General features: G+C 62.1%; 50 protein-coding genes and 1 pseudogene (2 of these 51 running past the window's edge). 14 read left to right on the top strand and 37 right to left on the bottom strand.

Going from position 1 to position 56,807, the window contains the following annotated elements:
- Positions 1-460, top strand: partial view of a MarC family protein gene (locus tag ATY77_RS25870; protein ID WP_088674026.1) — the 3' portion only. 188 nt of this gene lie to the left of the window's left edge; only the last 460 of its 648 coding nucleotides appear in the window; its start codon lies beyond the left edge, outside the window; the stop codon is at positions 458-460.
- A 119-nt stretch (positions 461-579) separates the two neighbouring features.
- On the opposite strand, the gene ATY77_RS25865 is transcribed toward ATY77_RS25870, so the two are convergent.
- Positions 580-1,098, bottom strand: a complete 519-nt coding sequence (locus ATY77_RS25865) for a single-stranded DNA-binding protein (protein WP_088674027.1) — start codon at positions 1,096-1,098, stop codon at positions 580-582.
- Positions 1,099-1,381: 283 nt separating this feature from the next.
- On the opposite strand from ATY77_RS25865, the gene uvrA reads away from it, so the two are divergent.
- The 3 genes and pseudogenes from uvrA to ATY77_RS25850 all read left to right on the top strand — a co-directional run bounded on the left by uvrA (position 1,382) and on the right by ATY77_RS25850 (position 5,592).
- Positions 1,382-4,303, top strand: coding sequence for an excinuclease ABC subunit UvrA (uvrA, locus tag ATY77_RS25860; RefSeq protein WP_088689417.1), 2,922 nt, complete (start codon positions 1,382-1,384; stop codon positions 4,301-4,303).
- Positions 4,300-4,761, top strand: a pseudogene (locus ATY77_RS25855) (GNAT family N-acetyltransferase). Before uvrA ends, ATY77_RS25855 begins: the two are co-directional and overlap by 4 nt.
- A gap of 24 nt (positions 4,762-4,785) precedes the next feature.
- On the top strand, positions 4,786-5,592 hold the full coding sequence (locus ATY77_RS25850) for a DUF72 domain-containing protein (protein WP_088689416.1): 807 nt from the start codon (positions 4,786-4,788) through the stop codon (positions 5,590-5,592).
- Between the two features lie 146 nt (positions 5,593-5,738).
- Here ATY77_RS25850 and ATY77_RS25845 read toward each other — a convergent pair whose 3' ends face one another.
- Together ATY77_RS25845 and ATY77_RS25840 are read right to left on the bottom strand one after the other, a co-directional pair.
- Positions 5,739-6,761, bottom strand: coding sequence for a DUF808 domain-containing protein (locus ATY77_RS25845; protein ID WP_088689415.1), 1,023 nt, complete (start codon positions 6,759-6,761; stop codon positions 5,739-5,741).
- A 156-nt stretch (positions 6,762-6,917) separates the two neighbouring features.
- Positions 6,918-8,387 carry an NAD(P)H-hydrate dehydratase gene (locus tag ATY77_RS25840; RefSeq protein WP_088689414.1) on the bottom strand — a complete coding sequence of 490 codons (1,470 nt, stop codon included), beginning with the start codon at positions 8,385-8,387 and terminating at the stop codon, positions 6,918-6,920.
- Between the two features lie 344 nt (positions 8,388-8,731).
- On the opposite strand from ATY77_RS25840, the gene ATY77_RS25835 reads away from it, so the two are divergent.
- The 3 genes from ATY77_RS25835 to hspQ all read left to right on the top strand — a co-directional run bounded on the left by ATY77_RS25835 (position 8,732) and on the right by hspQ (position 11,051).
- Entirely contained in the window at positions 8,732-9,070 is a 339-nt protein-coding gene (locus ATY77_RS25835) for a P-II family nitrogen regulator (RefSeq protein WP_003539626.1), read from the top strand.
- 81 nt (positions 9,071-9,151) lie between these two features.
- Positions 9,152-10,561: a type I glutamate--ammonia ligase gene (gene glnA / locus ATY77_RS25830; protein ID WP_088689413.1), complete on the top strand. Its 1,410-nt coding sequence runs from the start codon at positions 9,152-9,154 to the stop codon at positions 10,559-10,561.
- A gap of 160 nt (positions 10,562-10,721) precedes the next feature.
- Positions 10,722-11,051 carry a heat shock protein HspQ gene (gene hspQ / locus ATY77_RS25825; protein WP_008526562.1) on the top strand — a complete coding sequence of 110 codons (330 nt, stop codon included), beginning with the start codon at positions 10,722-10,724 and terminating at the stop codon, positions 11,049-11,051.
- A gap of 334 nt (positions 11,052-11,385) precedes the next feature.
- Here the strand turns inward: hspQ and ATY77_RS25820 are convergent, their stop codons facing one another.
- Complete coding sequence (locus ATY77_RS25820; RefSeq protein WP_088689660.1) at positions 11,386-12,051, bottom strand: invasion associated locus B family protein; 666 nt, start codon at positions 12,049-12,051, stop codon at positions 11,386-11,388.
- 283 nt (positions 12,052-12,334) lie between these two features.
- Here ATY77_RS25820 and ATY77_RS25815 point away from each other — a divergent pair, with 283 nt between their 5' ends.
- Entirely contained in the window at positions 12,335-14,137 is a 1,803-nt protein-coding gene (locus ATY77_RS25815; RefSeq protein ID WP_088689412.1) for an extracellular solute-binding protein, read from the top strand.
- Positions 14,138-14,200: 63 nt separating this feature from the next.
- Positions 14,201-14,872, top strand: coding sequence for a DsbA family oxidoreductase (locus ATY77_RS25810; protein WP_088689411.1), 672 nt, complete (start codon positions 14,201-14,203; stop codon positions 14,870-14,872).
- 42 nt (positions 14,873-14,914) lie between these two features.
- Here ATY77_RS25810 and ATY77_RS25805 read toward each other — a convergent pair whose 3' ends face one another.
- The 3 genes from ATY77_RS25805 to ATY77_RS25795 form a co-directional block, all read right to left on the bottom strand.
- On the bottom strand, positions 14,915-15,382 hold the full coding sequence (locus ATY77_RS25805; RefSeq protein ID WP_088689410.1) for an OsmC family protein: 468 nt from the start codon (positions 15,380-15,382) through the stop codon (positions 14,915-14,917).
- 99 nt (positions 15,383-15,481) lie between these two features.
- Positions 15,482-18,988: a transcription-repair coupling factor gene (gene mfd / locus ATY77_RS25800; protein WP_088689409.1), complete on the bottom strand. Its 3,507-nt coding sequence runs from the start codon at positions 18,986-18,988 to the stop codon at positions 15,482-15,484.
- Positions 18,985-19,290, bottom strand: a complete 306-nt coding sequence (locus ATY77_RS25795; RefSeq protein WP_088689408.1) for a succinate dehydrogenase assembly factor 2 — start codon at positions 19,288-19,290, stop codon at positions 18,985-18,987. Before ATY77_RS25795 ends, mfd begins: the two co-directional genes overlap by 4 nt.
- A gap of 92 nt (positions 19,291-19,382) precedes the next feature.
- Between ATY77_RS25795 and recG the strand changes: the two genes are divergently transcribed.
- On the top strand, positions 19,383-21,488 hold the full coding sequence (gene recG, locus ATY77_RS25790) for an ATP-dependent DNA helicase RecG (RefSeq protein WP_088689407.1): 2,106 nt from the start codon (positions 19,383-19,385) through the stop codon (positions 21,486-21,488).
- Positions 21,489-21,527: 39 nt separating this feature from the next.
- Here the strand turns inward: recG and ATY77_RS25785 are convergent, their stop codons facing one another.
- From ATY77_RS25785 to pcsA, 14 genes are all read right to left on the bottom strand, one after another.
- Entirely contained in the window at positions 21,528-22,235 is a 708-nt protein-coding gene (locus ATY77_RS25785; protein WP_088689406.1) for a DUF502 domain-containing protein, read from the bottom strand.
- Between the two features lie 134 nt (positions 22,236-22,369).
- The gene (gene glmS, locus ATY77_RS25780) at positions 22,370-24,196 is read right to left on the bottom strand and encodes a glutamine--fructose-6-phosphate transaminase (isomerizing) (protein ID WP_088689405.1); all 1,827 of its coding nucleotides are present in this window, start codon (positions 24,194-24,196) and stop codon (positions 22,370-22,372) included.
- Positions 24,197-24,306: 110 nt separating this feature from the next.
- Positions 24,307-25,668 (bottom strand): bifunctional UDP-N-acetylglucosamine diphosphorylase/glucosamine-1-phosphate N-acetyltransferase GlmU, encoded by a 1,362-nt coding sequence (glmU, locus tag ATY77_RS25775; RefSeq protein WP_088689404.1) that lies wholly within the window; start codon positions 25,666-25,668, stop codon positions 24,307-24,309.
- 153 nt (positions 25,669-25,821) lie between these two features.
- A complete protein-coding gene (locus ATY77_RS25770; RefSeq protein WP_088689403.1) occupies positions 25,822-26,607 on the bottom strand; it encodes a FadR/GntR family transcriptional regulator in 786 nt (261 codons plus the stop codon).
- Positions 26,608-26,621: 14 nt separating this feature from the next.
- Positions 26,622-27,590, bottom strand: coding sequence for a galactofuranose ABC transporter, permease protein YjfF (yjfF, locus tag ATY77_RS25765; RefSeq protein ID WP_088689402.1), 969 nt, complete (start codon positions 27,588-27,590; stop codon positions 26,622-26,624).
- Positions 27,587-28,600: an ABC transporter permease gene (locus ATY77_RS25760; RefSeq protein ID WP_088689401.1), complete on the bottom strand. Its 1,014-nt coding sequence runs from the start codon at positions 28,598-28,600 to the stop codon at positions 27,587-27,589. The genes yjfF and ATY77_RS25760 overlap by 4 nt, the downstream gene beginning before the upstream one ends.
- Positions 28,597-30,120, bottom strand: a complete 1,524-nt coding sequence (gene ytfR / locus ATY77_RS25755) for a galactofuranose ABC transporter, ATP-binding protein YtfR (protein ID WP_088689400.1) — start codon at positions 30,118-30,120, stop codon at positions 28,597-28,599. Before ytfR ends, ATY77_RS25760 begins: the two co-directional genes overlap by 4 nt.
- 120 nt (positions 30,121-30,240) lie before the next feature.
- The gene (gene ytfQ / locus ATY77_RS25750; RefSeq protein ID WP_088674048.1) at positions 30,241-31,203 is read right to left on the bottom strand and encodes a galactofuranose ABC transporter, galactofuranose-binding protein YtfQ; all 963 of its coding nucleotides are present in this window, start codon (positions 31,201-31,203) and stop codon (positions 30,241-30,243) included.
- 141 nt (positions 31,204-31,344) lie between these two features.
- Positions 31,345-32,421 carry a BMP family ABC transporter substrate-binding protein gene (locus ATY77_RS25745; protein ID WP_088689399.1) on the bottom strand — a complete coding sequence of 359 codons (1,077 nt, stop codon included), beginning with the start codon at positions 32,419-32,421 and terminating at the stop codon, positions 31,345-31,347.
- 53 nt (positions 32,422-32,474) lie between these two features.
- Positions 32,475-33,395 (bottom strand): ABC transporter permease, encoded by a 921-nt coding sequence (locus ATY77_RS25740; RefSeq protein ID WP_088689398.1) that lies wholly within the window; start codon positions 33,393-33,395, stop codon positions 32,475-32,477.
- Positions 33,392-34,477: an ABC transporter permease gene (locus tag ATY77_RS25735; protein ID WP_088689397.1), complete on the bottom strand. Its 1,086-nt coding sequence runs from the start codon at positions 34,475-34,477 to the stop codon at positions 33,392-33,394. Before ATY77_RS25735 ends, ATY77_RS25740 begins: the two co-directional genes overlap by 4 nt.
- Complete coding sequence (locus ATY77_RS25730; protein ID WP_088689396.1) at positions 34,467-36,035, bottom strand: ABC transporter ATP-binding protein; 1,569 nt, start codon at positions 36,033-36,035, stop codon at positions 34,467-34,469. Before ATY77_RS25730 ends, ATY77_RS25735 begins: the two co-directional genes overlap by 11 nt.
- 39 nt (positions 36,036-36,074) lie before the next feature.
- Positions 36,075-37,055, bottom strand: a complete 981-nt coding sequence (locus ATY77_RS25725; RefSeq protein ID WP_088689395.1) for a quinone oxidoreductase — start codon at positions 37,053-37,055, stop codon at positions 36,075-36,077.
- A 9-nt stretch (positions 37,056-37,064) separates the two neighbouring features.
- Positions 37,065-37,793, bottom strand: a complete 729-nt coding sequence (gene pcsA / locus ATY77_RS25720) for a phosphatidylcholine synthase (RefSeq protein WP_088689394.1) — start codon at positions 37,791-37,793, stop codon at positions 37,065-37,067.
- Positions 37,794-38,135: 342 nt separating this feature from the next.
- Here pcsA and ATY77_RS25715 point away from each other — a divergent pair, with 342 nt between their 5' ends.
- Positions 38,136-38,948 carry a ferredoxin--NADP reductase gene (locus tag ATY77_RS25715; RefSeq protein ID WP_004673785.1) on the top strand — a complete coding sequence of 271 codons (813 nt, stop codon included), beginning with the start codon at positions 38,136-38,138 and terminating at the stop codon, positions 38,946-38,948.
- Between the two features lie 50 nt (positions 38,949-38,998).
- On the opposite strand, the gene ATY77_RS25710 is transcribed toward ATY77_RS25715, so the two are convergent.
- From ATY77_RS25710 to ATY77_RS25685, 6 genes are all read right to left on the bottom strand, one after another.
- Positions 38,999-39,613 carry a GntR family transcriptional regulator gene (locus ATY77_RS25710; protein WP_088689659.1) on the bottom strand — a complete coding sequence of 205 codons (615 nt, stop codon included), beginning with the start codon at positions 39,611-39,613 and terminating at the stop codon, positions 38,999-39,001.
- A 106-nt stretch (positions 39,614-39,719) separates the two neighbouring features.
- The gene (locus tag ATY77_RS25705; RefSeq protein ID WP_088689393.1) at positions 39,720-40,922 is read right to left on the bottom strand and encodes an ABC transporter permease; all 1,203 of its coding nucleotides are present in this window, start codon (positions 40,920-40,922) and stop codon (positions 39,720-39,722) included.
- Positions 40,912-41,628, bottom strand: a complete 717-nt coding sequence (locus ATY77_RS25700) for an ABC transporter ATP-binding protein (RefSeq protein WP_088689392.1) — start codon at positions 41,626-41,628, stop codon at positions 40,912-40,914. Before ATY77_RS25700 ends, ATY77_RS25705 begins: the two co-directional genes overlap by 11 nt.
- Before the next feature lie 12 nt (positions 41,629-41,640).
- Entirely contained in the window at positions 41,641-42,930 is a 1,290-nt protein-coding gene (locus ATY77_RS25695; RefSeq protein WP_088689391.1) for an efflux RND transporter periplasmic adaptor subunit, read from the bottom strand.
- 159 nt (positions 42,931-43,089) lie between these two features.
- Complete coding sequence (locus ATY77_RS25690; protein ID WP_088689390.1) at positions 43,090-43,464, bottom strand: GFA family protein; 375 nt, start codon at positions 43,462-43,464, stop codon at positions 43,090-43,092.
- An 8-nt stretch (positions 43,465-43,472) separates the two neighbouring features.
- Positions 43,473-43,682, bottom strand: coding sequence for a hypothetical protein (locus ATY77_RS25685; RefSeq protein WP_088689389.1), 210 nt, complete (start codon positions 43,680-43,682; stop codon positions 43,473-43,475).
- Between the two features lie 381 nt (positions 43,683-44,063).
- On the opposite strand from ATY77_RS25685, the gene ATY77_RS25680 reads away from it, so the two are divergent.
- Positions 44,064-44,246: a hypothetical protein gene (locus ATY77_RS25680; protein ID WP_004673791.1), complete on the top strand. Its 183-nt coding sequence runs from the start codon at positions 44,064-44,066 to the stop codon at positions 44,244-44,246.
- A 53-nt stretch (positions 44,247-44,299) separates the two neighbouring features.
- Here the strand turns inward: ATY77_RS25680 and ugpC are convergent, their stop codons facing one another.
- The 5 genes from ugpC to ATY77_RS25655 form a co-directional block, all read right to left on the bottom strand.
- Complete coding sequence (gene ugpC, locus ATY77_RS25675) at positions 44,300-45,379, bottom strand: sn-glycerol-3-phosphate ABC transporter ATP-binding protein UgpC (protein WP_088689388.1); 1,080 nt, start codon at positions 45,377-45,379, stop codon at positions 44,300-44,302.
- Positions 45,380-45,397: 18 nt separating this feature from the next.
- Positions 45,398-46,447: a carbohydrate ABC transporter permease gene (locus tag ATY77_RS25670; protein WP_088689387.1), complete on the bottom strand. Its 1,050-nt coding sequence runs from the start codon at positions 46,445-46,447 to the stop codon at positions 45,398-45,400.
- Positions 46,444-47,481 (bottom strand): sugar ABC transporter permease, encoded by a 1,038-nt coding sequence (locus tag ATY77_RS25665; RefSeq protein ID WP_088689386.1) that lies wholly within the window; start codon positions 47,479-47,481, stop codon positions 46,444-46,446. Before ATY77_RS25665 ends, ATY77_RS25670 begins: the two co-directional genes overlap by 4 nt.
- Positions 47,482-47,492: 11 nt before the next feature.
- Positions 47,493-48,752 (bottom strand): ABC transporter substrate-binding protein, encoded by a 1,260-nt coding sequence (locus ATY77_RS25660; RefSeq protein ID WP_088689385.1) that lies wholly within the window; start codon positions 48,750-48,752, stop codon positions 47,493-47,495.
- 65 nt (positions 48,753-48,817) lie between these two features.
- The gene (locus ATY77_RS25655) at positions 48,818-51,340 is read right to left on the bottom strand and encodes a hypothetical protein (RefSeq protein WP_088689384.1); all 2,523 of its coding nucleotides are present in this window, start codon (positions 51,338-51,340) and stop codon (positions 48,818-48,820) included.
- Between the two features lie 180 nt (positions 51,341-51,520).
- Between ATY77_RS25655 and ATY77_RS25650 the strand changes: the two genes are divergently transcribed.
- Entirely contained in the window at positions 51,521-52,576 is a 1,056-nt protein-coding gene (locus ATY77_RS25650) for a LacI family DNA-binding transcriptional regulator (protein WP_088689383.1), read from the top strand.
- Positions 52,573-53,100, top strand: coding sequence for an NADPH-dependent FMN reductase (locus ATY77_RS25645; RefSeq protein WP_088689382.1), 528 nt, complete (start codon positions 52,573-52,575; stop codon positions 53,098-53,100). Before ATY77_RS25650 ends, ATY77_RS25645 begins: the two co-directional genes overlap by 4 nt.
- Positions 53,101-53,127: 27 nt before the next feature.
- Here the strand turns inward: ATY77_RS25645 and ATY77_RS25640 are convergent, their stop codons facing one another.
- The 5 genes in view from ATY77_RS25640 to ATY77_RS25620 are tightly spaced (at most 20 nt apart) and all read right to left on the bottom strand, a layout consistent with a single transcriptional unit that may run on beyond the window.
- Entirely contained in the window at positions 53,128-53,871 is a 744-nt protein-coding gene (locus tag ATY77_RS25640) for an ABC transporter ATP-binding protein (protein WP_088689381.1), read from the bottom strand.
- Positions 53,868-54,713: an ABC transporter ATP-binding protein gene (locus ATY77_RS25635; protein ID WP_088689380.1), complete on the bottom strand. Its 846-nt coding sequence runs from the start codon at positions 54,711-54,713 to the stop codon at positions 53,868-53,870. The genes ATY77_RS25640 and ATY77_RS25635 overlap by 4 nt, the downstream gene beginning before the upstream one ends.
- 1 nt (position 54,714) lies before the next feature.
- On the bottom strand, positions 54,715-55,617 hold the full coding sequence (locus ATY77_RS25630) for an ABC transporter permease (RefSeq protein WP_088689379.1): 903 nt from the start codon (positions 55,615-55,617) through the stop codon (positions 54,715-54,717).
- A complete protein-coding gene (locus ATY77_RS25625) occupies positions 55,614-56,642 on the bottom strand; it encodes an ABC transporter permease (protein ID WP_064825239.1) in 1,029 nt (342 codons plus the stop codon). Before ATY77_RS25625 ends, ATY77_RS25630 begins: the two co-directional genes overlap by 4 nt.
- A 20-nt stretch (positions 56,643-56,662) precedes the next feature.
- A protein-coding gene (locus ATY77_RS25620) for an ABC transporter substrate-binding protein (protein WP_088674072.1) crosses the window boundary here: on the bottom strand, positions 56,663-56,807 show its end. The gene runs 1,451 nt beyond the window's last position; the window shows 145 of its 1,596 coding nt (coding positions 1,452-1,596); its start codon lies beyond the right edge, outside the window — the gene reads right to left on this strand; the stop codon is at positions 56,663-56,665.

Below are 56,807 nucleotides of genomic sequence, written 5' to 3'. Positions count from 1 at the left end.
CGTGCTCGGCGTGCTCGGCATTTCGATCGGTGCCTTCCGCATCGCGGGCGGGCTGCTGCTCTTCTGGATCGCCTTCGAGATGGTCTTCGAGAGGCGCCAGGAGCGCAAGGAGAAGGCCTCCGAGGCGGCTGTGACCAAGGATCATATCGAGAATGTCGCCGTCTTCCCGCTTGCCCTGCCGTTGATCGCAGGCCCGGGCGCGATCTCGGCGACGATCCTGCTTGCGGGCACGCTGCCGACAACCGTCGAAAAAGCCCAGCTCATCGCGGTCATCGCCGCCAATCTGCTGCTGACTTTCCTCATGCTGCTCATCGCCGAAAGGCTCGACCGTTTCCTCGGCGTCACCGGTCGAGCAATCCTGACGCGGCTTCTCGGTGTCATCCTGGCCGCGCTGGCGGTGCAATTCGTCGTCGACGGTGCGAAATCGGCCTTCAATCTCATCAGCGCGACGCCGCGCTGAACGGCGGCAGATGCTTCAGCTTTCAAAGAGTGAAACCTACTGATCGAAATCAACAAAAAGAGCATGACGCCGTTCAAGGCATCATGCTCTCAAGTCTCTCACTCGGGAAAGGCCGCCGATCAGAACGGGATGTCGTCGTCGAGATCGCGCGAGAAATTGCCGCCGCCACCGCCGCGGCTGGACGACGGGGACGAGGACGGCGCGCCGTAATCATCGCCGTAATCATTGTTGCTGCTGCCGCCGCCACGCCCGCCGCCGAAGCCGGAGCTCGCGCCGCCGCCATCGCCACGGCCGTCGAGCATAGTCAGCGTCGAGCTGAAGCCCTGCAGCACCACTTCCGTCGAGTAACGATCCTGGCCCTGCTGGTCCTGCCACTTACGGGTCTGCAGCTGGCCTTCGATATAAAGCTTTGCGCCCTTCTTCACATATTGCTCGACGACCTTGCAGAGGCCCTCGTTGAAGACGACGACAGTATGCCATTCGGTCTTTTCGCGGCGTTCGCCGGAATTGCGGTCGCGCCAGGTCTCCGAGGTTGCGATACGAAGATTGGCGATCGGCCGGCCGTCCTGCGTGCGGCGGATTTCGGGGTCTGCACCCACGTTTCCAACCAGAATTACCTTGTTTACGCTACCAGCCATTTCTCACCCTGCCTGCCGCCCTGCCCGGCGGCGTTTCAATCGATCGGCGCACCTTAAACCATCACGGACCGCCGGTGCGCATCAGCGGTATTTAATCCACATATTTTATCCATCAGAAAACCGCATGCATTCATCAGGAATTTTGTTCTTTATTTGTTCTAGTTTATCCGTATGATCCTGTCAACAGAATCGAAAACCTTGAGCCTTCCAGGATATTCAGCCTCGACTCGCCGGTCGTCATCACTAAATAAGGGCTGTTATCCAGAAAACCAAAGCAGAGACGATGAGCGAACTGAAGACGATCTCCATCCGCGGCGCGCGCGAGCACAATTTGAAGAGCATCGATCTCGATCTGCCGCGCAACAAGCTGATCGTCATGACCGGGCTTTCGGGCTCGGGCAAATCCTCGCTGGCCTTCGATACGATCTACGCCGAGGGACAGCGGCGCTACGTCGAGAGCCTGTCGGCCTATGCCCGGCAGTTCCTCGAAATGATGCAGAAGCCCGATGTCGACCAGATCGACGGGCTGTCGCCTGCCATCTCGATCGAGCAGAAGACCACCTCGCGCAACCCGCGCTCGACGGTCGGCACCGTCACCGAGATCTACGACTATATGCGCCTGCTCTTTGCCCGCGTCGGCGTTCCCTATTCGCCGGCGACCGGCCTGCCGATCGAGAGCCAGACCGTCAGCCAGATGGTCGACCGGATCCTCGATTTCGGCGAAGGCACCCGTCTTTATATCCTCGCCCCGCTCGTGCGCGGGCGCAAGGGCGAATACAAGAAGGAACTGGCGGAGCTGATGAAGAAGGGCTTCCAGCGCGTCAAGGTGGACGGCCAGTTCTACGAGATCGCCGAGGCGCCTGCTCTCGACAAAAAATACAAGCATGACATCGACGTGGTGGTCGACCGCATCGTCGTGCGCTCCGATGTCTCGGCGCGCCTGGCGGATAGCCTTGAAACCTCGCTGAAGCTCGCCGACGGACTTGCCATCGCCGAATTCGCCGACAAGCCGCTGCCGCCGGAAGAAACTTCGGCCGGCGGTTCGGCCAACAAGTCGCTGAACGAAACGCATGAGCGCGTGCTGTTTTCGGAAAAATTCGCCTGCCCGGTCTCGGGTTTCACCATCCCGGAGATCGAACCCCGGCTGTTCTCCTTCAACAATCCTTTCGGCGCCTGCCCAACCTGCGACGGCCTCGGCGCCCAGCAGAAGATCGACCCTGACCTGATCGTGCCCGAACCCGAGCGGACGCTGCGCGACGGCGCGATCGCCCCCTGGGCAAAGTCGACGTCGCCCTATTACAACCAGACGCTGGAAGCGCTCGGCAAACATTACGGCTTTAAACTCGGCACCCGCTGGAACGATCTTTCCGCCGAGGCCAAGGACGTCATTCTCAACGGCACCGACGACAAGATCGAGTTCCACTACGCCGATGGCGCCCGCTCCTATACGACCCACAAGAATTTCGAAGGCATCATCACCAATCTTGAGCGCCGCTGGAAGGAGACGGATTCCGCCTGGGCGCGCGAGGATATTGAGCGTTTCATGTCGGCCGCCCCCTGCCCCGCCTGCAACGGCTTCCGCCTGAAGCCGGAGGCCTTGGCCGTGAAGATCAACACGCTGCATATCGGCGAAGTGACCGCCATGTCGATCCGCATTGCGCGCGACTGGTTCGAGGCGCTGCCGGCAAGCTTCAATGCCAAGCAGAACGAAATCGCCGCCCGCATCCTCAAGGAAATTCGTGACCGGCTGCGCTTCCTCAATGATGTCGGCCTGGAATATCTCAGCCTGTCGCGCAACTCCGGCACGCTGTCGGGTGGCGAGAGCCAGCGCATCCGGCTCGCCTCGCAAATCGGCTCGGGGCTGACCGGCGTTCTTTATGTGCTCGACGAGCCGTCGATCGGCCTGCATCAGCGCGACAACGCCCGGCTGCTCGACACGCTGAAGCACCTGCGCGATATCGGCAATACGGTCATCGTCGTCGAACATGACGAGGATGCGATCCTGACGGCCGACGACGTGGTCGATATCGGCCCGGCCGCCGGCATTCATGGCGGCCAGGTCATCGCCCATGGCACGCCGCAGGATATCATGGCCAATCCGAAGTCGCTGACTGGCAAATATCTGTCGGGCGAACTCGGCGTTCCCGTTCCCGACGAGCGCCGCAAGCCGAAGAAGGGCCGTGAGATTAAGGTGGTCGGTGCGCGCGGCAACAATCTGAAGAATGTCACGGCATCGATCCCGCTCGGCGTCTTTACGGCCGTGACCGGCGTCTCGGGCGGCGGCAAGTCCACCTTCCTGATCGAGACGCTCTATAAGTCAGCGGCACGCCGCGTCATGGGCGCGCGCGAAATTCCGGCCGACCACGACCGGATCGATGGTTTCGAGCATATCGACAAGGTGATCGATATCGACCAGTCGCCGATCGGCCGCACGCCCCGTTCGAACCCGGCGACCTATACCGGCGCCTTCACGCCGATCCGCGATTGGTTTGCCGGGTTGCCGGAAGCCAAGGCGCGCGGCTATCAGCCGGGCCGCTTCTCCTTCAACGTTAAGGGTGGACGCTGCGAAGCCTGCCAGGGCGACGGCGTCATCAAGATCGAGATGCACTTCCTGCCCGATGTCTACGTCACCTGCGACGTCTGCCACGGCAAGCGCTACAACAGAGAGACGCTGGACGTCACCTTCAAGCAGAAATCGATCGCCGATGTGCTCGACATGACGGTCGAAGAAGGCGTCGATTTCTTCGCGGCGGTGCCTGCCGTGCGCGACAAGCTGCAATCGCTGAAGGATGTCGGCCTCGGTTACATCAAGGTCGGCCAGCAGGCCAATACGCTCTCGGGCGGCGAAGCGCAGCGCGTCAAGCTCGCCAAGGAACTGTCGAAGCGCTCGACGGGGCGCACGCTCTATATTCTCGACGAACCGACCACTGGCCTGCATTTCCACGACGTCGCCAAGCTGCTCGAAATGCTGCACGAGCTGGTCAATCAGGGCAATTCGGTGGTGGTAATCGAGCACAATCTCGAAGTCATCAAGACCGCCGACTGGGTGCTCGATTTCGGCCCCGAAGGCGGCGATGGCGGGGGCGAGATCGTCGCCACAGGCACGCCGGAGGCGATCGTCAAGGAGAAGCGCTCCTATACCGGACAGTTCCTGAAGGAATTGCTGGAACGGCGGCCGGCGAAAAGGGCGGCTGCGGCGGAATGACGATGAGGCTGGCGTCGCGCGACGATCTTCAAACGATCACGACGCTGACGGCAGTCGCCTATCTGCCCTATACCGAACTTTTCGGCGTTCCCCCTGTGCCGGTGACAGAGGATTACGCGCCGCGCATCGAACGCGGCGAGGTATGGCTGCGCGAGACCGGCGATGAAACGGGCCGGCCTCGTGGTCGTCGAGCAGCATCCCGACCACCTCATGCTGTTCAGCATCGCGGTCTCGCCCGCCTTTCAGGGCGCCGGGCACGGCCTGCGATGCTGCGATGGCTGGAAGACAAGGCGCGGAAATGGGCCGTGCCGGAAATCCGGCTCTATGCGAATGCGCGGATGGAGCGGAACATCGCGCTCTATCTCGCCTTCGGATTTCAGGAAACGGGTCGCCGGCCAAATCCTTATCGGCCAGGATGGACGCTCGTCGACATGACGAAAGAGATTGTTGCGGCCTGAGCGGCTGCCAAAAGGGAGGACGACATGACGAAATCCGGCACTATCCGCACCGGCATCGGCGGCTGGACCTTCGAGCCCTGGCGCGGGCATTTCTTTCCCGATGACCTCAAACAGAAGGACGAACTGCATTATGCCAGCCGCCAGCTGAAGGTCATCGAGGTCAACGGCACCTATTACAGCACGCAGAAACCTGCAGTCTTCGCCAAATGGGCAGCCGATGTTCCCGACGGCTTCATCTTTTCGCTGAAGGCGACGCGGTTCGTCACCAATCGGCGGGTGCTCGCCGAAGCCGATGAATCAATGGAGCGCTTCCTGTCGTCCGGGATCAGCGAACTCGGCGACCATCTCGGCCCGCTGCTCTGGCAGTTCGCACCGACCAAGAAGTTCGATGCGGAGGATTTCGAGGCCTTCCTGAAGCTGCTGCCGGAAAAGCAGGACGGGCTGAAGCTGCAGCACGTGGTCGAGGTACGCCACGATTCCTTCAAGGTGCCGGAGTTCGTCGCGTTGCTGGCGAAATACGGCGTGGCGCCGGTTTGCGCCGAACATTTCGAGTATCCGATGATCGCCGATGTGACGGCCGATTTCGTCTATGCGAGGCTGCAGAAAGGATCGGACGACATTCCAACCTGCTACCCCGACAAGGACCTGAAGGCCTGGGCAAAGCGGCTCGAGACCTGGGCCGAAGGCAAGGTCCCGGATGATCTGTCGCTGATCGATAAGGATCGCAAGGTGAAGGCCGAACCGCGTGACGTCTTCGCCTTCATGATCCATGAGGGCAAGGTCAATGCGCCGCATGGAGCCATCGCCCTGCAGCAGGCATTGGCGAAATAGGCCGGGTTCATCGGTGGGCAATGACCGCATGGGCAATCATCGCCGCATGCGGATCACTATTCGTCCGTTTCAAGCGCAGGCTGGGTATGACGTCTGGAAAGCCGCGACTTTTGAGATGCGCGAACGCGGAAGCATTTTGAGTTGATTCACTTCTTCTCGTCCGCCAGCGCTTCTTTTTGCCGGCGGCGAGGCAGAAGCGATTTGAGATATCGCCACGCCGGCGAGACGACGTAGCCTGCGAGCGGGATTGCGACCAGACCGACAACGATGCCGATAATGCCCGCTCCGGCGGCCTCGACGATCCAGCGCAGCACGGATGGCAGAACGGGAACGGCATGGGCAATCGCCTCTCCGGCATCATGGATCAGATGCGCAAGGCCGCCGAACCCATAAGCTTCGAGGCCGTGAACGATGATGCCGCCGCCGACCCAGATCATGGCGGCGGTTCCGACGATGCCGAGGAGTTTCAGGAAATAGGGCATGCCGGTGACAAGGCCTTTTCCGATCGAACGCAGGAGCGCGCCCATCGCAGATACGGTGCGCACCCGCGCCAGCATCAAGCCGAGATCGTCAGCCTTGACGATCAGCGCCACGCCGCCATAGACCGCGGCGGTTATGCCCAATCCGACGACGGCAAGGATAACGGCCTGCGTGACCATGCTGCCTGACGGCACCGCACTGAGCGTAATCGCCATGATTTCGGCCGACAGGATGAAATCCGTCTTGATCGCACCGGCGACCTTCTCGTCTTCTATCGATTTGGCATCGAGGCTTGTCGCCTCCAGTGCCGACTCGTGGGCGTGAGCCGCATGCGGCATGACCAGCGCGTAGACCTTTTCCACGCCCTCGTAGCAGAGATAAAGCCCGCCGATCATGAGCAGCGGCGTGATCGCCTGCGGCGCGACAAGGCTGAGGACGAGGGCTGCCGGGAGCAGGAGCAGAAGCTTGTTCTTCAACGAACCGATGGCGATCTTGCCGATGATCGGCAATTCGCGCGCTGCCGAAAAGCCGGTGACGTAGCGGGGTGTGACCGCCGCATCATCGATGACGACGCCCGCCGCTTTCGCGCCTGCCTTGGCGGCCTGGCCGGCAATATCGTCGAGGGACGCCGCAGCCACCTTGGCCAATGCCGCGATATCGTCAAGAAGGGCGATCAGGCCAACACTCATTCGAGCCTCCGTCGGAAAGACAGATTTACACAGAAAACCGAAAATCCATTACCCGAGACCTACTGCATAATTCCTTAAATCGAAATCGATCTAAGGAATTATGCAGGAATTTAAACTGTTGCGGCGTCGTTTGTGTCTCTGGAAAGAAGCGAGGCGCTAAAGCGGCAACACCTCGGCTGCGAGCTCCTCGGCCGTCAGCCCCTTGCCGGCGCGACGGCCGGCCTCTCCATGCAGCCAGACGCCGGCGGCGGCGGCCTCGAAAGCCGGCAGGCCCTGGGCGAGCAATCCGCCGATGATCCCGGCAAGCACGTCGCCGGAACCGGCAGTCGCAAGCCAGACCGGGGCATTGGTATTGATGAGCGCACGCCCGTCCGGCGAGGCGATGACGGTGTCCGCCCCCTTATAAACGATGGCGGCATTAGCGCGCCGCGCGGCGGCCACGGCCTTGTCCACCTTGCCGAGCGTCTCGTCGGCGCCGATATCGGGAAAGAGCCGCGAGAACTCCCCTTCATGCGGCGTCAGCACGAGACGCGGCTCACCGCGGAAAAGCTCATAAAGCTGCTCCGGATCGTCCTTAAAGGAAGAGATGCCGTCGGCATCGAGCACGAGACGGCGCTCGGCAAGGACCTTGACGAAACCGCGCGCCCTGGCGCTGACGCCGAAACCGGGGCCGAGAATGAAGGTCTGCATCCGCCGGTCGGAGAGCCAGTCCTCGAGTTCGGCTTCGTCATCCACCGCATGCAGCATGACGGCGGTCAGATGCGCCGCATTTGCAGCCATCGCCGCCCGGGGGGCGGCAATCGTCACCAGACCGGCGCCGGCCTTCAGGCCCGAGATGGCCGACATGCGCGCAGCCCCCGTCTTATCGGCCTCGCCGGAAAAGACAACCAGATGGCCGCGCTTGTATTTATGGGTTTCCAATTGCTCCGCCGGCAGCACGCCCTTCCAGGGATCGGGCGTGTTCTCAGCGATCAGACCGCTCGCCTCGGCCCTGATGATGCGGGCGGGAATGCCGATGTCGAAGACCTGCAGGTCACCGCAAAGCTCCCTGCCCGGCATCAGCAGATGGCCTGGTTTGCGGGTCATGAAGGTCACCGTGTTGTGCGCCCGGAAGGCGGCGCCCAGCACCTTGCCGGTGCGGCCATCGAGGCCGGAGGGCAGATCAATGGCAAGTACGGGAATACCGGCTTCGGTGACGCGGCGGATCAAGGCGCGCGCATCCTCCGGCACCTCGCGGCCAAGGCCCGCACCAAACAGGCCGTCGATGACGACATCGCCTGTTGAGGGCTGGTAGAGGCGGAGTTCCCGTCCCTCCAATGCGCAGCCGGAGCGCGCCCGGGCGGCATCGCCCTTCAGCCTGGAGGGATCGCCGAGATGGAAAAGCGCCACCGCCGCTCCGCTCTCCTGCAGATGCCTTGCCGCGACATAGGCATCGCCGCCATTGTTGCCGGGGCCGCAGAGCACGACGAAACGCAGAGAGCCGGGATGAAGCCGCAACGCGGCTGCGGCGACGGCAGCACCCGCCCTCTCCATCAGGCCGAACGAATCAATGCCCGATGCGGCGGCAGCCGCGTCGACGGCCGCCATTTCAGCGGGGGTGAGAAGAAGTTCTGGCAGATCGCTCATTGGCCCATTCAATTCAAAAAACGCCTAAAAAACAACCGACTGAAGCGAAAAACAACAGCACTTATTTTATGCATTTGCCTATATTTTAATCTAGCCGCTCGGTATTTTCGCGATTGCGAATGCATGGGATTTTTGTGGTTTTCGATAGGATTTTGATGAAGTGATGCGGTTTTTCCCATATGTCCGCCACCAAAACGCCTTAGAATTCCCCGCAAACGCGCCGGTTTCGTCAAAAACGGCGTCTTTTTTCGAAAAGATGGATTTCAAACTGGCATGATATCTGCATCATATCGGCGAGCGGGAAAGATCCTGCCATAACGGGAGAAGCGGAGAGACATTTTCTCATGAAAAAGATCGAAGCGATCATAAAGCCCTTCAAGCTGGACGAAGTGAAGGAAGCCCTTCAGGAAGTCGGCTTGCAGGGTATCACAGTCACGGAAGCCAAGGGCTTCGGTCGTCAGAAGGGCCACACGGAACTCTACCGCGGAGCCGAATACGTCGTCGACTTCCTGCCGAAGGTCAAAGTCGAGGTCGTGCTGGCCGACGAAAACGCGGAAGCCGTCATCGACGCGATCCGCAAGGCGGCGCAGACCGGCCGCATCGGCGACGGAAAGATCTTCGTCTCCAACGTCGAAGAGGTTATCCGCATCCGCACCGGCGAGACCGGCATCGATGCCATCTGAGCCACTTTGCCAATCGCGCAAAGTCCGATACCGTCAACGAGCACCCACCTATTTTTATTGTAAATCGGAGGAACGTATTTAATGGCGACCGCAAGCGAAATTCTGAAGCAGATCAAGGAGAACGACGTAAAGTTCGTCGATCTGCGTTTCACCGACCCGAAGGGTAAGCTGCAGCATGTGACGATGGACGTTGCCTGCGTCGATGAAGACATGTTCGCTGACGGCGTCATGTTCGACGGCTCTTCGATCGGCGGCTGGAAGGCCATCAACGAGTCCGACATGGTGCTGATGCCCGACACCGAAACGGTGCATATGGACCCGTTCTTCGCTCAGTCGACCATGGTTATCGTCTGCGACATCCTCGATCCGGTCTCCGGCGAGGCCTATAACCGCGATCCGCGCGGCACCGCCAAGAAGGCCGAAGCCTATCTGAAGGCATCCGGCATCGGCGACACCATTTTCGTCGGCCCGGAAGCCGAGTTCTTCGTTTTCGACGACGTCAAGTACAAGGCCGACCCCTACAATACCGGCTTCAGGCTCGATTCGACCGAACTGCCGTCGAACGACGACACCGACTATGAGACCGGCAACCTCGGCCATCGCCCGCGCGTCAAGGGCGGCTATTTCCCGGTTCCGCCTGTCGACAGCGCCCAGGACATGCGCTCGGAAATGCTGACGGTGCTCGCCGAAATGGGCGTCGTCGTCGAAAAGCATCACCACGAAGTCGCCGCCGCCCAGCACGAACTCGGCATCAAATTCGACACGCTGGTGCGCAACGCCGACAAGATGCAGATCTACAAATATGTCGTGCATCAGGTGGCGAACGCCTACGGCAAGACGGCAACCTTCATGCCGAAGCCGATCTTCGGCGACAACGGCTCGGGCATGCATGTGCACCAGTCGATCTGGAAGGGCGGCAAGCCGACCTTCGCCGGCGACGAATATGCAGGTCTTTCCGAAAGCTGCCTCTACTATATCGGCGGCATCATCAAGCATGCCAAGGCGATCAATGCCTTCACCAACCCGTCGACGAACTCCTACAAGCGTCTCGTGCCGGGTTACGAAGCGCCGGTCCTGCTGGCCTACTCGGCCCGCAACCGCTCTGCCTCCTGCCGCATTCCGTTCGGCTCCAACCCGAAGGCCAAGCGCGTCGAAGTCCGCTTCCCGGATCCGACCGCCAATCCCTATCTCGCCTTTGCCGCGATGCTGATGGCCGGCCTCGACGGCATCAAGAACAAGATCCATCCCGGCAAGGCCATGGACAAGGACCTCTACGATCTGCCGCCGAAGGAGCTGAAGAAGATCCCGACCGTCTGCGGCTCGTTGCGTGAAGCGCTCGAAAGCCTCGACAAGGACCGCAAGTTCCTGACAGCAGGCGGCGTTTTCGACGACGACCAGATCGATGCCTTCATCGAGCTGAAGATGGCCGAAGTGATGCGTTTCGAAATGACGCCGCACCCGGTCGAATACGACATGTACTATTCGGCCTGATCGGCCCGAATACGGAAAGCCCCGGTTCGCCGGGGCTTTCACCTCTCAGGACACGGACGGCAGATGGCGAGGAGATGACGTTCATGTGACGAACGGTGCTCAAAAATCTTGATTTATGGAGCGCCAATCACCAACTTGGGTGATGAAAGGAAGTCGTACCATGAAAGAAAGAATAGCAAAGTTCAGTATTGGCGAAGTGGTCCGGCATAAGGTTTTTCCGTTTCGCGGCGTCATCTTCGACGTTGATCCGGAGTTCGCGAACACGGAAGAATGGTGGAACTCTATCCCCGCCGAGGTGCGTCCGAGCAAGGACCAGCCCTTCTATCACCTGCTCGCCGAAAACGACGAGAGCGAATATGTCGCTTATGTCTCCGAGCAGAACCTGGTGAATGACGAAAGCGGCACGCCGCTGCGCAACCCGCAGATCTACCAGATTTTCGATCAGGCCCCGTCAGGGCAGTTCAAACCCAAGATGAGCTTCGCCCATTAAGTCAGGCGTTTTGATCAATGAAACACGGCCTCGCCTCTCCCAGCGAGGCCTTTTTCTTTTGGCAGCTATCCGGCTTCTGCTTTTCGCTGGGAAGCCCCTCATCCGGCTGCCGCCACCTTCTCCCCGTTCTCACAGGACGAAGGAAGCAAGCCGCGACCTCTCGGTTCCCATATCTCGCGCAGGGCACGTCCCCTCTCCCCGTCAGGACGGGGAGAGGGTTGAGGGGCAAACCGCGGCGCGAATCGTACAACCGGCGCACGGCGGAGGACGGGCGGCGGTCTAGCAACAAAAAACCCGGCCTAAAGCCGGGTTTCTATTCAATATGAAAGCAGGATTACTGCGCCTTGGCGGCCTTCTGGGCTTCTTCCAGCTTCTTGCGGGCTTCGTCGGCCTTCTTCTGCATGCCTTCCTGGAGGCTGCGCTGGCTTGCGGCGAGCTTGGATTCGGAAACTGGCTCGCCGTCATAAGCGCCGGTGAAGCCTTCGAGCGAGATCTTGATCGGGTTCGGGGCGCGGCGGAAGTTGATCGAGGTGAAGATCACGTCGCTGCCCTTCTTGAGGCTGGCGATCATCGCGTCGGTCAGCGGAATTTCGGCGGTGCACTTGTCCGGCAGGCAGACGGCGTAGTCGAGCTTCTGGCCCTTGCCGCCATCGATCTGCATGATGATGCCGGGGGGAATCAGACGTGCTGTGGGAACCGATACCTGCAAGAGCTTGCGGTTGATCTTGCCTGAGACCGAGATCAGGCCAACGGCCGTCACGAGCTGGCCGCCATTGGCGAGGATCAGGTTCTGGACGACACAGATGTCGTTGTCTTCCTGCTTGCTGCATGTCTTGTACCAGCCGAGTTTCGGCGCTCCAGCGGCCTGCGCTGGGGCATCGGCGGGAGCCTGTGCCGCCGCATCCTGTGCGAAGGAGGAGACCGGTGCCGAAGCGACGCCGAACATCACTGCCAGAACGGACAGTGCTGCCCGCATTTTCTTTTCAGACTTGAACATCATAACGAATTCCGTCTCCTGATATCCGTTCGAGGCAGCGACCTGCCGCCCCAACCATCGGGTCGTTCGGCACTCCACCTCATGGAAAAATGAGGCAAATGCATGACCCCGAAACTTCGGGTTCACCTGTTACATCGCAGCGTTCAAGATATCCAGCATTTCTTTGGCAATTTCGGGAGCAATTTCGTCGCCGTGCCAAAGAAATGGTGCCGAAGTGTTGGAATCGCTCGACCAGATGATAGTCTCGCGGTGAATCATGCCCGTTTCACGGATCAAGGATTGCCGAATGCTCCGGATCGTTGTCCCTCTCGTCTTTTCGCTGCTGTGCGGCACTGTCGCCGCCGAGCCGCTGCACGGTATCGCGATGCATGGCGAGCCGGCCCTGCCGGCTGATTACAAGCACTTCCCTTACGTCAATCCGGACGTGAAGAAGGGCGGCAAGATTACCTACGGCGTCGTCGGCACCTTCGACAGCCTCAACCCGTTCATTCTGAAGAGCATGCGCACGACGGCGCGCGGCATGTGGGACCCGGAATACGGCAATCTCGTCTACGAATCGCTGATGCAGCGGTCGCGCGACGAGCCCTTCACGCTTTATGGCCTGCTGGCCGAGACGGTCGAGTGGGACGACAACAGGAGCTTCATCCAGTTCAACCTCAATCCGAAGGCGAAATGGTCCGATGGCCAGCCGGTGACGCCTGAGGACGTGATGTTCACCTTCGAGCTGATGCGCGACAAGGGCCGTGTGCCCTTCTCCAACCGCCTCAAGGTGGTCGACAAGATGGAGAAGGTCGGCGAGCACAGCGTGCGCTTCACCTTCAACGACAAGGCCGATCGCGAGACGCCGTTGATTTTCGGCCTTTTCCCGGTGCTGCCGAAACATGCGATCGATCCCGAAACCTTCGACCGCACCTCGCTGACGCCGCCGGTCGGTTCCGGCCCGTATAAGGTCAAGACGGTCAAGCCGGGCGAGAGCATCACCTATGAACGCGACCCCAATTACTGGGGCAAGGACATTCCCGCCAAGGTCGGCACCGACAATTACGACCAGATCACCGTCCAGTATTTCCTGCAGGACACGACGCTGTTCGAGGCCTTCAAGAAGGGCGATGTCGATATCTATCCCGACGGCAATCCCGGCCATTGGGCCAATGCCTATAATTTCCCGGCGGTGACCTCGGGCGCTGCGATCAAGGACGTGTTCACGCCGAAACTGCCGAGCGGCATGCTCGGCTTCGTGTTCAACACGCGCCGGCCGATCTTTGCCGATGCGAAGGTGCGTGAGGGCTTGTCGCTGGTGTTCGATTTCGAATGGGCGAACAAGAATCTCTATTCCGGGGCCTACAAGCGCACGCAGAGCTTCTGGCAGAATTCGGAGCTTTCGAGCTTCGGCGTTCCGGCCAATGCCGCGGAGATTGCCCTACTCGGGCCGATCAAGGACAAGATCGCGCCCGATATTCTCGACGGCACCTATAAGCTGCCGGTCACCGATGGTTCCGGCCGCGACCGCAATGTGCTGAAGCAGGCCGTTGCACTGCTGAAGCAGGGCGGTTATGCGATCCAGGGCGGCAAGATGCTCGACGCCTCCGGCCGTCAGCTCGCCTTTGAAATCATGACGCAGAATGCCGACCAGGAGAAGCTCGCCGTCGCCTACCAGCGTTCGCTGCAGGCGATCGGCATTGCGGCCTCGATCCGCACTGTTGATGATTCGCAGTATCAGAGCCGGACAAACAGCTTCGACTACGACATGATCATGAAGTCCTACACATCCTCGCTCTCCCCTGGAAATGAGCAGCTCGGCCGCTGGTCTTCGGCTGCGCGGACGCGCGAGGGCACGGACAGCTTTGCCGGCGCCAACGATCCCGACCTCGACACATTGATCGATCGCGTCTTGCGGGCACGCTCGGCAGAAGATTTCACCGCAGCGGTACGCTCCTACGACAGGCTGCTGCTTTCCAGCCATTACGTGCTGCCGCTCTATCATATGGACCAGCAATGGGTGGCCCGCAGCAAGCGCATCGGCCATCCCGACACGGTGCCGCTTTATGGCTACCAGCTGCCGGTATGGTGGGATACAAGCGCCCAATAGAAGCGCCGAACGCCTCGGCCCGATGTCTCCTCCGGGAGACGCACAGAAATAAGGAATATCATGATGGAGCGCATCACCATCGACGTCGTCTCGGATGTCGTTTGCCCCTGGTGCTATCTCGGCAAGGCACGGCTTGAGCTCGCCATCGCCGAGGTTCAGGACGAGGTCGGCGTCGATATCAACTGGCGGCCCTACCGGCTCAATCCCGACTATCCCAAGGAAGGCGTCGATCAGAAGAAGGCGCTGGCACAGAAGCTCGGCGGCGAGGAACGCGTGGCGCAGGCCCACAAGATGCTGACCGATCTCGGCCGCGAGGTCGGCATCGCTTTCGATTTCGAGGCGATCAAGATCGGCCCGAACACGCTCGATGCCCATCGGCTCATCCACTGGGCGATGATTGAAGGCCGCGAAAAGCAGGACCGGGTCGTCGCCGCGCTGTTCAAGGCGAATTTCGAGGAAGGCCGCAATGTCGGCGACCATGCGGTGCTGCTCGATATTGCCGAAAAAACCGGCCTCGACCGCTCGGTCATCGCCTCGCTGCTCGCCTCCGATGCCGATCGCGATCTGATCGTGGCCGAGATTCAAGCGGCCCAGGAAATGGGCGTCAACGGCGTGCCCTTCTTTATCTTCGACCAGCAGTATGCGGTCAGCGGCGCACAGACGCCCGACGTGCTGGCGGGCGCACTGCGCGATATCGCCAAGGCGAAGGCCGAGGCGCGATCGGGGCTTAACTGAGGTTAGACCTCTTGGCGATTAGCCGCGTCCCTCCGACGTGGCTCACCCCAGAACCGGAACGCAGCGCACCTCGGTTTTCACCGAATTGGCGATGAAGCACTCATCGTGCGCGCGATGATGCAGGGCTTCGAGCTCGCTCAGCGAGGGCCGCTTGTCGCGGGAGAAGACGACCTGCGGATGGAGCGTTACGACAGTCATCGCAAGGCGGCCTTCGGCATTCTTCTCCATGATGCCTTCGGCGGCATCGGTGTAGCTGTCGACGCAAAAGCCCTGTTTGGCGGCGATCGACAGGAACCAGAGCATGTGGCAGCTGGAGAGCGAGGCGACGAAGGCCTCCTCCGGATCGATGGCGTCTTCGGCGGAATAGGGCAGCGGAACGACATGCGAGGACGAGGATGCCCTCACCTCGATGCCGCCGTCGAAGGTCCAGCGATGGACGCGGTTGTAGCGATTGTCGGTGAAGGTCTCGCCGTTTCGCTGCCAGGCGATCGTTGCGCCGTATGTCGCCATCCCGCTTTTCCTCCGATCTCTTTGTCCTTACGCATTCCTGGCAAAAGCGCTTCGCGCTTTGCCTGGCAAAACCGCTGCGCACTTTTGCTGGAACTGCTCCTATTTCGCCATCTCGGCCAGTTGCGTCATGATAACGGCAGCGCCCTGCAGGCGTTTTTCCGGGGTCGGCAGATCGCGGGTCAGGAACAGGCTGTGGTCGGGGCGGATCTTCGCCATCGTGCCCTGTTTGCCGATATAGCCGACGAGGTTTGCCGGGTTGGGGAATTCCTTGTTGCGGAACTGCACCACGACGCCCTTCGGGCCGGCATCGAGTTTTTCGACATTGGCGGTGCGGCAGAGCGACTTGATGTAGACGATCTTCAGGAGATGCTGGACTTCGATCGGCATCGGCCCGAAGCGGTCGATCATCTCGGCGCCGAAGCCGTCGATCTCCTTGAGTTCCGTGAGTTCGCCGAGACGGCGGTAAAGCGCCATGCGCAGATGCAGATCGGGAACGTAGTCTTCCGGAATCATCACAGTCGTGCCGACCGAGATTTGCGGCGACCAGCCGGTGTCGTGGATCTCATCGACGCCCTTGACCTCGGCGACCGCCTCTTCCAGCATCTGCTGGTAGAGCTCGAAGCCGACTTCCTTAATATGGCCGGACTGTTCCTCGCCGAGCAGATTGCCAGCGCCGCGGATATCGAGGTCGTGGCTTGCCAGCTGGAAGCCGGCGCCGAGCGTATCGAGCGACTGCAGCACCTTGAGCCGGCGTTCGGCCGTCGCCGTCAGCACCTTGTTCACAGGTAGGGTGAAGAGCGCGAAGGCGCGCACCTTCGAACGTCCGACACGGCCGCGCAGCTGATAGAGCTGCGCAAGACCGAACATATCGGCGCGGTGGACGATCAGCGTGTTGGCTGTGGGCACGTCGAGGCCGGATTCGACGATGGTGGTCGATAGCAGCACGTCGTAGCGGCCCTCGTAGAAGGCGTTCATGATGTCTTCCAGCTCGCCGGCCGGCATCTGGCCGTGCGCCACGGCGACCTTCAGTTCCGGCACGTCGGACTGCAGGAAGGCGTGCACATCAGCGAGGTCGGCAAGCCTCGGGCAGACATAGAAACTCTGGCCGCCGCGATAGTGCTCGCGCATCAGCGTCTCGCGGATGACGAGGCTATCGAAGGGCGAGATGAAGGTGCGCACAGCCATGCGGTCGACCGGCGGCGTGGTGATCAGCGACAGTTCGCGCACGCCGGTCATGGCCAGCTGCAGCGTGCGCGGGATCGGCGTGGCCGACAGCGTCAGCACGTGCACATCGCTTTTCAGCTCCTTCAGCCGCTCCTTGTGCTTGACGCCGAAATGCTGCTCCTCGTCGATAACAAGCAGGCCGAGATTGGCGAATTTGATGCCGGCGCCAAGCAGCGCATGGGTGCCGACGACGATATCGGTCTTGCCTTCCGCCACCTCCTTCTTGGTCAGCGCCAGCTCCTTCGATCCGACAAGGCGTGAGGCCTGCTGGACACGCACCGGCAGACCGCGGAAACGCTCGGAAAAAGTCTTGAAATGCTGGCGGGCAAGCAAGGTCGTCGGCACGACGACGGCAACCTGGACGCCGTTCATTGCCGCGACGAAAGCGGCGCGGAGCGCCACCTCGGTCTTGCCGAAACCGACGTCGCCGCAGACGAGGCGGTCCATCGGCCGTCCGGCGCCGAGATCCGAGCGCACCGCATCGATGGCGTTGTCCTGGTCTTCGGTCTCGTCATAGGGGAAGCGGGCGGCAAATTCGTCGTAGAGGCCGTCCGGCGTCGTCAACATCGGCGCATGACGCGTCAGGCGCTCGGCGGCGATGCGGATCAGCGCATCCGCCATATCGAGGAGGCGCTTCTTGAGTTTCGCCTTGCGCATCTGCCAGGCGCCGCCGCCAAGCTTGTCGAGCTGAGCCTCGGTGCCCTCGCCGCCGTAGCGCGAGAGAAGATCAATGTTTTCGACCGGCAGGAAAAGCTTGGCTTCGTCTGCATATTGCAGTTCGAGACAGGCGTGCGGCGCGCCTGCCGCTTCGATGGTCCTGAGGCCGACGAACCGGCCAATGCCGTGTTCGGCGTGGACGACGATCGAGCCCTCGTCCAGGCCCGCGACCTCCGAGATGAAATCCGCTGCACGCTTGCGGCGCTTGGAGCGGCGCACCATGCGGTCGCCGAGGATATCCTGTTCACCGATGACGATGAGATCGCCGGCCTCGAAGCCGGATTCGAGATTGAGCACGGCAGCGGCCGCCTCGCCTCTGGCCAAGGAGCCGATATCCTTCAGCGCCTCGATCGGCTTGACCTTTTCGAGGCCATGTTCGTTCAGAACTTGCAGCAGGCGTTCCAGCGAGCCTTCGGTCCAAGCGGTAACGAGAACCTTGCCGCCGCCGGCACGGCGGTCGGCAATATGCTTGACGACCGCATCGAAGACATTGATGCGTTCCGCATCGCCGCCGCCTTCGGCATTGGAACGCGCCCAGCGCTGCCCCTGGCGGGCGTCGACATTGATCACCCGCCGTGCCTCGCCCTCGTGCTCGTTGAAGGGGCTGATGCGGATCGCGCCGAGCGCATCCAGGGTTTTTGTGAAAAGCTTGCTGTCGAGATAGAGCTGGCCCGGCGCAACCGGCTTGTAGGGTGTGCCCTGCGCCATCTGGCTGCCCTTGGCAGGCTGGCCGGAATTCAGCCGCGCTTCGAAATAATCGAGGACGAGCTTGGAGCGCTCCTCGGCCGCCTCACGCACCGTATGGTCGGTGACGACACGGAAGCCGCTGAGATAATCGAAGACGGTATCGAGTTTCTCGTAGAAGAACGGCAGCCAGTGCTCCATGCCCGGATAACGGCGGCCTTCGGAGACGGCGAGATAGAGCGCGTCGTCGCGGGTCGCTGCGCCGAAGGCCGAGAGATAGTTCTTGCGGAAGCGGCTGATCGTATCCGGCGTCAGCGTCACCTCGCTCATCGGGTTGAGATCGAGGGAGCGCACCTGCCCGGTCGTGCGCTGGCTCGCCGGATCGAAGCTGCGGATCGATTCCAGCGTATCGCCGAAGAAATCGAGGCGGACCGGCTCTTCCGAACCCGGCACGAAGACATCGAGAATGCCGCCGCGCACGGCATATTCGCCGACCTCACGAACGGTCGCGACGCGATCGAAGCCATTGCGCTCCAGCCTTCCGGCGAGATCGTCCATGCGCAGCTGGTTGCCGGGGCGAGCCGAAAAGCTCAGGCTCTCGATGACGTCGTGCGGCGCCACCTTCTGCAGCATGGCATTGGCGGTGACGAGCACGATCGCCGCATGCGGCTTCTTCCGATGCGCGATAAGGCCACCCAAGGCGGCGAGCCGGCGAGCCGAATTGTCGGCGCTCGGAGAGACGCGGTCATAGGGCAGACAGTCCCAGGCCGGCAACGTCAGCACCGGAATGTCGGGGGCGACGAAGCCCAGCATCTGTTCGAGATCGGCCATACGGTGCCCGTCTGACATGACATAGGCGACCGGCTCTCCCGCCCGGGCGAGCTCGGCCAGCAGCAGCGGTTCGAGGCCGGCAGGCACATTGCCGATCGTCAGCGGCTCGGCAATCGCCGCAAGCTTCTTCGCATCGAAACCAGGGATCATTCCGGCGTCCTGAGGGGCTTATCGAAATCGGGCGTGTAGGCGGCGAGGCGGGCAAACATCGGTGTCTGGAAACGCTCGGGAACCGGCCATGTTCCCATGATCCAACGAAGAAGATCATTGTCCTCTTCCGCCATGATCGTCTCGAATTCGTCGAGCTCGACTTCCGAAAGCGTCGCAAGCTCCGCCTCGGCGAACTGGCCGAAGACCAGGTCCATCTCGCGGATGCCGCGATGCCAGCAGCGGAAAAGGATGCGGCGGCGGCGCGGGTCGAGACCGGCACTCGTGAGCGTGACACCTGTCATGGCATTACCTTCCTGTTGATGCGCCTCTATAGACCCTGGAAAGCGGCTTGTCAGCCTTGCCAAGGCCGCATTGTTCATCGCATTTTGGCCGCATGCGCCCCGCCATTCTCGATCCTCTGTTTTCTCCCGTTTCGGGGCTCCCGGGCGTCGGCCCGAAGATCGCCGAACTGCTCGTCAAGCTGCTCGGGCGCGAGACGCCGGAGGATTGCCGGACCATCGATCTCCTCTTCCACGCGCCCTTTTCACTGATCGACCGGCGCAACCAGCCGGGAATCGCCCGTGCGCCGCAGGGTGCGATCGTGACGATCACGGCACGCGTCGACCGGCACCAGCCAGCGCCGCGCGGCAAGAGCAATGTTCCCTACCGCGTCTTCCTGCATGACGAGACCGGCGAACTGACGCTGGTGTTCTTCCGCGGACAGGCGGCCTGGCTGGAAAAGCAGCTGCCCGTCGACGCGGAAGTGACCGTCAGCGGCAAGGTCGACTGGTTCAACGGCCGCGCCTCGATGGTGCATCCCGACTATATCGTCAAAGCGGAGGAAGCGGAGAACCTGCCGCTGGTCGAGCCGATCTATCCGCTGACGGCGGGGCTCTCGCCGAAGACATTGCGCAAGATCATCGATGCCGCCTTGCCGCGCTTTCCCGAGCTGCCGGAATGGATCGATCCGGCGCTGGCGCAGAAGCAGGGGCTGCCGTCGATCCGCGACAGCTTTCATATGCTGCACGAGCCGCGCGACCCCTCCGATATCGATCCGCAGGCCCCTGCCCGGCGGCGGCTCGCCTATGACGAATTCCTCGCCGGCCAGCTTTCGCTGAGTCTGGTGCGCCAGAGGCTGCGCAAGGTGGCGGGCCAGCCGGTCAATGCGACGGGTGCCGTCAGCGGCAGGATCCTGAAGGCGCTGCCCTTCTCGCCCACACCAAGCCAGAACGAGGCGATCGCCGACATTCTGAAGGACATGGCGGGCACCGAGCGCATGCTGCGGCTGCTGCAGGGCGATGTCGGCTCCGGCAAGACGCTGGTGGGGCTGATGGCGATGGCGGCGGTGATCGAGAGCGGCGGCCAGGCCGTGCTGATGGCCCCGACCGAAATCCTGGCGCGCCAGCATCACGCGACGATTTCGAAATTCGCCGCCTCTACCGGCCTCGGCATCGAGGTGTTGACCGGGCGCACCAAGGGACGCGAACGGGAGGAGATCCTGGAGCGCATCGCCTCGGGTGCCGCGCAGATCATCATCGGCACGCATGCGCTGTTCCAGGATACCGTTTCTTACGCCAACCTCATGCTTGCCGTCGTCGACGAGCAGCACCGCTTCGGCGTGCATCAACGGCTCAGGCTGACGGCCAAGGGGATCTCGCCGCACATGCTCGTCATGACGGCGACGCCGATCCCGCGCACGCTGGTGCTTGCCGCCTTCGGCGACATGGATGTCTCCAAGCTCACCGAGAAACCGGCCGGCCGCAAACCGATCCAGACGATCACCGTACCGATGGAGCGGACCGGCGAGATCGTCGGGCGGCTGCAGAGCGCGATCGCCGAGGGCAAGAAGGCGTACTGGATCTGCCCGCTCGTCGAGGAATCTGAAGAGCTCGACCTGATGTCGGCCGAGGAGCGGCATGCGACACTGGTCGCCGCCCTCGGTCCCGACATCGGCCTCATCCACGGCCGCATGAGCGGGCCGGAGAAGGATGCGGCGATGATGGCCTTCAAGAACGGCGAGACCCGGCTGCTCGTCGCCACCACGGTCGTCGAAGTCGGCGTCGATGTGCCGGATGCGTCGATCATAGTGATCGAACATGCCGAGCGTTTCGGCCTGGCGCAGCTTCACCAGCTGCGTGGCCGCGTCGGGCGCGGCGATGAGGCCTCGACCTGCATCCTGCTCTACAAGGGACCGCTCGGCGAGACCGGCCATGCCCGGCTTTCGATCATGCGGGAGACTGAGGACGGCTTTCGTATCGCCGAGGAAGACCTGAAACTGCGCGGCGAAGGTGAGCTGCTCGGCACCCGGCAATCGGGCACGCCCGGTTTCCGCATCGCCAGCCTCGAGGCGCATGCCGACCTTCTGGAAATCGCCCGCAAGGACGCCGCCTATCTCATTGAGCGCGATCCGGAGCTGACGAGCGAAAGAGGGGCGGCAATCCGCACCCTGCTCTATCTCTTCCGCCGCGATGAGGCGATCCGGTTCTTAAGAGCGGGATAAAGCGCGCCAAAACCGCTAAACAGTTTTGGGCGACATGCATCAATCTGCCTTCGAGACCGCCACAGGCTTCGGCCGCGGCAGATGCTTCTGCTTCGGCTCGCACGGCTTGTGCTCGGGGGCGACGAGGCCGCCCGATATCAGGAACTTGGCGGCATCTTCCGGGCTCATGTCGAGCATGACGATCTTCTCGCGTGGCACGAAGATCAGGAAGCCTGCGGTCGGCACGGGTGTCGGCGGCAGGAAGACGGCGACCATGTCCTGGCCCATGGCGTTGAACTTCGAGGCGATCTCGCCCTTTGCGTCGGTGGCGATGAAGACCAGCGCCCAGAGGCCGGGACCGGGATATTCGATGAGGCCGACCTTCTTGAAGGAGTTCGCCTGCTCCTTCAGCACGGTTTCGAAAATCTGCTTCACGCTTCGATAGACGGTGCGCACCAGCGGCATGCGCTGGACGATCGATTCACCGAACCGGACGATGCTCTGGCCGATCAGGTTCTTGCCGAGGAAGCCGACGACGGTGATCAGCACGACGGCGATCAGCAGGCCGAAACCGGGAATGGCGAAATTGAGATAGCTTTCCGGATTCCAGCGCGCCGGAATATAGGGCCTGACCCAGCTGTCCGACCAGTGGATGAAGGTCCAGGTCAGCCAGATGGTAATCGCGATCGGCGCGCAGATGATCAGGCCTGCGAGAAAATTGTTCCTCAGCCGGGTCGCGACCGGCATTCTGGGGGTGTTGTCGGTCATCTCTCCTGATGAGCTCCATCTCGGTCCTGGACAGGCCGGAACGCCGGCCTTTCCCCCTTGTCCGCCTGGTAAAACTGCCAGAATTCGGGGCGTGGCACAATATGTTTCAGCGCGAAGATCGGGTCCTCGTGGGCTTATTCCACGGTCACCGATTTCGCCAGATTGCGAGGCTGATCGACATCGGTGCCCATGAAGACGGCGGTGTGATAGGCGAGCAGCTGGATCGGCAGCGAGAAGATCATCGGGGCGATGATTTCATCGACGACAGGAAGGGTAATCGTCGCCATGGTCGGCAGTTTCGAGGCCGCCGCTCCCGCCTCGTCGGTGATGAAGATGATGCGGCCGCCGCGGGCTGCGACCTCCTGCATGTTCGAGACCGTCTTTTCGAAGAAGCGGTCATAGGGGGCGATGACGATAACCGGCATGTTCTCGTCGATCAGCGCGATCGGTCCGTGCTTCAGTTCGCCGGCGGCATAACCTTCGGCGTGGATATAGGAAATTTCCTTGAGCTTCAGCGCGCCTTCCATAGCAAGCGGGAAGCTGGTGCCGCGGCCGAGATAGAGCACGTCCTTGCACTTCGACAATTCGCGCGACAGGCTTTCCATCTGCGGCTGGATGAGGTTCAGCACCCGGCTCATGATGCGCGGCATTTCGGCGAGATGGCGCACCAGCGCCCTCTCCTCCTCGGCGCTCACCGTGCCGCGCGCCTTGCCGGCGCCGATCGCCAGCGATGCCAGCACGGCCAGCTGGCAGGTGAAAGCCTTGGTCGAGGCGACGCCGATTTCAGGGCCGGCCATAATCGGAAATACGGCGTCGGATTCGCGGGCGATCGTCGATTCGCGGACATTGACGACGGCGCCGATCTTCAGGCCGTTATCGCGGCAATAACGCAGCGAGGCCAGCGTATCGGCGGTCTCGCCGGACTGCGAGATGAATAGCGCTGCCTGCGACGGCGAAAGCGGCATTTCGCGGTAACGGAATTCAGAGGCGACGTCGATCTCAACAGGCAGGCGGGCATAACGCTCGAACCAGTATTTGCCGACGAGACCGGCGAGATAGGCGGTACCGCAGGCCGAGATCGCCAGGCCGGTCGCCGCCTTGAAGTCGATCGCGTCAGCATTGGCGCCGATCGTGTTCTCGGCGAAATCCACATAGTGGCTGAGCGCATGGGAGATGACCTCCGGCTGCTCGTAGATTTCCTTCTCCATGAAATGGCGATGGTTGCCCTTGTCGACGACATAGGCGGTCGCCTGCGAGATCTGGCGGGCGCGCTTGACCGGTTTGCCGGCGAAATCCAGGACCGAGACGCTATCGCGGGTGATGACGGCGCAGTCGCCGTCGACGAGATAGGTGATCTCGTTGGTGAAGGGCGAGAGTGCGATCGCATCCGACCCCAGGAACATCTCGCCACGGCCGTAGCCGACGGCAAGCGGGGGGCCGGAACGGGCGGCCATGATCGTGCCGGGATCGGCCTTGAGCATGACGGCCAGCGCATAGGCGCCGGTCACCCGGTTCAGCATCTTCAGCATGGCGGCGCGCGGCTCAAGGCCCTCGCGCAGGTATTTCGCCATCAGCTGGGCCACGACCTCGGTGTCGGTCTGGGTTTCGAAGACCGCGCCCTCCGCGGTCAATTCGTCCCGCAGCTCGGAGAAGTTCTCGATGATGCCGTTATGGACGACGGCGACACCTTCGACGAAATGCGGATGGGCATTGGTTTCGTTGGGAACGCCATGGGTCGCCCAGCGCGTATGGGCAATGCCGACTAGGCCTGGCAGCGGCTCGGCGTCGAGGCGCTTTTCCAGATTGAACAGCTTGCCCTCGGCGCGGCGGCGATCCATCACGCCCTCATGGATGGTGGCGACACCGGCGGAATCATAGCCTCGATATTCGAGGCGCTTCAGCGCATCGACCAGGCGCCCGGCAACAGGCTGAGTTCCGACGATCCCCACAATTCCGCACATGCAATATCCCCATGAGCCTTCGACAACGAGGCCAGTCCTAACGATTTCCGCTTATTTATCAATTGCCTCGGCGGTCACTTTCAATTTCTGCCGGTTACGCAAAGCGTGCCTCAGGCTTTCGCCTTCTTCGCGGCCTTGATGGCGAGCGCGCGCTCGCGCAACAGCGTTGCGCGGCCGGGCTTGATCTCCTGCCGGGCGCGGCCGAGGGCCAGCGCGTCGGCCGGCACATCGGCGGTGATGACGCTGCCGGAGCCGACATAGGCGCCGTCGCCGATCGTCACCGGCGCGACCAGCGACGAGTTGGAGCCGATGAAGGCGTTCTCGCCGATAACAGTCTGGCTCTTGTTGACGCCGTCATAATTGCAGGTGATCGTGCCGGCGCCGATATTGCTGCCGGCGCCGACGACGGCATCGCCGATATAGGTCAGGTGGTTGACCTTGGCGCCCTCGCCGATCCGGCCGTTCTTGACCTCGCAGAAATTGCCGACCTTGGAGCCATTGGCGAGGTCCGCACCCGGCCGCAGCCGCGCGAAGGGTCCTACGGTCGCGCCCTGGCTGACATGAGCGCCTTCGATATGTGAGAAGGCATGGATGACGGCGCCGCTGTCGATCACCGCGCCGGGACCGAAGACGACATTCGGCTCGATCAGCGCATCCTGGCCGATGACGGTGTCATAGGAGAGAAAGACCGTTTCCGGCGCGATCATGGTGACGCCCGCCAGCATCATCTCGCGGCGGCGGCGCTCCTGCCAGAAGCGCTCGATGATGGCGAGCTCGGCGCGGTTGTTGCAGCCGGTCATCTCGATTTCAGGCGCATCGACGGCGGTGACGCGGCCGCCCAGCGAACGGGCGATCTCGACGAGGTCGGTCAGATAGAATTCGCCCTTGGCATTGGCATTGCCGATACGCGAGAGAAGATCGAGCGCCTTGCGGCCGTTGATCGCCATCAGGCCGCTGTTGCACCAGGTGACGGTGCGCTCGGCATCGGTCGCGTCCTTCTCCTCGCGGATGGCGATGAGTTCGCCGTCCTTGACGAGCAGGCGGCCATAGCCGGTCGGACGGTCGGTGTGGAAGCCGATGACGACGATGTCGCTGCCATCGGCAAGACCCTGGCGGGCGGCCTTCAGCGGTCCGTCGGTCTGGAGCGGAACGTCGCCATAGGTGACCAGGATATCGTCATAGCCCCTGGCGATTGCTTCGCGCGCCGCCAGCACCGCATGGCCGGTGCCGAGGCGTTCCTTCTGCAGATAGGATTCGATGCCGACGCCGCCGATGCTCGCCGCCTTCGCGACGTCTTCGGCATCACGGCCGACGACGAGTGCGACGGACGAGATGCCGGCGGAGGCAACTGCCTCGACCACATGGGCGATCATCGGCCGTCCGGCGACCGGATGCAGCACCTTCGATTTCGAAGATTTCATCCGCGTGCTGTCACCGGCGGCGAGAATGACGGCAAGACAAGTGCGTTCCATGATTTGCTCCGCGAATCCGCGCCATGAGGCGTCTTTCCTGCCTCATACTGCATAATTTCTTAAATCGGAATCGATTTGCGGATAAATTATGCGGCAGCGATAGCGTCCCTTGCGCGTCTCAAAGATGCGCGGCGCCGTAAGTAAGCGAAGCCTTCACAAAGGTGAAATTGCAGCCGAGATCGGACCTGTAACGGCTTCGGAACCGCGGGCCGCGAAGGCCTCGCGCACATGATCGCGGCCGTCCACGATCACATCCTCCATCGCGCGCCGCGCGGCAGCGCTGTCTCCGGAAACGATCGCATCGACAATGCGCATATGCGTGTCGGCAATATTGGCGAAACCGTTTTCCGAGGGCGGCGTGCTCATGCGGAACATGCCGACGAGAGCCGCCTCGATGAGGCTGCCGAGGGTCCGCATGAAAGGGTTGTGCGAGGCTTCGGCGATCGCCAGATGAAAGCGCAGGTCGGCGAGCGCCATGCTGTCGGCGGTATGGCCGCTTGCCGCCATCTCGAGCGCCAAGCCGCGCAGCATTTCGATATCCTCGGCCTTCGCCCGTTCGGCGACGAGGCCGGCCGCGAAGGGCTCAAAGGCAAGGCGAATATCGTAGAGCTGCAGCAGGAACTCTTCCGTCACGCCGTTGTCGAAGTGCCAGGCGATGATCTCGCTGTCGAACATGTTCCAGAGGTTCTTTTCGGTCACGCGTGTGCCGACACGCGCCTTGGCAACGACCATGCCCTTGGCGGCGAGCGTCTTCATCGTCTCGCGCAGCACCGTGCGCGACACCTTGAAGCGTTGGGCCAGCTCCGTATCGCCCGGCAGGATCGAGCCGACAGGATAGGTGCCGGCGACGATCGCCTTGCCGAGCTCGTCGACCACCTGCGCATGGCTCGTCCGGGTTCGGCGCCCTGTCTTGCCTGTCTCGATCAATTTGTTGCGCAAGTGACCCGCCTCCCCTAGGCATACCTCTTGTTCAGACTGGAAAGGAACAGGATGGCTTTCTGCATCAGGATGAACGCAAAAAGCAGAAGGCCGATCAGAATCTTGGTCCACCAGCTCGACAACGTGCCGTCAAAGGTGATGTAGGTCTGAATGAGCCCCTGGATCAGGATACCGATCAAGGTTCCCGCCACAAATCCCGCTCCTCCCGTCAGCAGCGTCCCCCCAATGACGACCGCCGCGATAGCATCGAGTTCGACGCCAACTGCCGCAAGAGAGTATCCGGCAGAGGTGTACAGCGAAAAAACGATTCCGGATAGGCCCGCCAGAAAGCCCGACAGCGCATAGATCTGGATCGTCGTGCGTCCCACAGGCACGCCCATCAGCCGGGCCGTCTGCACGCCGCCGCCGAGCGCATAGACATTGGTTCCAAAGCGGGTGCGGTGGGCGATGAAGATGCCGGCCGCGAAAACCAGAAGCATGATGGCGCCGATCAGCGTTAACCGGCCGCCCCCGGGCAGACGGTAATAGAGGCTCGTCAGCGTGGAATAATACTCGTGATCGATCGGAATGCTGTCGATGGAGAGCACGAAGGCAATGCCGCGCGCCAGGAACATGCCGGCAAGCGTGACGATGAAGGCCGGCATTTCGAGATAGTGGATGATTGCCCCCATGACGGCGCCGAAGGCGGTGGTGATCACGAGGACGAGCGCGAAGGCGAGCAGCGGATGGATCGCGGTCTTCTGCAGGATGACCGCGAGGAAGACGCCGGTGAAGGCGATGACCGAACCGATCGACAAATCGATGCCGCCGGAGATGATGACGAAGGTCATGCCGACCGCGGCAATCCCGAGGAAGGCGTTGTCGGTCAGGAGATTGCCGATGACGCGCGTCGACAGCATGTTCGGATATTGCAGCGTGCAGCCGGCATAGGCGAGCACGAAGATGACGATTGTCGCAAGCAGCGGCAGATATTTGGAGTTCATTTCGGCTGCTCCCTTCCGCCCTGCCGGCGGCTGGCGAAGATGGCGAGCGACTGCACCGCCGGAGACTGGATGAAGAGGATCACGATGATGATGACGGCCTTGATGATCAGGTTGAATTCCGGCGGGAAACCGGAGGACAGGATGCCGGTATTCACCGCCTGAATGATCATCGCGCCGATCAGCGATCCAAGAATGCTGAACCGCCCGCCAAGCAGCGAATTGCCGCCGACCACCACCGCCAGAATGGCGTCGAGTTCCAGCCAGAGGCCGGCATTGTTGGCATCGGCGCCCTTGATGTCAGCCGCAACGATGATGCCCGCGATCGAGGCGCAAAGGCCGCTCAGCATGTAGACGGCCATCAGCAGCACCGGCGTCTGAATGCCCGAAAGCGTGCTGGCGCGGCGGTTGATGCCGACTGCCTCGATCAGCATGCCGAGCGCCGTGCGGCGAACGAGCAGGATGACGAGCAGGCCGACGAGCAGCCAGATGACGACAGGCATCGGCAAGAGGGCCATGGAGCCGCTGCCGAAGAAGATCAGGCCGTCATCGTTGAAGGTCAGGATGGCGCCTTCGGTGATGAGCTGGGCGATGCCGCGACCGGCGACCATCAGCACCAGGGTGGCGATGATCGGCTGGATATTGAGCACGGCCACCAGGAAACCGTTCCAGACGCCGCAGGCAATGCCGATGGCGAGCGTTAGGACAACGGTGTAGGTGACTGAATTTCCTGATACAATCGACGATGCGGCAACCGCGCCGCAAATGGCGATGACTGCACCGACGGACAGGTCGATCCCCTTGGTGGCGATCACCAGCGTCATGCCGATCGCCAACAGCGCCACCGGTGCACCGCGGTTCAGCACGTCAATCAGGCTGCCGTAAAGGCGTCCATTTTGAACCACAACATTAAAAAACTGGGGCGACGTTATGAAATTCAACAGAAGAATGATAACGAGCGCGATCAATTGCGGCGCCAGGCGATAGACCAGCGCGTTCCGGGAGGATTTCATGCGTCCTCCGTCTTGTGTTCGGCGGCGGCAATCGCATCGACGATACCGGCGGCCGTGATGCGCTCGCCCGTGAGTTCGGCGATATGCTGCCTGTCGCGGAGCACGATGACACGTGAGCTATAAGCGACAAGCTCTTCAAGTTCCGAGGAAATTACGATCAATGACATGCCTTCGGCGCAAAGCTGTTCGATGAGCCGGATGATTTCGGCATGGGCGCCGACATCGATACCGCGGGTCGGCTCGTCGAGGATGAGAAATTTCGGATTGGTCGCCAGCCAGCGGGCGAGGATCGCCTTCTGCTGGTTGCCGCCGGAAAGCAGCCGGATCGGCTTTTCGCGGTCGGTGGTGCGGATATCGAGCGCCTTGATGTAGCGATCGGCCAGTGCATTCTGTTCGGCGCGCGAGAGCGGCCGCGTCCAGCCGCGGCGCGCCTGCAGTGCAAGCGCGATGTTTTCCCGGATCGACAGGTCGCCGACGATGCCATCGGTCTTGCGATCCTCGGGGCAAAAGCCGAAACCCTTTTCGATTGCTGCGCGCGGGCTGGAAAGCGTCGCCGGCTGGCCATCGATCGTGGCACTGCCGCTGTCGGCATGTTCGATGCCAAAGAGCAATTCGGCGGTTTCGGTGCGGCCGGAACCGAGCAGGCCGGCAATGCCGACCACCTCGCCTGCGCGCACATCAAGATCGAAGGGTTTGACCTTGCCGCGTTTGCCGTAGCCTGCGAAACGATATCTGATATCGCCGGCCGCGAGGCTGTGTTTCCTGACCGTTTCTTCGGCCTGCGCCAGTTCACGGCCGAGCATCATGGCGATCAGGCCTTGGCGCGGCAGATCGGCGGCTTCGCGGGTGCCGACCAGCTTGCCGTTGCGCAGCACGGTGATGCGATCGCTGATCGCATAAACCTGCTCGAGAAAATGCGTGATGAAGACGATGCCCAGTCCGCGCTTCTTCAAATCCTCGATGATGCGGAAAAGCAGCGCCACTTCCTGATTGTCGAGGCTGGCCGTCGGCTCGTCGAGGATCAGCACCTTGCCGGAGAGATCGACGGCGCGGGCGATGGCCACAACCTGCTGGACTGCGACGGAGAAGCGGCTGAGTTCGGCGGTGACGTCGATATCGATGCCGTAGCCGGCAAGCAGTTCGCGCGCCTTGCGGTTCATCGCGCGCACGTCGGTCATGCCGAAACGCCTTGGCTGGCGTCCGAGAAAGAGATTTTCGGCGACGCTCAGATTGGAAAGGAGGTTGACCTCCTGGTAGACCGTGCCGATGCCGAGCTTCTGGGCGGCGAGCGTATTGGCCGGATTGATTTCCTGGCCGTCCAGCATCAGGCTGCCTTCGTCACGATGGTAGGCGCCGGTAATGCATTTGATCAGCGTCGACTTGCCGGCGCCATTTTCGCCGAGAAGCGCGTGCACCTCTCCCTTGCGAAGGGTGAAATCGACCTTGTCCAGCGCCACCGCGCCGGGAAAGAATTTCGATATTCCGGAAGCCGCGAGAATATTCTCGAAATTGTGAACCATGAGGGCTGCTGTTTCCTGATATTGCGCCTTGCGCCTGTGCCAGGGCCGGACATGATGCCCGGCCCGACATCGGCAGTTCCGCACCGGTCCATGATGGGCCGGTGCGGTTCCAGGTTCAACTCAGTAGCCCTGGCTCTTCTTCTCTTCGTAGACCTTCATCGGCTCGTCAGCAGGCGTGTAGAGCTTGGATTCGGTCTGGATCCACTTCGCCGGAGCCTTCTTGTCCTTGAGATAGGCTTCGAGCGCATCGAAAGCCGGACCTGCCATGTTCGGCGTCAGTTCGACCGTGGCATTGGCTTCGCCTTCCGACATGGCCTTGAAGATATCGGGCACAGCGTCGATGGAGACGACGAGGATGTCCTTACCGGGCTTCAGGCCAGCTTCCTTGATCGCCTGGATGGCGCCGACGGCCATGTCGTCGTTATGAGCGTAGAGAGCGCAGATATCCTTGCCGCCATTCTCGGCCTTCAGGAAGCTTTCCATGACTTCCTTGCCCTTGGTGCGGGTGAAGTCGCCGGTCTGGCTGCGAACGATCTTGAGGTTATCGTGGCCTGCAAGAGCTTCTTCGAAGCCCTTCTTGCGGGCGATGGCGGGCGAGGAACCGGTCGTGCCCTGGAGTTCGACGACGTTGCACTTCTTGTCGCCGACATTCTTCACCAGCCAGTCGCCGGCAACCTTGCCTTCGTGAACCAGATCGGAGGTGACCGCCGTCAGGTAGAGATCGTCGGGAGCCTTGATGGTACGGTCGAGAAGAATGACCGGAATATTGGCTTCCTTGGCTTCCTTCAGAACGTCGTCCCAGCCGGTTTCGACAACGGGAGCGACGAGGATGGCATCGACGCCCTGAGCGATGAAGGATCGCAGAGCCTTGATCTGATTTTCCTGCTTCTGCTGCGCATCGGCAAACTTCAGATCGATGCCGCGCTTTTCAGCCTGCTGCTTCGTCACGGTCGTTTCAGCCGCGCGCCAGCCCGATTCCGAGCCGATCTGCGAGAAGCCGACGGTGAGGCCGGCGGCCGAAGCCGAACCGAACATGCAGGCAGCCAGAATCGTGGCACTCAAAAGTGCAGTCTTCAATTTCATGATTTCCTCCCAATGCCGCATCTCGCGGCGCAGGGTCAAAAAATCATATAGTATTACTTTTGTAAATCAGAATCTTTGCATGCACTGCAGCAAAAAAGGGCGCCCCAGGGAGCGCCCTTCGCACCTGCGAATTGATGCAGCTTATTGCGCCGGAAGCTTGTCGTCGACGCCTTCGACGTAGAAGTTCATGCCGAGCAGCGTGCCGTCATCGGCCTTCTCGCCGGCCTTCAGCCAGGGCGTGCCGTCCTGCTTGTTGATCGGACCGGTGAAGGGGTGCAGCTCGCCCGACTTGATCTTGGCTTCGGTTTCCTCGGCCATCTTTTTCACGTCGTCAGGCATGTTGGTGTAGGGCGCCATCTTCAGGATGCCGTCCTTCAGGCCGTCCCAGCTCTGCTCGGACTTCCAGGTGCCGTCCAGAAGGGCGTGAACGCGCTTGGAGTAATAGGTACCCCAGGTATCGACGATCGCTGTCAGCTGCGCCTTCGGGCCAGCTGCGATCATGTCGGATGCCTGGCCGAAGGCGTGGATGCCACGTTCTTCGGCCACCTGCATCGGCGCCGTCGTGTCGGTGTGCTGCGTCAGCACGTCGACGCCCTGATCGACCATCGCCTTGGCGGCATCGGCTTCCTTGCCGGGATCGAACCAGGTGTTGACCCAGATGACCTTCAGCTTGAAGCTCGGATCGACCGACTTGGCGCCCTGCTCGAAGGAGTTGATGCCCATGACCACTTCCGGAATCGGGAAGGAGGCGATGTAGGCGGCACCGTGATTCTTCGAGGTCTTGGCGGCGATCTGGCCGAGGATGTAGCGGCCTTCGTAGAAGCGCGAATTATAGGTCGCCAGGTTGGGGCCGGACTTATAGCCGGTGCCGTGCTCGAACTTGACGTCCGGGAACTTGGCGGCGACCTTCACGGTCGCATCCATGAAGCCGAAGGACGTCGTGAAGATCAGCTTGCAGCCGGAGCGCGCGAGGCGTTCGATGGCGCGCTCGGCATCCGGGCCTTCAGGCACGTTTTCGAGGTAAGGCGTTTCGATCTTGTCGCCGAATTCGGCCTGAACCTGCTGACGGCCGAGATCGTGCGCCTGCGAATAACCGCCATCGGTGTGCGAACCGACATAGACGAAGCAGACCTTCGTCTTGTCCGCGGCCTCTGCGGCGGAGGAAAGGCTGATCACGGCGGCAGCCGAGGCGGCGAGTGCAAATGCGAATTTCTTCATGGTGACCCCTGTTGGTTTGAAGTTATTCCGGAAACCCGTCCTTATGTTCTTCTTTATCGCTCCGGCACGAAGGCTTTTCCAAGCGACGCGGGCGTGTTGATCAACGTCGTGCGCCGATTATGGGAAATGATGATGAGAACCACAATAGTCGCGGCATAGGGCAGCATCGAGAGGAACTGCGCCGGAATACCGAGACCGAAGGCCTGCGCGTGAAGCTGCAAAATGGTGACCGCGCCGAAGAGATAGCCGCCGGCCAGAACCCGCCACGGCCGCCAGGAGGCGAACACCACCAGCGCCAGCGTGATCCAGCCGCGGCCGGCCGACATGTTTTCAGCCCATTGCGGAGTATAGACGAGCGAAAGCTGAGCACCGGCCAGACCGGCACAGGCACCGCCGAACATGACCGCGAGATATCGCGTGCGGATGACGTGAATGCCGAGCGCATGCGCCGAGCCGTGATTATCGCCGATGGCTCTCAGCTTCAGGCCGGTGCGGCTGCGGAACAGAAACCAGCTGACGCCGATAACGAGCGCGATCGACAGATAGAAGATCAGATCCTGCCTGAAAAGCACAGGGCCGACGAGCGGAATATCCGACAGAACGGGAATGACGATCTCTTCCAGCCGGACGCCTGGCACGCTGACATAGGCCTCGCCGAACATGCCGGACGCGCCAAGGCCGAGAAGGGTGAGCGCCAGCCCCGTCGCCACCTGGTTTGTCACCAGCGTCAGCGTCAGGAAGGCGAACAGAAGCGAGAAAAGCGCACCAGCCGCGATGCCGCAGATGATCCCGGCATAGGGCGAGCCTGACATCTGCGCACCGGCAAAAGCGGCGACCGCACCCATGATCATCATGCCTTCGACGCCGAGGTTCAGAACGCCCGAGCGCTCCGTCACGAGTTCGCCGAGAGCAGCGATGACGAGTGGCGTCGAGGCGGTTATGACGGTCAGGAGAATGGCTTCGAAGATGCTCATGCCGCCCCACCCCTTACCCGCGACCAGACAATGCGGATTTTGTAATAGATCAACGTATCGCAGGAGAGCACGAAGAAGAGCAGAAGGCCCTGGAAAACGCGGGTGACCTTGTCGGAGACGCCGAGCGAAAGCTGCGCGGCCTCGCCGCCGAGATAGGTCAGCGCCAGCACCAGGCCCGATGCAATGATCCCGAGCGGGTTGAGACGGCCGAGGAAGGCGACGATGATGGCGGTGAAACCGTAGCCGGGCGAGATGGCCGGCTGCAGGTGGCCGATCGAGCCGGAGACCTCGGCTATCCCGGCAAGCCCGGCAAGAGCGCCGGAGAAGAGGAAGCTGAACCAGATCATCTTCTTCGAGGAGAAGCCGGCGAAGCGCCCTGCCCGCTCCGACTGGCCGAGCACGACGATCTCGAAGCCCTTCAGCGTATAACGCAGCATGAACCAGACGCCGATCGCCGCGACGATGGCGAAGATGAAGGCCCAATGAGCGCGGCCCGACTCCTCCCAGATCGCCGGCAGCACCGCTTCCGGCGCAAAATCGCGCGAGACCGGGAAGTTGAACCCTTTCGGATCGCGCCAGGCGCCCCGGATCAGCCAGTCGAGGAAGAGCTGGGCGATATAGACCAGCATCAGCGACGTCAGGATCTCGTTGGTGTTGAAATGCGCCTTCAAGAGCGCCGGGATGGCGGCGAAAAGCGCTCCACCGAGCGCGCCGAGGACGAGCATCAGCGGCAGGACGAGCGGCGAATGCCAGTCGTAAAAGACGATCGGCAGATAGGAGCCGGTAATGGCGCCGATGGTGAACTGGCCTTCGGCGCCGATATTCCAGTTGTTCGAGCGGTAGCAGACGGCAAGGCCGACAGCGATCAGTATCAGCGGTGCCGCCTTGATCGCCAGCTCATGCAGCGACCAGACCTCGAGCAGCGGCTCGACGAAAAAGGCATCCAGCGCCTCGACCGGGTCCTTGCCGAGCATGGCGAACATGATGGCGCCGAAGGCAAGCGTCAGGACAAGGGCCAGCAGCGGCGAGACGAAGCCGAAGAGCGTCGAGACGTCGGGCCGTTTTTCAAGTTCAATGCGCATGGGCTGCCTCCGCGGCAGAACTGCTCTCATGCAGGCCGCCCATCAGCAGGCCGATTTTTTCGCGCGTCAACTCGCCCGCCGGGAACGGCCGGGAAAGGCGGCCTTCGGAGATGACGGCGATATCGGTCGCGACCTCGAAGATCTCGTCGAGATCCTGGCTGATGACGACGACGGCCGAACCGCTTCTGGCGAGATCGACCAGGGCCTGGCGGATGCGGCTTGCCGCCCCGGCATCCACACCCCAGGTCGGCTGGTTGACGACGAGCACCGCCGGCTGGCGGTCGAGCTCGCGGCCGACGATGAATTTCTGCAGATTGCCGCCGGAGAGCGAGCCCGCAGCCGGATCCTCGCCGCTCTTGCGGACATCCATCGCTTCCGAAATGCGCCTGGCAGCGGATTTCACCGCACCGTGGCGGATGATGCCGAGCAGGCCGAGAAACGCCTTGCGATCCGACTGGCTGCGGGCAAGGACGAGATTGTCAGACAGTTTCATGGCCGAGACCGCGGCGTGGCCATGGCGCTCCTCCGGCACGAAACCGGCGCCGAGAAGACGGCGGGCGGTGATGCCCTGATTGCCGACAGGTCTCTTACGGATCACGATTGCCTCGGCCGACGCGACCGGATATTCGCCGGAGAGAGCATCGAAGAGCTCGCTCTGTCCGTTACCTGCCACACCGGCAATGGCGAGAATCTCGCCTGAGCGTACAGCCAGGGAAACATCGCGCAACGGCATGGCGAAAGGCGTGCGGGCGGCGACGGAAAGATTGGCGACGGCAAGCTGCACCTCGCCTTTGTCGCTGCGCTCCGGATGCGTAACGGCGGCCACCTCGCTGCCGACCATCATGCGGGCGAGCGAGGCAGGCGTTTCCTGCTTCGGATCGCAGGCGCCGGTCACACGGCCATGGCGCAGCACGGTCGCCTGGTCGCAAATGCGCTGCACCTCTTCAAGACGATGGCTGATATAGAGAACCGAACGCCCCTCCGCCCGCAGCTTGAAGAGGGTTTCGAACAGCTTGTCGGCCTCTTGCGGCGTCAGCACCGAGGTCGGCTCGTCGAGGATGATCAGCTTCGGGTTCTGCAGGAGGGCGCGGACGATCTCGATGCGCTGGCGCTCGCCGACCGAGAGATCGGCGACATGGGCATGCGGATCGAGCGGCAGGCCGTAAGCAACGGACAACGCCCTCGCCTCTTCGACGATCCTATCGATAGGGATGGCGTCATCGAGCGACAGCGCGATGTTTTCAGCGACCGTCAGCGCCTCGAACAGGGAGAAATGCTGAAAGACCATCCCGATGCCGAGCTTGCGGGCCTCGCCGGGCGATGTGATCGAGACCGGCCTGCCCTGCCAGAGAATTTGCCCGTCCGTCGGCTCCAGGACACCGAACAGCATCTTCACCAGCGTCGATTTGCCTGCGCCGTTTTCGCCGAGAAGCGCGTGAATTTCGCCCGGCGCTATATCGAGATCGATTTGATTGCAGGCGGCAAAGCCGCCGAAGAACTTGGTCAGCTTCTGGACCGATAACAACGCACCGGAATCCGGCACATTCAATGGCGACACGTTCCCCTCATTTCTTCTGCCAACCGGTCCGTTCGGATCTCATGGAATCAGCAGCGTCGTTCCTGTTGTTTTTCTTGTTTCCAGATCCGCGTGAGCCCGCCCAACCTCACGCAGCGGATAGGTTTGATTGACATTGATACGCACTTTGTTGCTTTGCACAACATCAAATAGCGCTTTCGCACTGTCGATCAGTTCCTGGCGCGCGGCGATATAGGTGAAGAGGGTCGGGCGCGTCGCAAAGAGCGAACCTTTCTGGGCCAGCGCCGACAGGGTGAAATTCTCGATCGGCCCGGAGGATTGGCCGAAAGAGGCAAAAAGCCCGCGCGGCTTCAGGCAGTCGAGCGACTGTGGAAAAGTATCGCGGCCGATCGAATCATAGACCACGTCGACGCCCTTGCCGCCGGTGATCTCCCGGACGCGCGCGACGAAATCTTCGCTCTTGTAGTTGATCACGTGATCGTAGCCATGGGCGAGCGCCAGACCGACTTTGTCTTCGGAGCCCGCCGTGCCGATGACGGTGGCGCCGAGCGCCTTTGCCCACTGGCCGGCGATCAGCCCGACGCCGCCGGCCGCGGCATGGAACAGGAGCACCGTCTCGGGGCCGACCTTGAAGGTGCGGTTGAGCAAATATTCGGCGGTCATGCCCTTGAGCATCATCGCCGCCGCCGTTTCAAGCTCTATGCCGTCGGGCACATGCACCAGATGGCGCGCCTCGATATTGCGCTCGGCGCTATAGGCGCCGTCGGCGCTGGCATAGGCGACACGGTCGCCGATCTTGAAATCCGCAACACCGGGCCCGACCGAGGTCACGGTGCCGGCGCCCTCCTTGCCGGTGACGAAGGGCAGATGCGGCGCCTTATAGGTGCCGTTGCGAAAATAGACGTCGATGAAATTGAGGCCGATCGCCGCCTGGCGGATCTGCACCTCGCCTGCCGAGGGCGGCGGGAGCTCGACTTCGACATAGTCGAAAACCTCCGGACCGCCTGTCCTGGAGAATGAAACCGCCTGTGTTTTTGTCATTTGCCTGTCCTAAGCTTTGCGTCCGAGGGCGGGGAAGAATTGCAGCACCGCGCCGATAACGTAAAGATAGATTCCGGTGACGATGAAGAGAATGAGAGCCCATTCCGGCGTTTCGAAATGCATCAGCAGCGAATAGACGCCAAGCGCCGACCACAGCAGAAAAATGCCGAGATTGAGTGGCCGCAGTCGCTTGACGCGCACCGGATGCAGAAAATTGATCGGCAGGAAGGTCAGCACCACAGAAACGGTCACGACGATGAGTGCGGTGGTTGCGCTGGCATCGATGACGAACAGCGTGAAGACGATCATGTTCCAGACGACAGGAAAACCGGAGAAGAAATACTCGTCCGTCTTCATGCCCATATCGGCATAATAAATGGCGCTGGAGACGACGATCATGCCGGCGGCGACAAAGGACCATGGCTCGCCGATCATGCCGCTCTGATAGAGCGCAAATGACGGCAGCAGCACATAGGTGACGTAATCGATAATATTGTCGAGCGTATCCCCGGACCAGTTCGGCAGCACTTCTTTGACGCGCACCTTGCGGGCGATCGGACCGTCTATGCCGTCGACGAGAAGAGCAAGGCCGAGCCACCAGAACATGTCGATGAAGCGATGCTCTGCGGCGGCCACGACGCCCAGAAATGCGAGGAAAGAACCCGATGCCGTCAGGATATGGACGGAAAAGGCGCGCATCTCCGCGTAAGGAACACGCTTGTAATTGAAAATCTTCATATTCCCCCGACCGCTCTGTCGCGCTCGCCCCGGCAAGCGTCTTTCGCCACGATCGCCAGACCCCGTCTCTGAATCGGGCTCGACGTCGTAGGTCTTTGTTGTCGCACCGTTTTTTCCGAAAACCGGCATCCGGCCCCGGCGCGCCGCTCTAATATGCATCCTTTGCCGGGCTTCGCCAGCGGGAAATGTGACATTCGCCACAGGCCATTGAATCCTGACAATGACATGCATATTTCCCTTCAGGAGCGCTGCGTGGAATGGAATGCCTTTAATTTCGGCCGGATATGTAATATCTGCCTCGCATCCGATCAGTTCATCGACGAAACGGGATCCTCTACCGCAATGAACGCGCCTGCAAAGACCGAAGACTTCGCCTCGTCCATCCCCGCCGGCGTCTACGCCGAGACGGTGCTTGCCGTGACGCATTATACCGACCGGCTCTTTCGTTTCACGATGACCCGGCCGCAGGGCTTCCGTTTCCGTTCCGGCGAATTCGCGATGATCGGCCTGATGGTCGAGGGCAAGCCGGTCTTCCGCGCCTATTCGATCGCGAGCCCTGCCTGGGCCGAAGAGCTCGAATTCTTCTCGATCAAGGTGCCGGACGGTCCCCTCACCTCGCATCTGCAGGCGATCAAGCCGGGCGACCAGGTTCTGATGCGCAAGAAGCCGACGGGCACGCTGGTGCTCGATGCGCTGACGCCAGGCCGCCGTCTCTACATGTTTTCGACGGGAACGGGCGTTGCGCCTTTCGCCAGCCTGATCCGCGATCCGGAAACCTATGAGAAGTTCGAGGAAGTCATCCTCACCCATACGACGCGCGACGTCGCCGAATTGAAATACGGCTTCGACCTCGTGCACGAGATCCAGAACGACGAGCTGCTGAAGGAAGTCGTTGGCGACAAGCTGCGCCATTATGCGACCGTCACGCGCGAGGATTTCGAATATCGCGGCCGCATCACTGACCTCATCTCCTCGGGCAAGCTGTTTACCGATCTCGGCGTGCCGCCGCTCGATCCGGCGATCGACCGCGGCATGATCTGCGGTTCCTCGGCCATGCTGAAGGACACCAAGGAACTGCTCGAGCAGGCCGGCCTGAATGAAGGCGCCAACAGCAAGCCCGCGGAATTCGTCATCGAGCGCGCTTTCGTCGGCTGAGATCTTTCCGACGATCAGATCTGACAACGGCTCCGGAAACGGGGCCGTTTTTATTTGTGGGCGAGATAGTCGATCAGCACCGCCATGTCGGCGCGCGCCTCCTCCGCCTTGCCCTGATGGATGGCGCGGATGACGGCGACATGCAGCGCGATGGCGCGGTCCATGCGTTCCGAACTTGCGGTGGAGTACCACAAACGGCGGGAATGCGTCTGTACCGGGCCGAGCGCTGCCATGATGAAGCCGTTCGGACAGGCATCCTCAAGAATTTCGTCGAAGGCCTTGTCGGCGGCGAAGAAGCCGGCGAGATCGCCGGTCACGGCGCAATCATCCATTGCCCGGGCGCAATCGATGAGACACGCACGCTGTTCGTCCGTCGCATGTTCGGCGGCAAGGCCTGCGGCGATCGGCTCCAGCTCGCGGCGCACCTGCATGACATTGGCGTGATCCTCGGGCGCGATCTCGGCAACCTGCAGCCCGACACGCGGCTTCACCAGAATCAGGCCCTGCCAGGCCAGCTTCTGGATCGCCTCGCGCACCGGCGTGCGCCCATGGCCAGCCATATCGATCAGCTGCTTTTCGGTGACGAGCGCTCCGGGTTTCAGCGCCAGCGTGACGATCAGATGCTCCAGCGCCAGATAGGCAAGATGGCTCTGTGAAGTCTGCATGCCGAAATCCGTCGTCCAAAACTGATATATCACATAGTGGCACGCCGAAAAATTCAAGGCAAGCCATAGGTGGCCACCGGGCCTCGCTGAAAATCGGCCGAGTATCTCACTCGTGCCGAAGCGCCTCGATCGGGTTGAGCTGGGCCGCTCGTCTTGCCGGGAAATAGCCGAAGATCATGCCGATTGCGGCGGAGAAGAGGAAGGCGACGGCGATCATCATTGGGCTGAAGACGAAGGGGACCTTCAGGAGCGTGACGGCGCCGAAGCCGAGGGTCAGGCCCAGTAGGATACCGGTGATGCCGCCGAAGAGAGACAGTGCCACGGCTTCGACCAGGAACTGGGTGAGCACCTGGTTTTCGAGCGCGCCGATCGCCAGCCGGATGCCGATCTCGCGGGTGCGCTCGGTGACGGAGACCAGCATGATGTTCATGATGCCGATGCCGCCGACGAGCAGGCTGATGGCGGCAACCGCGCCGAGCAGACCGGTCAGGAGCGTCGTCGTGCCGGTCATCGCCTCGGCGATCTGCGTCATGTCGTTGACGTTGAAATCGTCCTGGCGGCCCGGAATGATCTTGCGGCGTTCGCGCAGGAGATTCTCGACGTCGGATTGAACTTTGGCGGTCGACACGCCGTCGCGCGCTGAGATGACGATGGTCGGCACGTTGGAGCTACCGCTGATGCGCCGCTGAAAAACCTTCACCGGCATGATCACGACGTCGTCCTGATCGTTGCCCATGCCGGACTGGCCGCGCTTCGCAAGCACACCGATGACGGGGCATGAGACCTTACCGACGCGGATCTGCTGGCCGATCGGATCGGCAGCGCCGAAGAGCTGCTCGCGCACCGTCCCGCCGATAATGCAGCGCGACTGGCCGCGCTCCTCGGGCGGCGTGAAATTGCGCCCGAGCGTCAGGCTCCAATCCTGGGCCACGAGATAGTCGTTGGTCGTGCCGTAGACCGTGGTGGAATGGTTTTGCCCGCCGAAGATGACCGTCGCCGTCGACTGATTGGCGGGCGCGACCGCCCGCAGGCCGGAAACCTGATCGCGGATCGCCGCCACATCCTTGAGCGAGAAGCGCCGTGCCTCGGAACTCGCGCGGCCGGGGCCGAACTGGCCGGGACGCACGAACAGCATGTTGGTTCCGAGCCGCGATAGCTCGGTCGAGACCTGCGCGGTGGTGCCGTTGCCGATCGTCACCAGTGCGATGACCGCCGCGACGCCGATGACGACGCCGAGCACGGTCAGGAAGGAGCGCAGCAAATTGCGGCTGATGGCGCGCAGGGCGAGCTTCAGCGTCTCAAAGAACATGATCCGCCCTCCTCCGGTGCTCGAGCTCAGTCTCCAGCTTGCCGTCGACGAAACGCAGCAGCCGCTGGGCATAGCCGGCGATATCGGGCTCGTGGGTCACCATGACGATGGTGATGCCCTGCTCGCGGTTCAGCCGCGTCATCAGATCCATAATTTCGACGCTGGTTTTCGTGTCGAGATTGCCGGTCGGTTCGTCGGCGAGCAGCAGCGCCGGCTCGGTGACGATGGCGCGGGCGATGGCGACGCGCTGCTGCTGGCCGCCTGACAGTTCCTGCGTCTTGTGATGTTCGCGGCCTGACAGGCCGACCAGCGCCAGGGCTTCCCGCGCCCGCTCCCGCCGCTCGCGTACCGCCATGCCGCGATAGATCAGCGGCAGCTCGACATTCTCGACCGCCGAAGTGCGAGAGAGGAGGTTGAAGCCCTGGAAGACGAAACCGAGCATGTGGCGGCGTAGGAGCGTCAGCTGGCTACGGTCGAAACCGCTGGTCGGGATGCCCTGGAAGATGTAATCGCCGCCGCTCGGCACATCGAGGCAGCCGAGGATGTTCATCGCCGTCGACTTGCCGGAGCCTGATGGCCCCATGATCGCGACGAATTCATGGGCGTTGATGGCAAGGTTGACACGGTCGAGCGCACGGATCGCCGCCTCGCCCTCACCGTAGATTTTCGAGACCTGCCTGAATTCGATGAGCGGCGGGCTTGCCATCCGTGTCTCCGCCTAGTTGGTCCGCACCGTGGCATCGATCACCAGCGCGTCGTTTTCCTTGAGTTCGCCGGAGACGACCTGGGTGAACTGGCCATCGGAAGACCCCACCTGAATGACGACGGGCGTGGGGCGGCCGTTGCGCAGCACCCAGACGCGGCGCTCGGCGCCCGTCAGCGCCGGACCGGCATTGCGGCGCTGGCGCGGCGGACCGAAGAGGCCGAAAATGCCGCGGGCGCGCGTTTCGGTCTGCTGCGGAGCATAACGCAGCGCGCTGTTCGGCACCATTAGCGTATTCTTGACGGCCTCGACGGTGATATCGGCCGTCGCCGTCATGCCGGGGCGCAGCAGCAGATCGGCATTGTCGACGGAGAGTACCGCCTTGTAGGTCACGACATTGTTGACCACTTCGGAAGCAAAACGGATCTGCTCGATCTCGGCCGGAAAGGTCCGGTCCGGATAGGCGTCCACGGTAAATTTCGCCTTCTGGCCGACCGCGATCTGGCCGACATCGGCCTCGTCGACATCGACCTGCAGCTCCATCTTCTTCAGGTCGCCGGCGATCGTGAAGAGGACCGGCGCCGAAAGCGAGGCGGCGACCGTGGCGCCCGGGTTGACGGAGCGGGTGAGGATCACGCCGTCGATCGGCGAGACGATCTTCGCCTTGGCGAGATTGACCTCGGCAAGCTGCAGATCTGCCTCCGAGGCCAGGACCTCGGCTTCGTTGATCTGTTTGGCGGCAACGGCGGAATCATATTTGTAGGTGGCGTCGTCGAGGCTCTGCTGCGTGGAGACATTGCTCCGGACCAGGCTCTTCAGCCGCTCGAGCGAGGTGCTGGCCGATTCCAGATCGGCATTGGCCTTGGAGACGTTCGCCTTGGCCGAATTGAGCTTGGCGCGTGAGCTCTTCACGTCCGCCTCGAGTTTGTTGGTGTCGAGCAGCGCCAGCACATCGCCTGCCTTGATCGAGCTGTTGTAGTCGACGTTGACGTCGCGGACCGTGCCGGAAAGCTCGCTCGATATATCCACCTGCTCCGTCGGCTGCACCGAGCCGGTGGCAGTGACAAGCACCGTCAGGTCGCCGCGTTTTGCCGGCTGGGTGGCATAACTCATTTCGCTTCGTCCGCGGCCCATATAGGCATAGGCAGCGATTGCAGCGGCGGCGATGACGACGAGGAGGATAAACAGCCGCCCGCGCCAGCGGCGGCGCTTGCCCTGTTTGCCCGACGCGGCAAGAACCGCGGCGAGGTCGGGCGCTGCGCCAGCCTTTGCTCCGGTTTCGTTGCCGCTTACGATTTTGTTCATGTCGTCCTCGATCAGTCAGTCGCCGCCTCGGCCCGGCAGCGAAATAATCACACTGCAGATGAACCGACGATTAGCGTGCCGCCGAACTGGCACGGAATTGCGGATGGGGGAAATGAAATATTGGTAAGAAAAGTCAAGTTTCGGCAGGGCGAGCGCCCGTCAGTCCGAATCCTGGTCAAATTGGCCGGCGCCGGGCAAAGGATGCAGCCATGGTTCGCGCCGTTTGATCCAGATCTCAGTATCGGGCGCAAGGTCGGTCGGCGGATTGTCGAGGGATCCAAGGCGGATTTCAGCCGCGGCCTCCTGGAGACAAAAAAGTCTGCTGCCGCAGATGGGGCAGAAGCTGCGGCCGGAGAAGGTGGCGATCTCGCCGCTGTGAGAGAAAGCCTGGCGCGGCCAGACGGCAAAGAAGACGAAGGCCGAGCCGCTGGATTTGCGGCAATCGGCGCAATGGCAGAGACCAACGCGAAGAGGCTCGCCTTCCACCCTGTAGGCGACCGCCCCGCAAAGGCAGCTTCCGGTTCGGATCTTCATCGGAGCCGTCAGCCGTCCGGGCTGGTCGGCAGGCCGGGCGGACGCCGCTTTGCCGCCATCAACAGGTCGAGCTCGGTGGCCGATGGGCCGAATTTTTCGTAAAGCCGCTTCGCCTCCTTGTCGTCGAGCCGGTATTTTCTCGCGAACTCGCCAATGCTGTAGGGGCGGCCACGCAAAACTCTCCGCGCCGGGGTCGCCGTGTTCGGTGCGTCGGTCATGCTTTCCTCCTTTCATAGGTGCTTTGTAAGCTAGAGCAGCCTGTCCAATTGAAAAGAGCCCGCAGGTCCTACTGGGCGTTGCGACGCGAAGGGATCAGCTTGATTTTCCTGGAACCTTCGGCCGAAAGCCGCATTCCCAAATCGAGGTTGCGGACCGCGCCAAGCGGACGCGGCGGTGCTGGAGAACACCGGGATTTTTCCGCTTTCTTCCGGTGGCCAACGAAATGGCAGACGAGCTCCCTACCCGCCCGGTTCGCTTCCTCATCCCAATGTTTCGACAAGAGATCACGAAATATTAAAATGGGGAACGCATGTGCCGAAGTGAGGTTCTTTCCATCGAGGTCGACGTGGCCTCAGTTGAAAAAACCAAGGAGAAACCAGATGGCCAACCAAGGTGGAACCCACGAACAGCACGTCAAAGCCGGGCAGCAGAGTCACAAGAACGACTCCAACACCCGCAGCGCCTCATCAGGCGGCCGTGACGCGCAGTCCAGCGGAACCCGCGGCGGCAGCCATGAACAGCATGTAAAGGCTGGTCAACAAAGCCACAAGAACAGCCACTAACGCTGTCTGATATGAAAATTCGGCCCGCGCTTCGGCGCGGGCTTTCTTTTGCCTCATGACACGCGCCGTCCATCCTCGCCGAAGAGATGCAGCACCGCCGGATCAAGGCGCAGCGGCAGGCTGTCGCCCGATTTCACCCGCTGTTGGCCGGCAAAGACCGCGATCAGTTTCTTGCCGGCCGCTTGCACGTGGACGACGGTCTCGGAACCCAGTTCCTCGACAAGAATGACGCGCGTGTCCAGCCGGCTTGCGGCAGCCGCATCGGCCAGGGTGACGTGCTGCGGGCGGATGCCGATGCTGACCCTCTCGCCTGCCGGGCGCGTCTCCCCGGCGATGACCGACAGACGGTGGCCGCCGACGGTTTCGACCTCGGCAAAACCGTTCTCGTGGCCGATGATCGAGCCCTCGAGGAAATTCATGTGCGGCGCGCCGATGAAGCCGGCAACGAAGCGGTTGGCCGGATTGTTGAAGAGTTCGAGTGGCGTTCCCACCTGTTCGATCCGGCCGCCTCTGAGCACCACGATACGGTTTGCAAGCGTCATTGCCTCGACCTGATCATGGGTGACGTAGATCATCGTCGCCTTCAGCCGCGCGTGAAGAGCGGCAAGCTCGGCGCGCATGGAGACGCGCAGTTCGGCGTCGAGGTTGGACAGCGGCTCGTCGAGCAGGAAGGCATCCGGCCGGCGGACGATGGCGCGGCCGATGGCGACACGCTGACGCTGGCCGCCGGAGAGCTGGCCCGGGCGGCGCTGCAGGAAAGGCTCGATCTCCAGCATGCGGGCGGCATCAGCGATGCGCGCTTCGATCTCGGCCTTCGCCACCTTGGTGTTTTCGAGACCGAAGGCAAGATTTTCCCGCACGCTCATATGCGGATAAAGCGCATAGGACTGGAAAACCATGGCGAGGCCGCGGTCGGCAGCGCCAATCGCGGTGACATCCTTGCCGTCGATGAGAATGTTGCCGCCGGTGGGCTTGTCCAGGCCGGCAATCAGACGCAGCAGCGTCGATTTCCCGCAGCCGGACGGGCCGACGAAAGCCACGAACTCGCCATCGTTGACGGCAAGCGAGACATCGCGGATGACCTCGACGGAGCCGAAATTCTTGACGATGTTCCTGAGCTCGAGCCCGCTCATACACTCTCCTGTTTCATATTATTTCAGTCCGGAGCCGGCGATACCCGTGGTGATGAAGCGCTGCAGGAAGACGAAGATCAGCACCACAGGGATCATCGAGACGACGGTCATGGCAAGGATATAGTGCCATTGCACATTCAGCTCGCCAGCATAGACGTTGAGGCCGACCTGCAGCGTGTAGAGCTCTTTGCGCGAGAGCACGATCAGCGGCCAAAGGAAGTCGTTCCAGCGCCAGACGACCGAGAAGATCGCCAGCACCGCCAGTGCCGGCGCCGACAGCGGCAGGATGATGCGCCAGTAGATCTGCCATTCGCTGGCCTTGTCCATGCGCGCCGCGTCGATCAGTTCGTCGGGAATGGTCAGCATATATTGCCGGAGCAGGAAGACGCCCGTCGGGGTGGCGACCGTCGGCAGGATGACGCCCCAGAGGCTGTCGAAGAGGTTCAGCGTGCCGATGACGGAATAGAGCGGCACGACGATGACCGAGAGCGGCACCATCAGCGTCGCCAGGATCATCAGCATCACGGCAGTGCGGCCGGGGAACTGGTATTTCGAGAGCGCAAAGGCCGCCATCGAATTGACGAGCAGCGTTATGGCCGTCGCGACGACCGTCACGAAGACGGAGTTGCGCAGGAACAGGAAGAAATCGAAGCGTTGGAACGGTTCGGTGTAGTTGCCGGCGGCGAATTCGACCTCGCGCACCGGCGTGCGGTCCTTGATGTTGACCTTGACGATTTCGCCGGGCTGTTTCGGATCGACCATCTGGCCGATAATGCCGATACGGCGGACTTCGGCGAGCACGCGGCTGCTGCCGTCAGGCATGGTCACGTTGTAGAGCGGCAAGGGTTTGTCGTGGCCCGGCACGACGGCCTGCTCGGTGACATAGGGCAGCAAGGACGGCGGGAATTCGGCAAGCGCGGCCGGCGTCTTGAAGGAGGAAAAGACCAGCCAGACCGCCGGTCCGAACATCAGGAAAACACCCGAGACCAGCCAGATCCAGGTGACCACGTCAGTCCAGTGCCAGCCGCGGCCGCGGCGGCGCAGCAGGAATGCTCCGACCGCGCTCATTGGCGTGTCCCCCTCTTCTCATTTCGGCTGCTGGCCCCAAGCTGGATGAGCGTCAGAATGACCAGCACGATGCCCATCAGGATCGAGGCCGCCGATGCAAGCCCGGGATTGCGCAACGAACTCGCAAAACCGGTCTCGTAAATATATTGGGTGATGTACATGGTGCTGGTGCCCGGCCCGCCGCCTGTGAGAACGAAGACCTCGTCGAAGATCTGCACGGCGCGGATCAGCGCCAGCACCAGCACGACGATGAGGTTCGGCATCAGCAGCGGCAGGGTGATGCGCCGGAAGATGCGGGTCGGGCTCGCCTTGTCCATCGCCGCCGCCTCGTAGAGATCTTTCGGGATCGCCTGCAGGCCGGCGAGCAGGATCAGCGCGTAAAAGCCCATATGCGCCCAGACCGATACGAAGACGGCGAAGAAGAAGGCCCAGAAACGATCGCTGAGCCAGGAGAAGGGCTCGAAGCCGAAGGGGCTCAGCGCATAATTTAACAGGCCTTCCCGCTGCAGTATCCATTTCCAGATCAGGCCGACGACGACGGGCGACAGAAGCACCGGAAAGAAGAAAACCGCGCGCCAGAAGCCGCGATTGGAAAGCTCGCGGTTGAGGATCAGGGCCGTGGCCAGCGCCGTGATCAGCATCGCGGTCACCTGGAAGAGGACGAAGACGGCGGTGTTGCGCACCGCCGCCCAGAAAGTGTCGGCCGCGCAGGTCGACGGATCGAGATAGCTGCCGCAGTCGAAGAGAATGCGGTACTGGTCGGCGCCGACATAGGTCCTGTTCGGAAGGAAAATGGCGCTGCCGCTGGTCGTCGAATAGATGAAGTTGATGACCAGCGGCAGGAGCACGAAGACGTTGAAGATCAGCATGTTGGGCGCCAAGAAGACGCCCGCCATGCCGTTCAGTCCCGTCAGCTTCTGCCAGGCGCGCATGGGAATATCGACCATCCCCATGACGAGACGGACAGGAGCGCGAAGCGCCTGCCGCAGACCGGCTTTCGCCGGCGGTTCGGTGGAAACCGTCTTCAACGCCATCCGTTCTTCCGTCAGTTGCCTGCGACCTTGGCCTTGATGTCCTCGTCGATGCGGGCATAGGCATCGTCGAGCTTCATCTCGCCGGCGATCACCTGGCTGATGCGGGCGACGATGGCGCTGTAATAGGCGTCCGACCACTTCCAGCCCGGCAGCTTCATGGCAGGTGCCGCCGTCTGAGGGGCTGCTTCGACGAAGGCTTTCAGCGCGGCCTGCACATGCTGGTTGTCGGTTTTGAACTCCAGCTGGCCGGAGGCCACGCCCTTATGCGCCGGAATGAACAGGCTGCGCTCGGCGAATTCCTTCTGCACCTCGGCGCTTGCCAGGTAATCCATCACCTTGGCGACATCCTTCGGGTTCTGGGTGTATTTGATTGCGACCAGGCCCGCCCCGCCCTGCATGCCGCTGCAGGCGACCGTGCCGCAAGGGCTTCCCGCCATGACCCAATCGAAATTGTCGCCGATCTTCTGGGCGAAGGCCGAAACCTGCCAGCTGCCGGAGTAATAATAGGCAAGACCGCCATTGATGAAGTCCTCGGCCGCGGCGCGATAGGTGGTGCCGGCGGCGCTGACCCATACATCCTTGTTGATCGTGCCATCCTCGTTCCACTTGACGAAGCGGCTGAGGAAATCCTTCGAGCCCTGGTCGATCGGCGCCGGCTTGCCATCGGCAGCGATGTAATTGGCGCCGTAAGAAATGTTCGGGCCGGAGACGCGGTGGCCGGAGCGGTCGATCGCCATGGCGAAGACCTTCTGGCTGTCTGCGACCTTCTTGGCAGCTGCTGCCCAGTCGTCCCAAGTGGCCTTCGGGCCGGGAATTTCGACGCCGGCCTGTTCGAAGAGCGTCTTGTTGACGAAGCCGCCTGTCAGCGTCAGCTGCGTCATGAAGCCGGTAATGGCATTCGAGCCGTCGGGACGCATCCAGTCGGCCTGGGCGCCGAAATTGTCGTCCCAATATTTCGCATCGGCAAGCAGCGGGCGAAGATCAAGCCAGTGCTGTGCCTGCGCCTTCAGATTGGTGACGCGGGCAATGTCCGGCCCCTTGCCGGCTTCGAGCTGCACCGGCAGCTGCTCTTTCACGACATCGTAGGAAACCTCGTCGAGGATGACGTTGACATCGGGATTGGCCTTGGAGAAGCGCGACAGCAGGTCCTTGATCACCTCGCCTTCGCCGCCATCGGAATACCACATGATGCGCACGTCGCCGGCGTGGGCGGCGACCGAACTCAAGAGAACCGCAGCCAAAGCCGCGCCGATCGATTTCATTCTGGTCATTTTCTCCTCCTCCTGACCGATGAATTGCTATGGGCGGCCGGTCCTCCTCCTGCCGGACATGCCGTCTACGAGGCCGCGCGCCGAGGCTGCCTGCCCGGTATCTGAAGATGTACCGCGTCTCCTCGAACCGACCAGTCCGATGGACGAAGAATACGGCCCTCGGCTCGCACGGTTCCCTCCTGCTCGAAGACGACCTGACCATAATCGGGATCGACGATGATCAATGCGCCTTCGTCGTCGCGGCGGGCTGCGAGCCCGGCAAAACGCGCCCGCATGCCATCGAGGCCGTCTTCGCGGCCGAGATCGGAGAGACGGACGATCCAGCGGCCCTTGCGGCCGGAGAGCCGCAGCTCGACATCCGTCGTCGGGCCGTGCTTCACCGGATCGAGCGGCCCGTTGCCGATCAGCATCGCCAGCCCATCGCCGGAGCGGGCGAGTGCCACATTACCGTCGACCACCGTGTCGTCGAAGGCTTCGAGCGGGAACCACGCATGGGTGAAATCCGGCTGCCCCTCATGAATATCGAAATCGAGGATCGCCAGATCACGATATTGATGCACGCGCGGGAGCGTTCCGCAGCCGCCCCAGAAGCTCGGCCGGCCGTAACCGAACTGGATGGTTTCGCCGGGATGGTTGATCCAGATCTGCGCTTCCGGCCGGTTGCCCAAGCGCAGATGCAGCACCGTCTCCTGATAGCCCCAGGCGCCAGGGCGATAATGCGCGATGGTGCCGAGCGCGGTGTCGCGTGTCTTGTAGTGGTAGAGGGCAGCAAACCGGTTCTCGCCCTGGGAGAAGCTCCACTCCTGCGCCTCGGCGGTATCATGCGCAGCGATCGCAGCAAGGCTTTCGGGAAATTGCAGGCCGTGGTCTCGGATGCAGACGGCAAGCTGCGGCAGCGCGTGCACGCGCCGGCCATACCAGCCGCGGCCCCAGAGCAGACGGGCGATGGCGGAGAGTTCGACAGAGCGGCCGGGCCGCAGCGTATGTTCGTAGGAGCGGCCCTGGCTGCCGGTCAGCATGCCGTGATGGGCCGAGCGGGCGACGATCTCCATCAGGCGAATGATGCTGGCATTCGCGCGGGCGCGGATCGTCTCATCCGGCGCGCAGGCGGCAAGCGCCGTCAGACCTTTGAGGTCGATCGGGAAATAGGGAACGGAATTCCACTCGGCCATTTCCCAGCGCTCGAAATGATCGAGCCAGGCGCGGACACGCTCTTCGCCGACCTTCATCTGCTCGGTGCCGGTGCGGCCGGAACGGACGAAAATGGCATCGGGGAAAAGCCTGCCGCCGAGATAGGCGGCGGTGTGGAAGAGCAGCGCGTGGTTTTCCGAAAAATACCACTGAACGTCGTTGCCGGGCTCGTCCATCCAATAGCGGTAATTGAGAACGGCGTGCTCGATCTTGCCGCGCAGTTCCGGCGACAGCAGATCGCTCCAGCGCGTATAGGCAAACAACAGCGGCACCAGCACAAAATCGGCGCAGTCGTGGCAGTCTTCGATGATGGGTAGCATGGCCGAGATCATCGCCTCGGTCTCCTCGCCGCCCTGCCCCAGCGCAAGACGGGCGAAAGCGCAGACCGTGTCGGGCTCGGAATGGGCGGCGACCTCGGCAAGCGCCTCGGCGACGCGGTCCGCCAGGGCGGCAGGCGCAGGCCCCTGGCGGTCGGGATGACAGATCTCGACGCCGAGCGTGCGGCCGAGCGACAGCGCGCCAGTCTTGAAAGTGATGCGGAAATGGCGGAAATCGGCCGGCATGCGTGCCGAGGTTCCGAGTTCCAACTTGGTCGTGCCCTTCTCCAGCGCAAAGTCATAGTCGAAGCGCTCGGTCGACATGAAGTCGCCTTCGATCTCGACATGACAGCTCAGCGCTAGCGGCAGCGGCGCGGGGAAGAGGATCGTCACATCCTCGCCGAGATAGGCTGCGCGGTCGAAGCGCATGCCTTCGAGGATCGCCTCCAGCCCACCCGCAGCATCGGCGGCGATCGGCACGGGGACCGATGTCTCGACCTCCGGTCCATCGAGATAGTCCAACTGGAAATAGAAGCGGGCATCGCGTTCGGCGAGGTCGTCAAAATAGATGCGGATCTCGTTGAGGCCAGCGACAAGCTCCACCTCGAAGATCTGCTGGGCTTCCAGATTGCGCTCGTAAGGCGCCATGAAGCCCTGTTCGCGGCCGTTGACGAGGAGGATGGCGCCGCCGCAGGTCGACAGGCGAAGCTTGGCCGGCCCGGCAGTCGGGGTATCGAGGAAGGTGCGCGCCCAGCAGCCGATGCGCGTCGGGCGAAACCAGAAGCCGGAGAGATCGACACGCGGCGAGGCAAAGGGAAGCCACCAGCGGACGGCTTCGAATTCGGTGATCGGTTTCGGTGTCAGGCCGGCGAAGGACGCTTTGAATTCGGTGCGGCAAGGATATTCATGCGGGATGAAATTCTTCGTCTTGGTGACGAAGAAGAAGGGATCCATCCTGCCTTCCATCGGGCGATCGGCGACGTCGTAGCGTGCCTGCGAGAGATGGCCGAGCTGCCAGTAGACGATCGGGCTCTGTTTCGGGGTCTTACGACGGATATGGGATTGCTGAGCGGCGGCCATGTTTCAGCCCGCTTGAACCTGAAGACAGCAGGCGAAACACCGGCGCATGGACTGCCCGTAAAGCCGCATCTTCAGCCTCCCTGCTTTGTTGCGGTCTCCTCGCGGGCAATTGTGCATAGGCATTTCATTTGCGCAATCTGAAAGATTTTTGCATAAATGACGAGGGAGCGAGGAGATCTCATGGCGGCGGAGCAGAAAAAAGGCAGGCGCACGCGTCTCGATGATATCGCCGCCCGATGCGGCGTATCGATCAGCACGGTGTCCCGGGCGCTCGCCGGGGAAAAGGGCGTGAGGCCCGAAATCCGCAAGCTGGTGCTGGAAACGGCGAGCGCGGTGAGCTACGCCCTGCCGGCGAGCGTCGCCGGCAAGAAGGTCATGCTTGTGGCCTCGGGCGCGGCAATGATCGATTACGTCCGCAACCAGTTCACGCTCCACGTTCTCGAAGGTTTGAATGCGCGCGCAGCCGCCCTCGGCATCGAGGTGGCGATGCGTCCTATTGCCGACAAAGCCGACGAGGCGCGTGTCATTGCGGAGATGCACGATGATGCGAGCTTCGGCGGGATGCTGATCCTCACCGTCGACGAGGAGGACATGCTTGCGGCGGCCGCCGATCTTGGAAAGCCCGTCGTGCTCGTCAACAGCGACGATCCCTATATGCGGCTTTCCAGTGTCACGCCCTGCAATCGCTCGGCCGCCTTCATTGCCGCGGAGCGGCTGATCAAGGCCGGTCACGAACGCATCCTGTTCATGCTGAGGCCGGGGCGACGGACGATCGAGCGTCGCCTGGAGGGCTGGCGCGATGCGCTGCAGAACCATGGGCTGGCAGCCGGTTGCGAAATGGTTCTCGAGGTCGACGACTGGCTGCCGGATCTCGGCGCCGAGGCTGTCACCCGTCTCGTCCGCGACAAGGGCCTCTTCTTCACCGCCATCCTCACGGCAGGCGACAGCCTTGCTAACGGCGCCCTGCGCGGTTTGCAGGCAATGGGTTATGCCGTGCCGCAGGACATTTCCGTCATGGGTATCGACGACCTGCCGCAATCGGCCTTTCTCAATCCGCCGCTTTCGACAGTGCATATTCCGATGCGCGAACTCGGCGCCACCGCGCTCGATCTCTTGCGCGACATGATGCTCGGCCTTGCGATGCCGCGGCGGCGCGTCGAGCTTTCCTGCCATCTCGTCGAAAGGGGCAGTGTCGCAGCCGTCAGCCGCCCGCAGGAGATCATGCCGCGATCATGAAATTTCTGGCCATTTCAGGAAGTGTCCGCCGCGCCTCCACCAATACCGCCATGCTTTATGCGCTGCAGTCGGCTGCCGGCTCGACGTATGCGGTTTCGATCTATGACCGCGTGGGAGAACTCCCGGTCTTTTCGCCCGATCTGGAAGACGATCCCCCGCGTGAAGTCGCGGCTCTCGCGAGAGCGATTGCCGATGCCGATGGGCTGATCCTGGCAAGCCCCGAATATATCAGATCAATTCCGGGCGGACTGAAGAACGCCATCGACTGGCTGGTGTCCCGCAATGAGGTGATCGGCAAACCGATCGTACTTGCGCATGCGTCACATCGCGGCGACGACATGCTCCAGCAACTTCGCGTAGTGCTCGCCACGCTCAGCGATCGCTTCAACGAGCAACTCTTCCTCCGGCTCCATCTGATGAAGCTTTCCCCTGATGAGGTCGCTGCTTATCTTTCCGAGCCTCGGCATCAGGAGGAGATGCGCCGTTTCCTCGACGCTTTCGCAAACTATTGCGCGGTTGCCTGACCTTTGCATTGTGCGGCTGCGGCGCCCTTAAGCTTCCATGAAGCTCGCCTCGAACAACTCGCGCGCATAGGCATGGTGCGTGGTGCCGGCCTGCAGATCCGCCTTGGTGAGTTCGTCGACGAAGCTGCCGTCCTTCATGATCAACACCCGGTCGCACATATGGGCAATGACCGCGAGATCGTGGCTGACGAGCAGATAGGTTAGTCCCTTTTCCTCGCGCTGATCGGCAAGCAGGTTCAGGATTTCGGCCTGGATCGAGACATCGAGCGCCGATGTCGGCTCGTCCAGCAGTAGGATCGGCGGCGACAGGATCAGGGCTCGGGCAATCGCCACGCGCTGCCGCTGGCCGCCGGAAAGCTCGTGGGGAAAGCGGCTTGCAAAATTCGCGGGCAAGCCCACCTGGATCAATGCTCTTTCGACCTTGGACCAGATATCGGACTGGCGCATGGCGCGCAGCGGCTCGGCGAGCGCGGTGCCGATGCGATGGCGGGGATGCAGCGATCCGTAGGGATCCTGAAACACCATTTGGGCGAGCGTCAGTTCCTCGCGGGAGCGCTTCTTTCCGATCGGCTTTCCACCGAGCTCTATCTGGCCTGTCCAGCCGGCCTCCATGCCGGCAAGGCAGCGCAGCACCGTCGATTTGCCGCAGCCGGATTCGCCGACGATGCCGAGCGTCTCGCCGGGCTTGACCTGAAAATTGATGCCCCTGACGACATGGTTCCTGTTCTTGCCATGGGAAAAGACGACATCGAGGTCACGGACATTGATCATTGTACCGCCTCCAGATCGAGTTTCGTCCTGTCGAGAACCGCAAGCCGGCGGACAGGGTTCTTCGGGTCGGGCAGCGCCGATATCAGCCCGCGCGTATAGGGATGGCGAGCATCTTCCAGGCTGGTCAGGGTTTCGACGATCCGGCCGGCATACATGACGATGATGCGTTCGCAGAAGGCCGCGACCATGCGAATGTCGTGGCTGATCAGAAGCAGACCCGAATTGTTTTCACGCACCAGTTCGTCGAGCAGCAGCAGCACGTCCTTTCGCACGCTGACATCGAGAGCCGAGGTCGGCTCGTCGGCGATGACGAGCTTCGGCCGCGCCAGCAGCATCATCGCGATCATCACGCGCTGGCCCATGCCGCCGGATATCTGGTGGGGGTAAAGCGCCATGACCCGGTTCGGATCGCTGATGCGCACGCGCTCCAGCATGGCGCGGACCGCATCCTGCGCCGGTTTGCCGCGCAGGCCGAGGTGCAGCCGCGCGGCTTCGGCGATCTGTTTGCCGATCGACAGAACCGGATTCAGCGAATAGCGCGGATCCTGCATGATCAGCGCGATATCCTTGCCGCGCAGCGCGCCCATCTGACGCTCGCTCTTCGAGAGAAGCGAACTGCCGGCAAGGTCCAGGCGCTCGGCAGAGACCACGGCGGCCGGCGGCAGAAGACGCATGATGGCGCGGCCGGTCGTCGACTTGCCGGAGCCGGATTCGCCGACGATGCCGACACGTTCGCGCCCGACGTCGAAACTGACCTTGGAAACTGCGGGCACCGCGCCCCGCCCGAAACGGACGCTCAATTCCTTGACCGAAAGAACGGGCTGGAGATCACGATCTTGCATTTCACGACCTTGCATGACGGGGATCCAGAATGTCGCGCAGAGCATCTCCGGCGATGTTGAAGGCAAGGCTCGTCAACAGGATGGCGATACCCGGCATGACGGCGACCCACCAGTAGTCGAGCATGAACTTGCGGCCGTTCGAAATCATCGCACCCCATTCCGGCGCGGGCGGCTGGGCGCCGAGGCCAAGGAAGCCGAGCGAGGCTGCCGTCAGGATGATGCCCGCCATGTTGAGTGTCAGGCGAACGATGACCGACGGGATGCACATGGGCGCGATATAGAGAAGCAGGATGCGCAGCGGTGACGCGCCGTAAAGGCGGGCGGCGACCACATAATCCGCGTTTCTCACGACGAGCGCCTCTGCCCGGGCAAGCCTTGCGATCGGCGGCCATGCGGTGAGCGAGATGGCGATGATCGCCGTGCCCAAGCCTGCGCCGAGGGCGGCGGCAAAAGCGAGCGCCAGGATCAGCGAGGGAAAGGAAAGAACGATATCGGTGGCACGCATCAAAAAGGCATCGGTATTGCCGCCGAAGAAACCGGCGACGACGCCGATCAGCAATCCGATCGGCCCGACGATTAGGGAGACTGAGAGCACGGTCTGGATGGTGATGCGCGTCCCGAAGATCAGACGGCTCAAAATATCGCGGCCGAATTCATCGGTGCCGGCCAGATGCGCAAGGCTCGGAGGCTGTAGAGCGTCGCCAAGCGCCTGAATGGTCGGATCGTATGGCGCCAGAAGCGGCGCGAAGATCGCGACCACGCAGAGGATGCCGAGGACGACGAAGCCCGCAAGGCCGAGCGGCTCATCGGCCAGTTTCCGGCCGGCGCGCGCAAACGAGGCTGCAACGCGGCTCGGCACGCTTGGAGGACGGATCGTGATCTCAGTGTGAACGGCATCGCTCATCGGGCCGCCTCCCTCATGCGCGGATCGAGCACGGCATAGGCGACGTCGGCCAGGAAGTTTAGGAACATGAAGATGAATCCCACGATGATGGTGGCTGCGACGATGGCGTTCATATCGCCGATCATCAGGGCATTGGTCATATACTGGCCGATACCCGGCCAGGAGAAGACGATCTCGGTGACGACGGCGCCTTCGAGCAGCCCGCCATAGGAAATGGCAAGGATGGTGATCAACTGCACCGCGATATTGGGCAGGACATGGCGCAAAATCGTTCCGGTCGGGCTGACGCCCTTGGCGCGGGCGGCAATGACATAGTCCTGGCTCAGCTGCTCCAACGTGAAGCTGCGGGTCATGCGGGTGATATAGGCCATCGCGGCGTAAGCGAGGATGATGGCCGGCAGGATGATGTGGCCGAGCGCATTCCAGAAGATCTCGGTTTCGCCCTGCAGCAGGCTGTCGATCAGCAACAGCCCTGTCTGGGGGGTGACGAGGCCTTCATAGAAGACATCGACCCTGCCCGGTCCGCCGACCCAGTTGAGCCCGGCATAAAAGATGACGAGTCCGACGATGCCGAACCAGAAGACCGGTATCGAATGGCCAACCAAGGCGACAACCCGGGCGATCTTGTCTATCACGCTGTCGCGAAACAGCGCCGCGACCAGGCCGAGCGGCACACCGACGAAGGTCGAAATGATCACCGCCAGCGTCGCAAGTTCGAATGTCGCGGGAAAGGCCTGCGCGAGGTCCGAAGAGACGGGGTTGCCGGTGAGCACAGCCGTGCCGAAATCACCATGGGCGAGCCCGTTCAGATAGAGGAAGAACTGCTGATAGATCGGCAGGTCGAGCCCCAGGCGCGTCCGCATCGCCGCATAGGCGGCGGGATCGGCGAGTTCGCCGACGATCGCGCCGACGGGATCCGTGGGCAGGACGCGGCCGATCACGAAGGTCACACATAAGAGAATGAACAGGCTGACCAGCAAATGCGCCAGGCGTCGGCCAAATTCGGCTACAGAGAGTTCCTTCATGATCGGCTGCCTCGGGAGTATTACTGGGTTTCAGACTTCGTGACGTTCTCGAGACGAGTCAGCTGGGTCGGATGCCCGACATATCCCTCAACCTTGCTCGACAGGACGATCGGCTCGAAACGCTCGAACATCGGAAGCACTGCCGGCTTCTGTTCCACGAACATC

This window comes from Rhizobium sp. R634, assembly GCF_002211305.1.
Classification (GTDB): domain Bacteria; phylum Pseudomonadota; class Alphaproteobacteria; order Rhizobiales; family Rhizobiaceae; genus Rhizobium.
The sequence above is the reverse complement of the archived record's forward strand: the minus strand, read 5'-3'. Positions and strand labels throughout refer to the sequence as shown.

Bases quoted from the DNA above. Each gene is read 5' to 3' on its own strand.
- ATY77_RS25715 (WP_004673785.1), top strand. From the start codon at position 38,136: ATGAACGCGCCTGCAAAGACCGAAGACTTCGCCTCGTCCATCCCCGCC.
- yjfF (WP_088689402.1), bottom strand. From the start codon at position 27,590: ATGAACTCCAAATATCTGCCGCTGCTTGCGACAATCGTCATCTTCGTG.
- ATY77_RS25785 (WP_088689406.1), bottom strand. From the start codon at position 22,235: ATGACCGACAACACCCCCAGAATGCCGGTCGCGACCCGGCTGAGGAAC.
- ATY77_RS25655 (WP_088689384.1), bottom strand. From the start codon at position 51,340: ATGGCCGCCGCTCAGCAATCCCATATCCGTCGTAAGACCCCGAAACAG.
- ATY77_RS25740 (WP_088689398.1), bottom strand. From the start codon at position 33,395: ATGAGCATCTTCGAAGCCATTCTCCTGACCGTCATAACCGCCTCGACG.
- ytfQ (WP_088674048.1), bottom strand. From the start codon at position 31,203: ATGAAATTGAAGACTGCACTTTTGAGTGCCACGATTCTGGCTGCCTGC.
- ATY77_RS25865 (WP_088674027.1), bottom strand. From the start codon at position 1,098: ATGGCTGGTAGCGTAAACAAGGTAATTCTGGTTGGAAACGTGGGTGCA.
- ATY77_RS25685 (WP_088689389.1), bottom strand. From the start codon at position 43,682: ATGACCGACGCACCGAACACGGCGACCCCGGCGCGGAGAGTTTTGCGT.
- glnA (WP_088689413.1), top strand. From the start codon at position 9,152: ATGGCGACCGCAAGCGAAATTCTGAAGCAGATCAAGGAGAACGACGTA.
- ATY77_RS25650 (WP_088689383.1), top strand. From the start codon at position 51,521: ATGGCGGCGGAGCAGAAAAAAGGCAGGCGCACGCGTCTCGATGATATC.
- ATY77_RS25840 (WP_088689414.1), bottom strand. From the start codon at position 8,387: ATGAGCGATCTGCCAGAACTTCTTCTCACCCCCGCTGAAATGGCGGCC.
- ytfR (WP_088689400.1), bottom strand. From the start codon at position 30,120: ATGGTTCACAATTTCGAGAATATTCTCGCGGCTTCCGGAATATCGAAA.
- ATY77_RS25760 (WP_088689401.1), bottom strand. From the start codon at position 28,600: ATGAAATCCTCCCGGAACGCGCTGGTCTATCGCCTGGCGCCGCAATTG.
- ATY77_RS25625 (WP_064825239.1), bottom strand. From the start codon at position 56,642: ATGAAGGAACTCTCTGTAGCCGAATTTGGCCGACGCCTGGCGCATTTG.
- ATY77_RS25745 (WP_088689399.1), bottom strand. From the start codon at position 32,421: ATGAAGAAATTCGCATTTGCACTCGCCGCCTCGGCTGCCGCCGTGATC.
- ATY77_RS25795 (WP_088689408.1), bottom strand. From the start codon at position 19,290: ATGACAGGTGTCACGCTCACGAGTGCCGGTCTCGACCCGCGCCGCCGC.
- ATY77_RS25705 (WP_088689393.1), bottom strand. From the start codon at position 40,922: ATGTTCTTTGAGACGCTGAAGCTCGCCCTGCGCGCCATCAGCCGCAAT.
- hspQ (WP_008526562.1), top strand. From the start codon at position 10,722: ATGAAAGAAAGAATAGCAAAGTTCAGTATTGGCGAAGTGGTCCGGCAT.
- ATY77_RS25665 (WP_088689386.1), bottom strand. From the start codon at position 47,481: ATGGCGTTGAAGACGGTTTCCACCGAACCGCCGGCGAAAGCCGGTCTG.
- ATY77_RS25810 (WP_088689411.1), top strand. From the start codon at position 14,201: ATGGAGCGCATCACCATCGACGTCGTCTCGGATGTCGTTTGCCCCTGG.
- uvrA (WP_088689417.1), top strand. From the start codon at position 1,382: ATGAGCGAACTGAAGACGATCTCCATCCGCGGCGCGCGCGAGCACAAT.
- ATY77_RS25635 (WP_088689380.1), bottom strand. From the start codon at position 54,713: ATGCAAGATCGTGATCTCCAGCCCGTTCTTTCGGTCAAGGAATTGAGC.
- ATY77_RS25805 (WP_088689410.1), bottom strand. From the start codon at position 15,382: ATGGCGACATACGGCGCAACGATCGCCTGGCAGCGAAACGGCGAGACC.
- pcsA (WP_088689394.1), bottom strand. From the start codon at position 37,793: ATGAAGATTTTCAATTACAAGCGTGTTCCTTACGCGGAGATGCGCGCC.
- ATY77_RS25670 (WP_088689387.1), bottom strand. From the start codon at position 46,447: ATGAGCGCGGTCGGAGCATTCCTGCTGCGCCGCCGCGGCCGCGGCTGG.
- ATY77_RS25645 (WP_088689382.1), top strand. From the start codon at position 52,573: ATGAAATTTCTGGCCATTTCAGGAAGTGTCCGCCGCGCCTCCACCAAT.
- ATY77_RS25835 (WP_003539626.1), top strand. From the start codon at position 8,732: ATGAAAAAGATCGAAGCGATCATAAAGCCCTTCAAGCTGGACGAAGTG.
- recG (WP_088689407.1), top strand. From the start codon at position 19,383: ATGCGCCCCGCCATTCTCGATCCTCTGTTTTCTCCCGTTTCGGGGCTC.
- glmS (WP_088689405.1), bottom strand. From the start codon at position 24,196: ATGTGCGGAATTGTGGGGATCGTCGGAACTCAGCCTGTTGCCGGGCGC.
- glmU (WP_088689404.1), bottom strand. From the start codon at position 25,668: ATGGAACGCACTTGTCTTGCCGTCATTCTCGCCGCCGGTGACAGCACG.
- ATY77_RS25660 (WP_088689385.1), bottom strand. From the start codon at position 48,752: ATGACCAGAATGAAATCGATCGGCGCGGCTTTGGCTGCGGTTCTCTTG.
- mfd (WP_088689409.1), bottom strand. From the start codon at position 18,988: ATGATCCCTGGTTTCGATGCGAAGAAGCTTGCGGCGATTGCCGAGCCG.
- ugpC (WP_088689388.1), bottom strand. From the start codon at position 45,379: ATGAGCGGGCTCGAGCTCAGGAACATCGTCAAGAATTTCGGCTCCGTC.
- ATY77_RS25845 (WP_088689415.1), bottom strand. From the start codon at position 6,761: ATGAGTGTTGGCCTGATCGCCCTTCTTGACGATATCGCGGCATTGGCC.
- ATY77_RS25735 (WP_088689397.1), bottom strand. From the start codon at position 34,477: ATGCGCATTGAACTTGAAAAACGGCCCGACGTCTCGACGCTCTTCGGC.
- ATY77_RS25630 (WP_088689379.1), bottom strand. From the start codon at position 55,617: ATGAGCGATGCCGTTCACACTGAGATCACGATCCGTCCTCCAAGCGTG.
- ATY77_RS25695 (WP_088689391.1), bottom strand. From the start codon at position 42,930: ATGAACAAAATCGTAAGCGGCAACGAAACCGGAGCAAAGGCTGGCGCA.
- ATY77_RS25690 (WP_088689390.1), bottom strand. From the start codon at position 43,464: ATGAAGATCCGAACCGGAAGCTGCCTTTGCGGGGCGGTCGCCTACAGG.
- ATY77_RS25680 (WP_004673791.1), top strand. From the start codon at position 44,064: ATGGCCAACCAAGGTGGAACCCACGAACAGCACGTCAAAGCCGGGCAG.
- ATY77_RS25850 (WP_088689416.1), top strand. From the start codon at position 4,786: ATGACGAAATCCGGCACTATCCGCACCGGCATCGGCGGCTGGACCTTC.
- ATY77_RS25700 (WP_088689392.1), bottom strand. From the start codon at position 41,628: ATGGCAAGCCCGCCGCTCATCGAATTCAGGCAGGTCTCGAAAATCTAC.
- ATY77_RS25820 (WP_088689660.1), bottom strand. From the start codon at position 12,051: ATGATGTTCAAGTCTGAAAAGAAAATGCGGGCAGCACTGTCCGTTCTG.
- ATY77_RS25710 (WP_088689659.1), bottom strand. From the start codon at position 39,613: ATGCAGACTTCACAGAGCCATCTTGCCTATCTGGCGCTGGAGCATCTG.
- ATY77_RS25725 (WP_088689395.1), bottom strand. From the start codon at position 37,055: ATGACAAAAACACAGGCGGTTTCATTCTCCAGGACAGGCGGTCCGGAG.
- ATY77_RS25640 (WP_088689381.1), bottom strand. From the start codon at position 53,871: ATGATCAATGTCCGTGACCTCGATGTCGTCTTTTCCCATGGCAAGAAC.
- ATY77_RS25815 (WP_088689412.1), top strand. From the start codon at position 12,335: ATGCTCCGGATCGTTGTCCCTCTCGTCTTTTCGCTGCTGTGCGGCACT.